Origin of the sequence: Streptomyces sp. Tu6071, from assembly GCF_000213055.1 — a bacterium.
GTDB classification, from domain to species: Bacteria; Actinomycetota; Actinomycetes; order Streptomycetales; family Streptomycetaceae; genus Streptomyces; species Streptomyces evansiae.
In genome coordinates this window covers 5,889,908-5,947,578 of sequence record NZ_CM001165.1, presented here as the reverse complement: position 1 = coordinate 5,947,578, position 57,671 = coordinate 5,889,908, and the positions used below count along the sequence as shown (strand labels likewise).

The 57,671-nt window shown below is 68.7% G+C and carries 46 protein-coding genes and 9 pseudogenes (2 of these 55 running past the window's edge); 42 read left to right on the top strand and 13 right to left on the bottom strand.

All coding sequences use genetic code 11. The features are described 5' to 3' along the window. Positions 1 to 71 carry the final stretch of a helix-turn-helix domain-containing protein gene (locus STTU_RS25145; protein WP_234019317.1) on the top strand. Its footprint begins 775 nt before the window's first position, so 71 of the gene's 846 nt are visible here — the last part of the coding sequence; the start codon falls outside the window, past its left edge; the stop codon is at positions 69 to 71. Positions 72 to 299: 228 nt separating this feature from the next. On the opposite strand, the gene STTU_RS25140 is transcribed toward STTU_RS25145, so the two are convergent. The 3 genes from STTU_RS25140 to STTU_RS25130 form a co-directional block, all read right to left on the bottom strand. Then, positions 300 to 1,592, bottom strand: a complete 1,293-nt coding sequence (locus STTU_RS25140) for a serine hydrolase domain-containing protein (RefSeq protein ID WP_007828031.1) — start codon at positions 1,590 to 1,592, stop codon at positions 300 to 302. A gap of 220 nt (positions 1,593 to 1,812) precedes the next feature. Next, positions 1,813 to 2,478, bottom strand: a complete 666-nt coding sequence (locus STTU_RS25135; protein WP_031033690.1) for a response regulator — start codon at positions 2,476 to 2,478, stop codon at positions 1,813 to 1,815. Continuing rightward, positions 2,471 to 3,664 (bottom strand): sensor histidine kinase, encoded by a 1,194-nt coding sequence (locus STTU_RS25130; protein ID WP_043256303.1) that lies wholly within the window; start codon positions 3,662 to 3,664, stop codon positions 2,471 to 2,473. Before STTU_RS25130 ends, STTU_RS25135 begins: the two co-directional genes overlap by 8 nt. Before the next feature lie 504 nt (positions 3,665 to 4,168). On the opposite strand from STTU_RS25130, the gene STTU_RS25125 reads away from it, so the two are divergent. Continuing rightward, entirely contained in the window at positions 4,169 to 5,017 is an 849-nt protein-coding gene (locus tag STTU_RS25125; protein ID WP_007828025.1) for an oxidoreductase, read from the top strand. Next, positions 5,017 to 5,631 (top strand): TetR/AcrR family transcriptional regulator, encoded by a 615-nt coding sequence (locus STTU_RS25120; protein ID WP_007828023.1) that lies wholly within the window; start codon positions 5,017 to 5,019, stop codon positions 5,629 to 5,631. The genes STTU_RS25125 and STTU_RS25120 overlap by 1 nt, the downstream gene beginning before the upstream one ends. A 142-nt stretch (positions 5,632 to 5,773) precedes the next feature. Here STTU_RS25120 and STTU_RS33515 read toward each other — a convergent pair. From STTU_RS33515 to STTU_RS34760, 3 genes and pseudogenes are all read right to left on the bottom strand, one after another. Further along, a pseudogene (locus tag STTU_RS33515) lies at positions 5,774 to 5,981 on the bottom strand (IS1380 family transposase); the annotation flags it as partial. A gap of 47 nt (positions 5,982 to 6,028) precedes the next feature. Beyond that, a complete protein-coding gene (locus STTU_RS25115; protein WP_007828018.1) occupies positions 6,029 to 6,502 on the bottom strand; it encodes a hypothetical protein in 474 nt (157 codons plus the stop codon). Continuing rightward, complete coding sequence (locus STTU_RS34760; protein WP_158678811.1) at positions 6,502 to 6,798, bottom strand: hypothetical protein; 297 nt, start codon at positions 6,796 to 6,798, stop codon at positions 6,502 to 6,504. Before STTU_RS34760 ends, STTU_RS25115 begins: the two co-directional genes overlap by 1 nt. A 783-nt stretch (positions 6,799 to 7,581) precedes the next feature. Between STTU_RS34760 and STTU_RS36260 the strand changes: the two genes are divergently transcribed. Then, a complete protein-coding gene (locus STTU_RS36260) occupies positions 7,582 to 8,481 on the top strand; it encodes a DUF4265 domain-containing protein (protein WP_420713564.1) in 900 nt (299 codons plus the stop codon). Between the two features lie 46 nt (positions 8,482 to 8,527). Continuing rightward, a protein-coding gene (locus tag STTU_RS33510; protein WP_086021156.1) for an IS5 family transposase occupies positions 8,528 to 9,336 on the top strand; the annotation gives its coding sequence in 2 pieces (ribosomal slippage) (positions 8,528 to 8,867 and positions 8,867 to 9,336; 810 coding nt in all). Between the two features lie 4 nt (positions 9,337 to 9,340). Here the strand turns inward: STTU_RS33510 and STTU_RS25100 are convergent. Beyond that, positions 9,341 to 9,754, bottom strand: coding sequence for a hypothetical protein (locus tag STTU_RS25100; RefSeq protein ID WP_007828013.1), 414 nt, complete (start codon positions 9,752 to 9,754; stop codon positions 9,341 to 9,343). Positions 9,755 to 9,956: 202 nt separating this feature from the next. Then, complete coding sequence (locus STTU_RS25095; RefSeq protein WP_043256301.1) at positions 9,957 to 13,412, bottom strand: DNRLRE domain-containing protein; 3,456 nt, start codon at positions 13,410 to 13,412, stop codon at positions 9,957 to 9,959. A gap of 526 nt (positions 13,413 to 13,938) precedes the next feature. Between STTU_RS25095 and STTU_RS25090 the strand changes: the two genes are divergently transcribed. The 3 genes from STTU_RS25090 to STTU_RS25085 all read left to right on the top strand — a co-directional run bounded on the left by STTU_RS25090 (position 13,939) and on the right by STTU_RS25085 (position 22,120). Next, a complete protein-coding gene (locus STTU_RS25090; RefSeq protein ID WP_007828011.1) occupies positions 13,939 to 21,126 on the top strand; it encodes a polymorphic toxin-type HINT domain-containing protein in 7,188 nt (2,395 codons plus the stop codon). 380 nt (positions 21,127 to 21,506) lie between these two features. Beyond that, positions 21,507 to 21,836 carry a DUF4258 domain-containing protein gene (locus tag STTU_RS34755; protein WP_158678810.1) on the top strand — a complete coding sequence of 110 codons (330 nt, stop codon included), beginning with the start codon at positions 21,507 to 21,509 and terminating at the stop codon, positions 21,834 to 21,836. Continuing rightward, positions 21,833 to 22,120 carry a hypothetical protein gene (locus STTU_RS25085; protein WP_043256300.1) on the top strand — a complete coding sequence of 96 codons (288 nt, stop codon included), beginning with the start codon at positions 21,833 to 21,835 and terminating at the stop codon, positions 22,118 to 22,120. The genes STTU_RS34755 and STTU_RS25085 overlap by 4 nt, the downstream gene beginning before the upstream one ends. 215 nt (positions 22,121 to 22,335) lie before the next feature. Here STTU_RS25085 and STTU_RS33505 read toward each other — a convergent pair. Next, positions 22,336 to 22,569 (bottom strand): annotated as a pseudogene (locus tag STTU_RS33505) (tyrosine-type recombinase/integrase); the annotation flags it as partial. Further along, positions 22,562 to 22,816, bottom strand: a pseudogene (locus STTU_RS33500) (helix-turn-helix domain-containing protein); the annotation flags it as partial. The pseudogenes STTU_RS33500 and STTU_RS33505, both read right to left, overlap by 8 nt. Positions 22,817 to 23,129: 313 nt before the next feature. Between STTU_RS33500 and STTU_RS25080 the strand changes: the two are divergent. Then, the gene (locus STTU_RS25080; RefSeq protein ID WP_043256298.1) at positions 23,130 to 24,056 is read left to right on the top strand and encodes a DUF5655 domain-containing protein; all 927 of its coding nucleotides are present in this window, start codon (positions 23,130 to 23,132) and stop codon (positions 24,054 to 24,056) included. A gap of 92 nt (positions 24,057 to 24,148) precedes the next feature. Here STTU_RS25080 and STTU_RS25075 read toward each other — a convergent pair whose 3' ends face one another. Continuing rightward, positions 24,149 to 24,895 carry a DNA-methyltransferase gene (locus STTU_RS25075; RefSeq protein WP_007828006.1) on the bottom strand — a complete coding sequence of 249 codons (747 nt, stop codon included), beginning with the start codon at positions 24,893 to 24,895 and terminating at the stop codon, positions 24,149 to 24,151. A gap of 399 nt (positions 24,896 to 25,294) precedes the next feature. On the opposite strand from STTU_RS25075, the gene STTU_RS25070 reads away from it, so the two are divergent. After that, on the top strand, positions 25,295 to 26,389 hold the full coding sequence (locus tag STTU_RS25070) for a C40 family peptidase (protein WP_043256297.1): 1,095 nt from the start codon (positions 25,295 to 25,297) through the stop codon (positions 26,387 to 26,389). Between the two features lie 15 nt (positions 26,390 to 26,404). Beyond that, complete coding sequence (locus STTU_RS25065) at positions 26,405 to 26,746, top strand: hypothetical protein (protein WP_234019315.1); 342 nt, start codon at positions 26,405 to 26,407, stop codon at positions 26,744 to 26,746. On the opposite strand, the pseudogene STTU_RS33495 reads toward STTU_RS25065, so the two are convergent. Then, a pseudogene (locus STTU_RS33495) lies at positions 26,701 to 27,533 on the bottom strand (IS5 family transposase). The gene STTU_RS25065 and the pseudogene STTU_RS33495 overlap by 46 nt on opposite strands. A 44-nt stretch (positions 27,534 to 27,577) precedes the next feature. Here STTU_RS33495 and STTU_RS25050 point away from each other — a divergent pair. The 13 genes and pseudogenes from STTU_RS25050 to STTU_RS36255 all read left to right on the top strand — a co-directional run bounded on the left by STTU_RS25050 (position 27,578) and on the right by STTU_RS36255 (position 38,988). Continuing rightward, positions 27,578 to 27,925, top strand: coding sequence for a hypothetical protein (locus STTU_RS25050; protein ID WP_007828004.1), 348 nt, complete (start codon positions 27,578 to 27,580; stop codon positions 27,923 to 27,925). A gap of 65 nt (positions 27,926 to 27,990) precedes the next feature. Then, entirely contained in the window at positions 27,991 to 28,320 is a 330-nt protein-coding gene (locus STTU_RS25045) for a DUF6112 family protein (RefSeq protein WP_050776761.1), read from the top strand. Then, on the top strand, positions 28,320 to 29,021 hold the full coding sequence (locus STTU_RS25040) for a hypothetical protein (protein WP_007828002.1): 702 nt from the start codon (positions 28,320 to 28,322) through the stop codon (positions 29,019 to 29,021). The genes STTU_RS25045 and STTU_RS25040 overlap by 1 nt, the downstream gene beginning before the upstream one ends. Before the next feature lie 33 nt (positions 29,022 to 29,054). Then, positions 29,055 to 30,356, top strand: coding sequence for an SCO6881 family protein (locus tag STTU_RS25035; protein WP_420713563.1), 1,302 nt, complete (start codon positions 29,055 to 29,057; stop codon positions 30,354 to 30,356). A 75-nt stretch (positions 30,357 to 30,431) separates the two neighbouring features. Beyond that, a complete protein-coding gene (locus tag STTU_RS25030) occupies positions 30,432 to 31,889 on the top strand; it encodes an SCO6880 family protein (protein ID WP_007828000.1) in 1,458 nt (485 codons plus the stop codon). A gap of 12 nt (positions 31,890 to 31,901) precedes the next feature. Further along, on the top strand, positions 31,902 to 32,270 hold the full coding sequence (locus STTU_RS25025) for a DUF6238 family protein (protein ID WP_007827999.1): 369 nt from the start codon (positions 31,902 to 31,904) through the stop codon (positions 32,268 to 32,270). Positions 32,271 to 32,282: 12 nt separating this feature from the next. Further along, positions 32,283 to 33,839, top strand: a complete 1,557-nt coding sequence (locus STTU_RS25020; protein ID WP_007827998.1) for a hypothetical protein — start codon at positions 32,283 to 32,285, stop codon at positions 33,837 to 33,839. A 40-nt stretch (positions 33,840 to 33,879) separates the two neighbouring features. Then, a complete protein-coding gene (locus STTU_RS25015; RefSeq protein ID WP_007827997.1) occupies positions 33,880 to 34,563 on the top strand; it encodes a hypothetical protein in 684 nt (227 codons plus the stop codon). A gap of 56 nt (positions 34,564 to 34,619) precedes the next feature. Next, positions 34,620 to 35,087 carry a hypothetical protein gene (locus tag STTU_RS25010; protein ID WP_007827995.1) on the top strand — a complete coding sequence of 156 codons (468 nt, stop codon included), beginning with the start codon at positions 34,620 to 34,622 and terminating at the stop codon, positions 35,085 to 35,087. Positions 35,088 to 35,119: 32 nt separating this feature from the next. Beyond that, positions 35,120 to 35,341, top strand: coding sequence for a hypothetical protein (locus tag STTU_RS25005; RefSeq protein ID WP_007827993.1), 222 nt, complete (start codon positions 35,120 to 35,122; stop codon positions 35,339 to 35,341). Positions 35,342 to 35,584: 243 nt separating this feature from the next. Then, positions 35,585 to 36,685: an AAA family ATPase gene (locus STTU_RS25000; protein WP_199785044.1), complete on the top strand. Its 1,101-nt coding sequence runs from the start codon at positions 35,585 to 35,587 to the stop codon at positions 36,683 to 36,685. Further along, positions 36,682 to 38,481, top strand: coding sequence for a hypothetical protein (locus STTU_RS24995; RefSeq protein ID WP_043256293.1), 1,800 nt, complete (start codon positions 36,682 to 36,684; stop codon positions 38,479 to 38,481). Before STTU_RS25000 ends, STTU_RS24995 begins: the two co-directional genes overlap by 4 nt. A gap of 55 nt (positions 38,482 to 38,536) precedes the next feature. Continuing rightward, a pseudogene (locus tag STTU_RS36255) lies at positions 38,537 to 38,988 on the top strand (hypothetical protein). Between the two features lie 64 nt (positions 38,989 to 39,052). Here the strand turns inward: STTU_RS36255 and STTU_RS34750 are convergent. Then, positions 39,053 to 39,532, bottom strand: coding sequence for a hypothetical protein (locus tag STTU_RS34750; protein ID WP_158678809.1), 480 nt, complete (start codon positions 39,530 to 39,532; stop codon positions 39,053 to 39,055). Positions 39,533 to 41,278: 1,746 nt separating this feature from the next. Between STTU_RS34750 and STTU_RS24985 the strand changes: the two genes are divergently transcribed. From STTU_RS24985 to STTU_RS24900, 18 genes and pseudogenes are all read left to right on the top strand, one after another. Further along, positions 41,279 to 41,917, top strand: coding sequence for a hypothetical protein (locus tag STTU_RS24985; RefSeq protein ID WP_043256291.1), 639 nt, complete (start codon positions 41,279 to 41,281; stop codon positions 41,915 to 41,917). Continuing rightward, entirely contained in the window at positions 41,905 to 43,116 is a 1,212-nt protein-coding gene (locus STTU_RS24980) for an MFS transporter (RefSeq protein WP_199785043.1), read from the top strand. The genes STTU_RS24985 and STTU_RS24980 overlap by 13 nt, the downstream gene beginning before the upstream one ends. A gap of 35 nt (positions 43,117 to 43,151) precedes the next feature. After that, a complete protein-coding gene (locus STTU_RS24975) occupies positions 43,152 to 44,411 on the top strand; it encodes an ATP-grasp domain-containing protein (RefSeq protein WP_043256287.1) in 1,260 nt (419 codons plus the stop codon). A 124-nt stretch (positions 44,412 to 44,535) separates the two neighbouring features. Then, positions 44,536 to 46,309, top strand: a pseudogene (locus tag STTU_RS24970) (type IV secretory system conjugative DNA transfer family protein). Between the two features lie 49 nt (positions 46,310 to 46,358). Further along, positions 46,359 to 47,510, top strand: a complete 1,152-nt coding sequence (locus STTU_RS24965) for a DnaB-like helicase N-terminal domain-containing protein (RefSeq protein WP_043256284.1) — start codon at positions 46,359 to 46,361, stop codon at positions 47,508 to 47,510. Then, positions 47,507 to 47,716: pseudogene (locus STTU_RS36250) on the top strand (hypothetical protein); the annotation flags it as partial. The gene STTU_RS24965 and the pseudogene STTU_RS36250, both read left to right, overlap by 4 nt. A gap of 40 nt (positions 47,717 to 47,756) precedes the next feature. Then, positions 47,757 to 48,047 (top strand): annotated as a pseudogene (locus tag STTU_RS36245) (DNA cytosine methyltransferase); the annotation flags it as partial. Positions 48,048 to 48,443: 396 nt separating this feature from the next. Next, complete coding sequence (locus STTU_RS35050; protein ID WP_007827971.1) at positions 48,444 to 48,671, top strand: hypothetical protein; 228 nt, start codon at positions 48,444 to 48,446, stop codon at positions 48,669 to 48,671. Between the two features lie 85 nt (positions 48,672 to 48,756). Then, on the top strand, positions 48,757 to 49,296 hold the full coding sequence (locus tag STTU_RS24950; protein WP_043256282.1) for a DUF4913 domain-containing protein: 540 nt from the start codon (positions 48,757 to 48,759) through the stop codon (positions 49,294 to 49,296). Continuing rightward, positions 49,293 to 50,015 carry a hypothetical protein gene (locus STTU_RS24945; protein ID WP_043256280.1) on the top strand — a complete coding sequence of 241 codons (723 nt, stop codon included), beginning with the start codon at positions 49,293 to 49,295 and terminating at the stop codon, positions 50,013 to 50,015. Before STTU_RS24950 ends, STTU_RS24945 begins: the two co-directional genes overlap by 4 nt. Then, complete coding sequence (locus STTU_RS24940; RefSeq protein WP_043256277.1) at positions 50,012 to 50,476, top strand: hypothetical protein; 465 nt, start codon at positions 50,012 to 50,014, stop codon at positions 50,474 to 50,476. The genes STTU_RS24945 and STTU_RS24940 overlap by 4 nt, the downstream gene beginning before the upstream one ends. A gap of 11 nt (positions 50,477 to 50,487) precedes the next feature. Then, a complete protein-coding gene (locus tag STTU_RS24935; protein WP_007827963.1) occupies positions 50,488 to 51,111 on the top strand; it encodes a hypothetical protein in 624 nt (207 codons plus the stop codon). Then, on the top strand, positions 51,108 to 51,896 hold the full coding sequence (locus STTU_RS24930) for a winged helix-turn-helix transcriptional regulator (protein WP_043256275.1): 789 nt from the start codon (positions 51,108 to 51,110) through the stop codon (positions 51,894 to 51,896). Before STTU_RS24935 ends, STTU_RS24930 begins: the two co-directional genes overlap by 4 nt. Before the next feature lie 612 nt (positions 51,897 to 52,508). Then, positions 52,509 to 52,772: pseudogene (locus STTU_RS24920) on the top strand (hypothetical protein); the annotation flags it as partial. 66 nt (positions 52,773 to 52,838) lie between these two features. After that, positions 52,839 to 54,035 carry a tyrosine-type recombinase/integrase gene (locus STTU_RS24915; RefSeq protein ID WP_043256271.1) on the top strand — a complete coding sequence of 399 codons (1,197 nt, stop codon included), beginning with the start codon at positions 52,839 to 52,841 and terminating at the stop codon, positions 54,033 to 54,035. Further along, entirely contained in the window at positions 54,028 to 56,478 is a 2,451-nt protein-coding gene (locus STTU_RS24910; protein WP_234019314.1) for a tyrosine-type recombinase/integrase, read from the top strand. Before STTU_RS24915 ends, STTU_RS24910 begins: the two co-directional genes overlap by 8 nt. A gap of 158 nt (positions 56,479 to 56,636) precedes the next feature. Beyond that, a complete protein-coding gene (locus tag STTU_RS24905) occupies positions 56,637 to 56,993 on the top strand; it encodes a hypothetical protein (protein ID WP_043256266.1) in 357 nt (118 codons plus the stop codon). A gap of 98 nt (positions 56,994 to 57,091) precedes the next feature. Then, positions 57,092 to 57,671: the 5' portion of a hypothetical protein gene (locus STTU_RS24900; protein WP_007827950.1), read on the top strand. 35 nt of this gene lie beyond the right edge of the window; the window shows 580 of its 615 coding nt (coding positions 1-580); it begins with the start codon at positions 57,092 to 57,094; its stop codon lies beyond the right edge, outside the window.

Sequence of the window (57,671 nt, the reverse complement as noted above, 5' to 3'; positions counted from 1 at the left end):
TCTCGGTCTTCTTCCGCAAGGCGACAGGCATGCGCCCGGGCGCGTGGCAGGCAACGGTGACCACCGAGTGAGGACGTCCGGCTCAAAGTCCCTGGCGGCTGCTTCCACCAAGGTTCGCTCGATGGGAACGAACCCCGCTGTTCCGCCGGTGCCGGTCTGTGGTGCCGATGCCCGGGAGGTCGAGCGGGACGCGGCTCGTCCGGCCTCCTGTGCAGAACGCGCGTAATGGCGCGCGTCTCGTACAGGTCAGCAGCGAGGCGGCCGCCGGCGAAGGCGGATGCGGCCAATGTCCGCGGCCGTCAACCGGTCGGGCTGTCCGAGGGCTGGGGCTTGCCGAGCATCTGGCAGGTCGCGGCGTCGACGAGGGCCTTGTTCGTGGCGGCGGCCTTCTTTTCCTTGATGCCGAAGTTCGTACTTGTGAGGACCGCGACGCTGCGGGTGCCGGTGGCGTCGGTGTAGATCTCACTGGAGTAGCCGGGCAGACCGCCGGTGTGACCCCAGACCGTGCCGCAGGCCGTGTCCACCCGCATCAGCCCCAGTCCGTAGCCGCCGCCTTCCTCAGGCGCGTCCACGGTGGTCCGCATCTGCTTCAGCTGGGTTTCGGGCAGCAACTCGCCGGAGTTCAGCGCGGTGAGGAACGTCTGCCAGTCCGCCGCGGTGGAGACCATGCCGCCTGCCGCCCACGACCAGCTCGGGTCGATGGCGGCGGTGTCGACGTTGTCGTCGGGACGTTCGGGTCCGGCGAACCCGACGCCTTCGGGCAGGTCCACGGTTGCGGACAGGATCTGCTTCAGTCGCGCGGCGTCCGGCTCGTAGCCGGTGACGTGCTGCTTGCCTCTGTTTTTACCGGTGCCCCAGTCTGCGTTCGTGGCGAGGTAGGAGTCCTTCATGCCCAGCGGCTTGGTGATCTTCTGCTCGATCAGCTCGGCCAGACTGCTCCCGGTGGCCTTCTCCAGGATCAGCCCGAGCGCTTCGTAATTGGCGTTGCTGTAGGAGTACGTCTCGCCGGGCTCGGCCGGCGGGTCCTGCTCGGGCGTGATGGCGAGCAGTTCCTGCGGCGTCCAGGTGCGCTTCTCCTGGCCGGTGAGGGAGGGCAGGAATTGCGGGGTCAGCAGGAAGTCGCCCAGGCCGCTGGTGTGGTTGAGCAGCATCCGTACGGTGATGTGCCCACCGCCCTTGACCAGGCCGGGCAGCCACTTCTCGACCGTGTCGTCGAGGCTGATCTTCTGCTGGGCGACCTGCTGCAGGACGAGGGTGGCGGTGACCGTCTTGGTGTTGGATCCGACTCGGAACCGGTCGCCGGCGGCGAGGCGGTGGTCGTCCTTGGTCCAAGCGGCCTGCTTGGCGATCTCGACGGGCTTCCCGTCGCCGGAGTCGACCCGGACGATGACGCCCAGGGAGCCGGTGTCGGCCGCCTGCTGCGTGAGACGGGCCAGCTGCGTGTCGGCCGCCGGGCTCGCCGCGCTCTGCCCGGCCGCCGGTTCGGCCTCGTCCGAGCAGCTCACGAGCGCCGCGCCCAGGCAGGTCGTCAAGGCGATGATCAGCGCTCCGCGGCGGATTCGGTGCTGGCGGGACAGTGTTGGTGCGGACATGGGAAGTTCCCTTCGGCGCGTAACGATGTGCTGTGTGCGTCGAGGGACCGGGCGACCGCCTGATGGGCGGCCGTTCGACGGGTCCCGCGCACACCGTCCATTCAGTCAGTGGCGCGCCGCCGGCACATCGCTCGAAGTCGGGCTTCCCACCGGCGCGGGCTCACTCCAAGGAATGACTTCGCGGGGTACGGCGCCACGCCGGCCCGCCCTCCGACCAAGGTCAGGTCAGGGTGTTCCTGGCCAGCACCGCCGCCTGCGCGCGGCTCTGGCAGCCGGTCTTCGTGAGCACGCGGCTGACGTGCGTCTTGACCGTGTGCAGGCTGACGACAAGCCGGTCGGCGATCTCGGCGTTGCTCAGCCCGTCCCGGATCAGACGCAGCACGTCGACCTCCCGCTCGGTCAGGTCCCGCAGCCGGGCCAGATCCTGGTCGCTGGGCCGGCGCCGGCCGCTGAGATGGCCCTCGATGATCCGCTGGGTCACTGCCGGGCTCAGCGCGCTGTGCCCGGCAGCCGCGGCACGCACGGCCCCGGTCAGTTCTTCGTACGAACTGTTCTTCAGTAGGAAGCCGGAAGCCCCAGCCGCCAGCGCATCGTCGACGTAGGCGTCCAGGTCGAACGTGGTCAGCATGAGAGCCCGGCTGCGCCCCGGCCCGAGCAGCCCCCGGCGGCCCAGCTCGGCCAGCGCCCACAGTCCGTCGCGGCGCGGCATCCGGATGTCCATCAGCAGCACATCAGGCCGTAGCCGCGCGCACGCCTCGACGGCTTCCTCACCGTCGTCCGCGGTGCCCGCCACGGTGATGTCCGCCTGACTGTCCAGGATCGCGCTCAGTCCGGCACGGATGACCGGCTCGTCGTCCACGACGAGCACGCTGATCTGCTCAGGCATCCGCGTACGCCCACGGAATAGTCGCTGCGACGCGGAAGCCGCCGTCACCGGTCGGGCCCGCGGCGAGTTCGCCGCCCAGCGCGCCCACCCGCTCCTCCATGCTGACCAGGCCGAGCCCGATGCCCACGCCGGCCGCGGCCCGCCGCACCCCGCGGCCGTTCACGACCTCACACCGCAGCTCACCGCCGTCCTTCCCGCGGACGGTCACCTGGACGGGCGCTCCGGGCGCGTACCGGCGTGCGTTGACCAGTGCCTCCTGCACGACGCGGTACACCACCAGCTGAACCGGTCCCGGTACGGACTCCAGCGCGACGTCCATCGCCAGCCCGCCCGTTCCGCCAACGGCACGGTGGCTGTCCAGCAGCGCCTCCAGCTCACCGAGGTCCGGCACGGGCTGGAGCGGGACGGCGTCCGCCGGGCCGCGCAACATCCGCAGCAGGTCACGCAGCTCGCCGCTGCTCTGCCGGCCCGCCGCGGCAAGGCCGTCGACCTGGGCACGGGCCCAGTCGGGCAGCTCGCCGCCGCGGGCCCGCAGCGTCTCCGCGTGCACGACAAGCAGGGTCAGCGAGTGCGCGACCACGTCGTGCATCTCGCCCGCGATCCGTGTCCGCTCGCGCTGCGTGGCCTGCGCCGCCTCCAGGTCCCGCGCCCGGCGCGCGTCGGCCGCCCGTCGCTCGGCCGCGACCAGCAGTTCCTGCCGGGTGCGCGCGGCGAACCCCATCACCCAGGCCAGCGGCATCGGCGCCAGAGCGGCGAGGACGTCCAGTCCGCCCTGGAAGTCGCCGGAGTCGGTCGTCATCCGGTTCACCCACAGACCGGCCGCGCTCAGCACGCTGACGCCGAGAACCGCCGCTACGGTCCGCCGCCAGTGCACGCCGTGGTGGCCCAGGTTGTAAAGCAGCACCGCCAATGGCAGGAAGACCAGCGGCGACAGCTTGGCCCCCTCGCCCGCACTCCCCACCAGCGCCACCAGAAGAGCCCCGAAACCCACGACGAAGGCGGTGGCCGGCAGTCGGCGCCGCAACAGCAGGACCACCACGCCCACCGCCTCGTACGCCATGAGCGATACCCAGGCCGGCCCGGAAGTGTCCACGTACGGCTGCGACAGCAGCGCCGGCACAAACGTCAGTACGACCAGCCCGGCATCGGCACTCCAGCCGGGCCACCTGCCGTCCCTCACTCTCATCCGTCCGACACTACGGCCTCGCGCACAGGTCCTCGTCACTCCAAAGAGCCACTTCACGTCACCTCGCAGAACCCACTCAGCAGCGACGACGCCGCAACCCAGTTCCGGACGGTCCATGGCCGTCCGGTGGTCTGACCCGCTACAGACCGCCTGCCTGCCGACAGGCATCCACCACGACACCGAGGACCTGCGCGCCACCCGCCCGGTGAGCCGCGAGGAGGCTGCCCAACCGGCGGACCTCGCACGTAGGCCGAGTCACCGCCAAAGGATCCTCCCCGTGCGGCAGATCGGACCTTATCCGTCGCCAACCCGGTCGACAGCCTGAGTGCTGGACCTTGACGGCGCCGATCCGGGCGATGCGCGGAACGTGAGTGACCTTGAAAACCCACCCCATCCTGCGAGGCTCGCCACAATCGACGCAGTAACGAGAAAAATCGACACCGTGTAGACTTTATTGCTGAAGGGAGCGACCCGGCTCTCCTCGCAAGACTTGCTGGAGGAACAGTGCAGAAGCAGAACTGGCTCATCACCGGCGTGAGCACGGGCCTGGGGCGCGCTTTCGCGCAAGCCGCCCTGGCTGCCGGGCACACCGTGGTCGGCACCGTCCGCTCCGAGAAGGATCTGCAGGCCTTCGAGGAACTCAGGTCCGGGCACGCTCATGGCCGCATCCTGGACGTGACCGACGATGATGCCGTTTCCGGCGTGGTCGCGGAGGTCGAGCGCAGCGTCGGTTCCCTGGACGTCGTCGTCGCCAACGCCGGCTACGGCCTGGAGGGAACCTTCGAGGAAACCCCACTGGCCGAGGTGCGGCGGCAGTTCGAGGTCAACGTGTTCGGGGCGGTGGCCACCCTGCGGGCGGCGCTGCCCCACATGCGCGCACGCCGCCGCGGACACCTGATGGCCGTCACCTCCATGGGCGGACTCATGGCCGTGCCCGGCATGTCCGCCTACTGCGGCAGCAAGTTCGCCCTGGAAGGCATCCTCGAGGCCCTGGGCAAGGAGGTCGCGCAGTTCGGCATCCACGTGACGGCGATCGAGCCCGGCTCCTTCCGCACCGACTGGGCCGGACGGTCCATGACACGCGCCGCGCGGACCGTCGACGATTACGACGAGCTGTTCGCCCCCATCCGTGAGGCCCGACAGAAGGCCAGCGGCAACCAGCTGGGCAATCCGGCCAAGGCCGGGGAAGCGGTCGTCCACATCGCGTCGGTCGAGCAGCCGCCGGCCCACCTCGTCCTGGGTTCGGACGCGCTGCGACTGGTCACCGCCGCGCGCACGGCCGTGAACGAGGACATCCGCGCGTGGAAGGCCCTCTCTCGTACGACCGACTTCGCCGACGGCGCGCAGCTCTGATGCCCGGCCACCACCCCGCACGAAGCCGTCGCGCCGCCGAACGCAAGGGCGACGTCCGGGAGCGGGCCATCCTCGACACCTGCGAGGCCCTGCTGGCGGACAAGGGATACGACGCCATGACCGTCGGCGACATCGCCCAGGGCGCCGGCATCACCCGCGGCGCGCTGTACTTCTACTTCGGCTCCAAGCAAGAAGTGGTCACGGCACTCGTCGCTCGAACCGTCGAGCACCTGTGGGAGCGGTCGAGGGCCACCGCGGAGGCCGACGAGCCGCGCCGGGCCATCGCGGCAGCCATGGGGCGCACGGTCGAGCTGTGGAACGAGCACGGCCTGGTCATGCGCACGGCGATCGACCTGTCGCTGACCGTGCCGGAGATCGGCGAGCTGTGGAATCACACGGCCGACCTGTTCATCGCGGCCATCACCGCCGTCCTCGAACGCGCCGGCATCCAGGCCGGCACCGCGCCAGACCAGGCCCCGGCGATGGCAAGCGCCCTGTGCTGGATGATCGAGCGGACCTTCTACCACGCCTCACAGGAATCCCGCGAGAACCTTCAGGAGGCGTCGGAGACATGCGAACACATCTGGCTGACCAGCGCCGGTCTGATCACCTGAGGTATCTGGCACCGGCTGGTGAGTACGTGCCGAGCAACCGACGCCCGAGCGGAGGACCCGCCAAGCGGTCCGCTCCGGAGCCGAGGGCACGATCAACGTGTTCGCCCACACACGGCATGCGGCGTTGCCGCTACTACTCCCTCCAGGCCGATGCCGGAAACTTCAGCACGTGCTGGTGGATCGCCTCGATGATCACCACGCCGACCGAGTAGGACAGCCACCGTCCCCGCCGGGCGAACCAGGGCGACGAAATCGTGGGTGCCGCCCGCGGAGTCGGTGCATATCAGGGTCTGCCGTCCGCGCCGGTACTTCTTCGGCATTCGGGTCAGGGCCAGTTGACTCTCGTCCACAGGGTGAACGCCGCCCGCCCCGCGCCGTCAGCGTCAGCCTCGGATCGTCAGGTCCGGGTCGGTGGCGCACTCATCGCTGCCATCAGGAACGTGATCGCCCATCGCCGGGCTGCCTCGCCCGCTACCGGGGACGTGCAACCCGGGGAGGGCTGCTGGTGGACCTCGAGGCGGTCGACGGCCGTCACGGCAAGGATCCCCCGCATCCGGAACCGCAGCTCCTCCGGGGAAAGGCCGGGCAGTACGCGCGCGAAGGCCGCGAGGTAGCGCTCGCGGACCATGTCCTCGCCCGGGCCGGTCCAGGCGCGCGCCTCCTCGGCCGGGTCGCTGAGGATCGTCACGATCAGCCGGGACGTCCGGGCGCCGCCCGCGCCGCCGGCCGACATCTCGTCGAACAGCGGCCCCGCGAATGCCTCCACCAGTTCGCCGACCGATGGGTCGGGGGTCCGGGCGAGCAATTTGTCGAGCCCTGCGCACTGGGCCGCGTTGATGGGCTCGATCACGCGGCGGGCGACCGCGGCCATCAGCTCCGCCTTCGACCCGAAGTGGCCTGCACACCCTCTTCGCGCATTCTGCGAAGGCCCGTGCGCAGGTTCGCCACCGGATCACCGGTGGTGACAAGCAGACGCCCACGAGCGTCCAGGTCCTCGGGGCCCCACGGAAAATAGATATCGGCGTCGCGGCCGAAGTCATGCCCGCCCTCAACCGCGGACAGACCGGGGTACTGCGATTGCAGGAGCGCACAGGCACAGCGTTCAAACTCCGTTGGGTGGATAGCCTGTTCACCCAACGCCCGGCGTACGCGTGCCACGAGATCCATGACCATTAATGCTACGCGCACCTTATGCCGTACTGATACCGTTTGCCGCTCGTCGCCCGGCTCGATAACAGGCCGCGCACCCTGAGATCCAGGGACGACGAGAGCACCGAACCTGTAGTGCTGATCTCGCTCTGAAATGGGCCGACGCTCCCGCATGCACCGACGCAGCCACTCCTTCTGCGCCCTCAGATCAGCTACGGAGCGTTCTCACGACCAATCTTCGCCGAGACCCGAGCCGGACGTGAGATCTGTCAGGACCGGACAGTCTCGACGACGCGGTCGTCCCATCGGCGACCGGTGGATTTCCCCCTCGCCCCAGGGCCAGCGAGAGTCCCCTGATGGAGTGTCACGCACGGCTGTCCACCGGGTGTCCACCGGGATCCTTTGCGCCAGCATGCTCCATCCCCTACGGGCAGATAAAAGACCAGGTCAGAGCGTTGGATCGTCGATCTCGTCACAGAAACCAAACCTCCGACCTACGCATTACGATGCACAGGCGGACGGTGCCCGATTTGCCGAGATTCCAAGGTCATCCGAAAAAGAAACCCCAGGTCAGAGGCCTGACCTGGGGTTCACCGTGGAGCCGCTTTCGGGCTTCGAACCCGAGACCTACGCATTACGAGGCCGTTAGAGATCGCGCTCTCTTGTGCCACGTTATGCCGCCGAGTGCTGTTTTGCCTCATCAGACCACGTGCGCCGGTCCAGCGCGTCCGTCCCGTGCCGCCGCGTCCGAGGGCGTCCTGCCACGGCGCTGCCACGCGTGGGGTTCTGGCCGGGCCGCCTATGCCCCTTCTCGGCACTGTGGAGGTTCACCAAGGTGCGCGCCACGACGGCTCGCCCGCCGATGGTCAAGTCGACCGGGGCGCGGTTCCGATCTTTCGACCGGCCCTATTCTCCGGGGCCGCCCCGAACCGCCGGAGGCAGGCAGATGCTGATCGCCCGCCGCAGCACGGAGCACGGCTCGGACTCGGCACCCAACGCCGGTTCGTGGTGCGCGCGTTCGCTCACCTGCACTGGTTTCGCCCGCCTGCGCATCCGCTGGGAGATCCGAGACGACATCCACGAGGCGTTCCTCACCCTGGGATGCGCGCTCATCTGCTGGCGACGACTGCTTGCGACCCGCCAAGTTCCAGCAGGGAAGCGTGTTGCAGGATCTTGAGGTCGGGATCCTGCTCCAGGAGGGACGCCATCACCATCATCACGCACGAGGACCCCATCGGCCGGGTTCCGAGCAACTACATGATTCACGCTGACCTCTCGGAGCGACAGGAGGGCTGGCGCGAGCAGTTGTGGACCCGTCGGCTCACCGAAGACATATTCGAAGTGGCCTGTCTGCCGTTTTTCACGTACGGAATCTGCTACCGCGACGTGGTGACCATCGATACCAACCACCTGGTCGCCTCGGTGGTGCAGAAGTCCGGCGACCGGACGCTTCGCGTCGCCCTCGTCGCGGAGCACAAAGACCGGGACCAGCTGCATGAGCACCTGTACGAGGTCCTTGAAGCTGCCCTGCAACACGAGTGGCTTCGGGTCGGTCGACCTGCCGCCCGGCACCGATCGCGCTGCCCTCACGAAGGCGCTGAGAGCACCAGCCCAAGCCGGTTCCCTTCACTGGGAGCCCGACTTTTGACTCGAACGCTCATTCCGTTGGGAGTTCTAACTGATCGTTTCAGAATGAGTTGAGCTGCGGGTCTTGTGTCTGACGATCTTGGTCGGCAAGGTATTCGGAGTGCGTGCTGATCTTGTTCCTGACGGCCTGTGGGAGCGGGTGTCCCCGCTGCTGCCGCCTGCTCCCGTACGGCGCCGCCGCCACCCGGGACGGCTGCGTGTTCCCGACCGAGTGGCGCTCGCCGGCGTCATGTATGTGCTGCGGACCGGTGTCGCGTGGCGCGATGTCCCGACCGAGACCGTTGGCTGTTCCGGCGTGACGGCCTGGCGTCGGCTCCGGGACTGGACCGAGGCAGGAGTCTGGCCTCGCCTGCACGCCGCCCTGCTGACCGAGCTTCGCCGCGCCAGCCTGCTGGACCTGGACGACTGCTCCGTGGATGGGTCGCATGTCCGCGCCCTCAAAGGGGGGACCATGTCGGCCCCTCGCCCGTCGACCGGGCCCGCCCCGGCTCCAAGCACCACCTGATCGTTGACCGAGACGGAACCCCGCTCGCAGTCACGCTCACCGGTGGCAACCGGCACGATGTCACTCAGCTCCTGCCGCTGCTGGATGCCGTCCCGTCGATTCGAGGTCTTCGGGGACGTCCCCGCCGTAAGCCCCGGCGTCTGTACGCCGACCGGGGCTACGACTTCGACAAGTACCGCCGCCTGCTCTGGAAACGCGGCATCAAACCCGTCATAGCCCGACGCGGCGTCGCCCACGGCTCCGGACTAGGCAAGGTGCGCTGGGTCGTCGAGCGAGCCTTCGCCTGGCTGCACCAGTTCAAACGACTCCGCACCCGCTACGAACGACGCGCCGATCTCCACCAGGGTTTGCTCGAACTGGCCTGCAGCCTGATCTGCATCCGACGTCTAGCGGTCCCAGAGTGATCGGCTAGGCGTCCGAGCGCAGCCCCAGGGCGCTGTGCTGAATCAGCCCGGCCGGGGCATCGGAACCCGACTCCCGACGAGTCAACTCGACCAGCTTCGTCCGGAGGTCTGTCGCCGACTCGCCAAGCACGATGGCGCTGATCACCAGCTCAAGCATGACGCAGTCGTAGGCATCGTCCGTTCCTCGGTAGCGTTCGGCGTCACGTTCGACTACGGCACTGTCGATCCGCCATCCACCGCCATCAACGGGCGCGAAGGTCGCCGCGAAGGTTCCGTTACCCGTCCAGCTTCGGTGCAGGAAGACGACCTCGCCCTCCGTGAAGACGTCCCACTTCTCGTCCATGTCCCGCGCCGCATAGCCGAGCTGGATCCGCTTCCAGTCTTCATCTGACCAGATCCGCTGAGGCAGCTCCGGCATGGACCGAGGAGCTGATATCGGCTGGATACGACCGGAGAACGTGGACCGGGTTACGCGTTCGTCAGCAGGCATGAAGTGATCCTACGGACGAAGCCGAGCGTCCCAGCATCCCGTCCCTCACGGACCTCATTGTGAAACGATCAGTAAGGCGAACCGGGCCGAGGTGGCAGTAGCGCCTCCTCGGCCCGGACCGGGTGCCGGCTCAGCCGACCGCGATGCGTTTCTTCCAGGCGTCGTTCGCGGTGATCATGGTGGTGCCTGAGCCTGGCAGGGTGGTTTTGCCTCCGGCGTAGAAGCGGACGGAGCCGTCGCTGCGGACGGCCCAGACGTCGGGTATGCCGTCACCGTTGGCGTCGGGGGTACCGATGACGAAGGGGACGGTGCTGCTGGTCCAGCCCGTTCCGGTGTACGGGTCGTCCACGCCCGTTACGGAGTTGGCGGCGACGGCGAGTGAGTTGAGGTCGGTGCCGCCGGATGCGGCTTTCTTTCCGAGGCGGAGTTGGAGCTTTTGTGTGGAGTCGTCGCGGAAGACGAGGTCGGCGGCGCCGTCTCCGTTGACGTCCTGGACCATGACGATGTCCCGGTCGAGCCAGGGCGAGCTGGTCAGGCGGGTGGCGGTGGAGATGGCGGCGCCGTTGTAGCCGGTGAAGGCCCACAGGGCGTCTCCGACGGTGGCGAAGAAGTCGGTCTTGCCGTCGCCGGTGATGTCGCCGGCGGCGACGATCTGGGTGAGGGTGGCGGGGTCGGGCGCGTTGGACGGAAGGAGGATCTCGCGTCGCTTGTCGGTGTTGACTGCCCCGTATCCGTCGCCGGGGTAGACCCAGAGTTTTCCGCCGACGCGGGCGACGAGGTCCTGGAGGCCGTCGCCGCCGTAGATGTCGCCGTTGTGGGTGATGAGGGTGCTGCCCTTGAAGTGGCCGGAGGCGGAGACGTAGGGCGGGAGGTCGTCGCCTGCGGGGTCCTTGCTCGGGTTGGCGCGGTAGGCGCCGGACATGGAGTAGTCGAGGTCGCCGCTGCCCTTCGTCACGTCGGTTGCCTGGCCCTGGGAGGGGTAGAGCGCGAGGTTGCCGGCTTCGGTCACCACCATGAGGTCGGGGAGCTTGTCGCCGGTGAAGTCGCCCGGCGTGTCGGCTTCGTCGCGTGGGGAGACGTAGAAGTAGTACTTGGTGGCCTGGGAGACGTTGCCTGCTCCGTCGACGGTGCGTACGAAGAGGACGTTCGGGCCGGCCGTCGGCGGCTTGGCATCCGTGATGGTGAGCTTGACGGAGGTCGCGGTCCCGGCGGTGCGGGTGCGGGAGAAGTTGTAGTTGCCGCCGTTGAAGCTGTACTCGTACTTCACGACGTCGGTGTTCAGCGCGCGGAAGGTGAAGGAGCCGGCAGTGCCGAATTTCTTGGTGCTCCAGGCCGCGTCCTCGTTGCCGTTGCCGAAACCGTTGTCACTCAGATCGGCGTCCGGGAAGTCGGTGGAGGTCACCTCGGGCGCCTTGGGGGCCGAGGTGTCGAGGATGAACCGGCAGGGAGTCTTCGACGGGGAGTAGGCGGAGGTCGCCTTGCGGTCGTCGACGGCTCGTACACGCCATGAGTAGAGCGTGTTGTTGGTGAGTTTGCTCGTCGGGAATTTCGCTGTGGTCGCCTTGGCGGAGGAGCCGGAGAGGTTGGCCTGTCCCGTCGTCTTCAGGAGGTCCTTGGTGGTGTCCCATTTGCCGGTGGGCCACAGGTCGAAGTCGAGGTAGTCGAGGTTGCCGTCCTTGTCGGCGGCGCTGGCCGTGAAGGTGATGTCCTCGGCACCCATGCGGACGTAGGGCTCGGTGGTGGTGCACTTCGAGTCGGGGCTGAGGTCGAGGCCGGTGGGGGCGGAGGGCTTGCGGTTGTAGGTCAGCTTCAGGGTGGGGATGCCGTCGTTGCCGTTGGCGCGAAACTTCTTCCAGGCGTACTGCGATTTCTCGTCCGATGCGCGCAAGCCGAAGGTGATGATGTCTTTTCCGCCGTCGGCCGCTGCTTGGGCTTGCTTGGTCACCTTGAAAGTCTCGTAATCGTCCCTGCACCCGGACTTGTACCCGTGAGCGAAGGACCGGCTGGTGATCTTGTTGCCGTCGTGGAGCTTGGGAGCGTTGGACCAGTTGGTCTTCGACCCGATCTTTCCGGTGACGTGCACGCTCATGGAGCGGGCGCTGCACGACCAGGAATACGTTTCCAGGAGACGGAACGTGGCGTCCTCCATTTTGACGCCCTTCAGGTCCGACCCGAAGTCCATGTTGAAGTAGGAGCGGGACGTTCCCCAGGTGTCGGACTCGAAGCCCACGCGCGCCTCGTGAGTTCCGCCCTTGTTGAAGTTGCGGCCGTTGTAGAACGTGGATTTCGGGAAACGACTGTAGGCAGTCGTCCAGCTCTTGAGCTGTTTGGTGACCGAGGGGTCGATGAAGACCGGGTACACGGTGTCGTCGGCGTCCAGGAAGTCCGCGTCCGGCTTGATGAGCCACTGGTCCCCGACCAGGTCGGCGTCCACGAGGGAGCCGTGACTGTCGGGGCCGGGGCCGTCCAGCGAGGGCAGGCCGAGGGTCGCCGCGCTGCCGGACTGGCTCGGGGCGGCGGTCGGCTCCGCCGGAACAGAAGGCGGGGGGGCTTCCGACAAGGAGGGGGCCGGCTCGTCGCTGGAGCTTGGGAGCACCTCCGGGTTCGTGTCGGTCTGCTCGTCCGTCTCCACCTCCGTCTCCTCTTCCGGGGTGGGGGTGGCACTTTCCTCGGGGGCCGCGGAGGAGGTAGGGGGAAGGCTTTCGGCAGTGGAGGGCTGCGCGCTCGCACCCACCTGGCCGTCGGTCACCGCCGGCATGCCGGCGTTGTCCCACATGACGGGCGAGGGAGAGAAGGCGACCTCGTCGCCGTTTTTGTCCTCGGCCGAGACGATGTCGGAGAGGGGGTCGATGCGGAAGACGAGGGTGCTCGACGTCAGGCCGTACGAGAGCTGGCGCACGCGCGCGTCAGCGGCGGCCGCACGGTTCTTGACGACCAGGAGCTGCGCGAATCCTCCGTCGTCGGCGGTCAGGACGAGGTCGGCGCCGGGGAGGATTTCGGGGTAGAGGATGCGGGAGCCGTCCACGATGGGCGTCGGAACGGCACCGGGCCACGTCAACTGGACCGTGTGGTCGCCGACGTCGAGGGACGCCAGCGGGGTCTGGGGCTCGGCGTCAGCCGCTGCCGCCTGCTGGAGCAGGGGCACGCGGCGCACCGACCGGGACGACCGCTTGCCCTCGCCGCGCCCGCCGGGTGAGAACCATATGCGGGCGCTGGTCGCCTTGGTCTCCCAGCCGCTCTTCGTGCGCGTGAGCGTGGCGTCGATGGGCTTCCACTCGCCGTCCTTGAACACCCTGACCGGCACCGGTGTGATGCGGCGTTCCATCAGGTGATCGGGACGCGCCCACGTCGTGGAGGTGGGCGTACGCAGCGCCGTCACCTCGACGGTTTTCCCGGTGCGGGAAGCGGCGGCGACAGCCGCGTCGACCGTGCGGGGTGCGGCCTTCGGGGGCCGGGCGGGCGCGTCGGCCGACTGCGCGGGGTCGTCGTGGAGCCCGGCGTAGGTGAGCCCTGAGGCGAGGATCGCGGCGGCGAGTCCGCCGGCTGCGAGGGCGCCGCGCCTGCGGTGCCTCTGTCGTTGTGACAACAACGGTACGTGTTCCTCCCCTTGGGGCCTGGTCACAACGACCCGGCACGGCTGTGCGACGCGCCGGCCTCGCATGCCGGGGGCAGTGATGAGCGCGGTCAGCGTGCTGATGATGCCCCGCCACCGCACCGCAGGTCACGGAATCTCCACACATGAAATACGCGATCACGGGCATTAGATTGCCCGCTCTTCATGGACGCCGGGATGGGCCGCATGAAGTCCGCACCCTGCACAGGGGCACTGAATGCACATCAATAGACATGAATCTCCTCATCGCAGGGGCATTAAGGGCCCTTGAGGAGTGAATGCCTGATGCCTTACTAACTGCACCGTGCGAATGGGTTTGGCCGCTTTGGGCACAGAAATCGCGACTGGAAAGTGAAGTCACGATTTAGTGCGTGATGATGTTCACACAGAGGCTGCACAGGTAGCGGATCTTCACTTGAGCGTCACAAAATCTCGGGCATCTGCTGTCTCCCGCGTGACCGTCTGGTCTCGCTCCCACGGTCCGAGGGGACTTCCGCCAGTGTTCGGTCAATCGCGGCGCGCGCATCGCCGTCCATCACGTCGTGCCACCAGGACGGTCCTCGGTGTGGCGCTGGTCCTCGGGCTGTTGCCGGCGCAGGCTCTCGCGGTGCCACCGAGTCCTGATCAGGCCGAGGTGGGTCGCGATGAGTTGGTACTGGAGAAGCTGAAGCAGGACAAGCCCGTGGACGGCGGGACCTTCGACGTCAACCTGGACTCGCTGAAGGCCGAGGTCCCCGACGACCAGCACGAGGCGCCCTCGGGAACGGCGACACCACCTGCGGCAGGCTCGGGCACGGTGACCTTCTCCGGTAGCGCCGCTCGCACCTTGTCGGCCCAAGCGGCGACTGACGCGGTACCGGTGGGCTCGCTGCCGGTGAAGCTGGGACAGGCTCCCGACCAGCCCGCGCCCACCGGCACCTGGCAGGTCAGCCTGGACGCGCGCACCGACGTGGTCGAGCAGGGCGTTGACGGGGCCGTCCTCCAGGTCGATGCTCCTTCGGCGGATGCCGTTGCGGTGTCGGTCGAGCTCGATTACGCGAAGTTCCAGAATCTCTACGGTGCCGACTGGGCCTCGCGGCTGCGGCTGGTGCAGTTCCCGGACTGCTTCCGGACGACGCCGGACGTCGAGGAGTGCCGGCAGTACGAGGAGCTGGAGACCGCCAACGACACCCTGACGAAGACGGTCACCGCCACCGTCGCGCCCCGCCCGAACACACCCCTCGTCACGCAAGGCGTCTCCGCGCAGTGGGCGAAGACGGCGATCAGTTCGGCCACCGCCTCGGGTTCCTCGGCCGTAGTCGGTGCCGTCGACTCCGGCAGCGGCCCCGGGGGAACGTTCAAGGCAACGCCGTTGGCGTCGAGCGGGAAATGGTCGGCGGGCAACTCGTCCGGCGCGTTCGCCTGGTCCTACCCCCTCACCACTCCGCCGGCGCCCGCCGGGCCCACCCCGCAGGTCTCCCTTTCGTACAACTCGCAGGAGGTCGACGGGAAGACGGCGATCGCTTCGCCGCAGTCGTCGTGGATCGGTGAGGGCTGGGGGTACGACCCGGGCCACATCGAGCGCCGTTACCGTTCCTGCTCGGACGATACGAAGAAGCTGAACGCCGGAACCCCGAACAACACGGCGAAGAGCGACAAGACCGGTGACCTGTGCTGGGTGTCGGACAACGCGGTGATGTCCCTGAACGGGAAGAACACGGAACTCGTCAAGGTCGGCGCGAACGGGGACGTCTACCGTCCCCAGCAGGACGACGGCACCCGCGTCGAACTGCGCACGGGCGGCACGAATGACGACAACGACGGCGAGTACTGGGTTGTCACGACCACCGACGGAACGGACTACTACTACGGCCTGAACGCGGTCGGCGGCGGGCACGCCACCACGGACTCCGTCTCCACCGTCCCCGTGTTCGGCAACCACCCCGGCGAGCCCTGCCACCAGGACTCCTTCGCCGACTCCCGGTGCGGCAGCGGCAAGCAGCAGGCATGGCGGTGGGGCCTCGACAAGATCGTCGACCTGCACGGCAACACGACGGTGGTCAACTGGAAGCAGGAGACCAACTACTACAGCGCCCGGAAGAAGTACAAGTCCCCTGAACAGTACGACCGTTCCGCCTACCCGGCCTCCATCGAGTACGGGATGCGGGCGGACCTGACGAAGCCCGCTGCCACCATCGAGTTCACCGCCGCGCAGCGGTGCCTGGAGTCGGCCACCCTGTGCGCGTCCGCGAACTTCGCCAAGACGGACGACCCCGGCGCCTACCGCTACTGGTGGGACACCCCCGGCAGCCTCAACTGCAAGTCGACTTCGGACCTGTGCCCGAGCTTTCCGTCGTTCTGGACGCAGATGCGCCTGGACACCATCACCACCAAGGCCGCCCGCCCGGGGCAGAGCGCCCTCGGGAAGGTCGACAGCTGGAAGCTCAACCAGTCCTTCCCCGAGGAGTGGTACGACAGCGCGCCCGGCCTGTGGCTGAACTCCATCACCCACCGCGGCTACGCCCCAGGCGACAGCACCGGAACCCTGGACTCCGCCTCCGGCGTCAGCTTCACCGCATACACGGTCGGCAGCCGCGACCCTCTGCACAGCAGGCTCCTGGACCGCCAGCTCCCCAACCTCGTCACCAGCGGCCCCAAGGACCAGCGGCCCCCGTTCACCCGCCCGCGCATCGGGATCGTCTCCACCCCCGACGGCGGTGACATCGAGGTCCAGTACACGGGCGGCTGCTCCGCCGAGCCCGCCTCGGACGCCGAGAGCAAGAACGGCACCTGCTTCCCGGTGCGCTGGTCGCCGGACGGCGAGGAGAAGAAGCCCGCGAAGGCGTGGTTCAACAAGTACGTCGTCGCCTCCGTCGTGGAGACGGACAAGGTGGCCGCACACGGCGACCCCGTCTACACGCAGTACACCTACAAGGACCCGGCCTGGGCCAAGAGCGACGACGAGTTCAGCAAGCCGTCGCTGCGCACGTACAGCGACTGGCGCGGATACCGCAGTGTCACGACGACCAAGGGGAAGAAGGGCAACGTCAAGGCCGGCGACCCCCAGGCCCAGTCGACGCAGACCACCCGGTATTTCCAGGGCACAGGCGGCACGGTCAAGGACTCCACCGGCACGTACACCCTCACCGATGACGACGCCGAGCCCTTCGCAGGCACTGCGGCGGAGGCGATCACCTACGACCGCACCGACGGGCGAGTCGTCCAGCGCACCCTGAACTACCCCTGGCTCAAGCAGACAGCCTCCCGCGAGCGCGAGAGCGAAGACGGCACGGACCTCCCGCCCCTGAAGTCGTACCGCTCAGGGATCAAGCGCACCGACGCCATCAGGACCGTCGGCACCACGTGGGAAGCCGTGCGTACCACGACCGAGGTCGAGGACACCTACGGGCTGCCAGTCAAGATGGAGACGTCCGTCGTCAAGCCGAAGCCTGGGGGTGAAACCCTCAGCGAGCAAAAGTGCGTCACCACGGACTACGTCCATGACCCGGCGGCCGACCGCTGGATCATCGGCCTGCCCAAGCAAGTCCGTACCACCGCGACCCCGTGCTCCGGCGCCGCCGACGCTGACCCGGCCACCAGGCTGATCGGCACTGTCCAGACCAGCTACGACGGCGGCACCTACGGGGCCGCACCCACCAAGGGCAAAGCCACGACCATTGCCAAGAGCAACGGCGACGGCAAGTGCTGCGACCTCAAAACGACTTTCACCTACGACGCCGCAGGTCGGACCCGGACCGTCAGCAAGCCCGGTGAAGGCACCGCCGAGACGCAGTACACCCCTGCGATCGACAAGCCGGAGGACAACGGAGGCCCCGTAACCTCCACAAAGGTCCTGAACGCCATGGGCCGTCCCACCGTCACGACCTTCGACCCGGGCCGTGGCTCCGCCCTGACGGTCACCGACCCCAACAACCGGGTCACACGCACCGAATACGACGCACTGGGCCGCGTGGTCAAGGGTTGGCTCCCGGAACATGCCTCGGCCACCAACCCGGACGTGCAGATCGCTTACCAGGCGGCTGTGGCGGATGCCAAGACGACCTCACCTGCCGCCATCACGACCCGTACGTTGAAGGACGACGGCACTTACAGCAGCTCCGTCACTCTCTATGACGGCCTGCAACGCGCCGTCCAGACACAGACGGAGGCCCACGGCAGCGGGCGGATCGTCACCGACACCAGCTACAACGACCACGGCCTCGTCAACGAGCAGACGAGTCCCTACCTCGCCAAGGGCGAGCCCTCGACCCACTTGTTCGAGCGACGCTCGGACAGCCTGCTCCCCAGCAAGACCCGCACCCGCTACGACGGACGCGAACGCCCCGTCCAGGTCTCCACCTTCTACGGCCAGACCTTCAAGTACGCCACCTACACCACCTACGGCGACAACTACACCAAGGTCGACGCGCCCGGCTCCACCACCCCCGTCACCGACACCTACACCGACGTCCTCGGACGCACCACGTCCATCCGCCAGTACGTCAACGCCGCCGCGACCGCGAAACGACTCACCGGCTACGAGTACGACGCGCGCGGCAACCTCAACCACGTCACGGCCCCCGACGGCACCGAGTGGACCTACACCTACAACGCCCTTGGCCAGCTCAAGAGCCAGGCCGACCCCGACTCCGGTGACAGCAGCTTCGAGTACGACGACGCCGGACGTCAGACCAGGGCCACGGACACGCTCGGGCGGGTCACGTCCACCGATTACGACGTCCTCGGCCGCATCACCAAGGTGTGGGAAGGCGACAAGACCGGCGACCCGGTCAAGGAGTACACGTACGACACGCTGCCAGGGGCTCTGGGCTTGCCCGTGTCCTCCACTCTTTACGACGGCAGCAGCAAATACGTCAGCAGGGTCACCGGTTATGACGCCGCCTACCGTCCTACCGGCAAAGACATCGTCATCCCGAAGAACGACCTCACCAAGGGACTGGACCGCGACGCCTACTCCTACCAGTACGCCTACACGCCCACCGGAAAGCCCCTCAGCGTCACACTGCCCGCTGTAGGAGGTCTGGCCGCCGAGCGCGTCCTGACCCGTTACGACGAGGACGGCCTCGCCGAATCCACGTCCGGTATCGACTGGTACACCTCCGACACCACCTACTCGCCCTTCGGCGAAGTACTGCGCTCCGTCAGCGGCAAGCAGCCCTCCCGCCTGTGGACCACCAACTTCATCGACGAGCACACGGGTCGCCTCCAGCGCACCGTGACCGACCGCGAGACCGCCGGCCCTCACCGCGTCACGGACAGCACCTACTCCTACGACGCCTCCGGCCTCATCTCCTCCCAGGCACGGCAGTTCGGCGACGGCACCTGGGACAACCAGTGCTACACCTACGACCGCCTCGGCCAACTCGTCCACGCCTGGACCTCCAACCTCATCCCCAACGGCAAGGGAACCGGCTGCCAGAACACCGCCGGCACCAAGTGGGGCTACCAGACCAACGCCGAACCCTCCGGACCGGCAGGCGCGGACGCCTCCGACACCGCCGCGGACACCACCGGAGCGCCTGACACCTCCCTCACCGAAACCCTCACCAATGCGGCCCCGGCCGCGACCACAGTCAGCACCGGCGCCACCGGCTACTGGCAGAGCTTCACGTACGACTGGGCCGCCAACCGCAACACCCTCACCGAACACAACACCGGCGACACCACCAAGAACGTCACCAACACCTACACCTACACCTACGGCAAACAAGTCAACGGCAACGGCACCAGCGCCCCCACGCTCGCCCAGCCCCACACCCTCACCGCCGTCAACTCCACCGCCACAGGCCAGAACAGCACCTACGGCTACGACGACCTCGGCAACACCGAAACCCGCACCCTGCCCACCGGCACCCAAGACCTGAAGTGGACCCAGGCCGGGCGACTGCGAACGGCGACCGTCGGCACGTCCCAGACGACCTACGTCTACGACACCGAGGGAAACCGCCTCCTGGAGCACTCCACCACCGGCAGCACCCTCTACCTCGGCGAAACCGAACTCACCACAGACGCCAGCGGGAAGATCACCAAGGCCACCCGCAGCTACGGCCAGGCCGGCACCCCCACCGTCACCCGCTCCACCTCCAACGGCGCCACCACCGCCCACCGCCTCACCGTCACCCCCGCCGACCTCCTCGGCACCTCATCAACCGCCGTCGAACTCACCGGCAACCAAGCGATCACCCGCCGCGAATTCAAGCCCTACGGCGAGACACGCGGAACAAAACCCACCAACTGGCCCGACAAACACACCTACCTCGGCGTAGGCATCGACGACACCACTACCGACCTCACCCACATCGGCGCCCGCGAATACGACACCACAACCGGCCGATTCATCAGCGTCGACCCGGTCATGGACCTCACCGACCCGCAACAGATCAACGGGTACAGCTACAGCAACAACAGCCCCGTCTCCGCATCGGATCCAACTGGCCTGATTCTGCAGCTGATGGATGAGAACGGGAGATACCACGGCCTGAATGGATCAGACGCCTCCAACCGGGAACCGGTCCCGCTGAGCGACATGAATGAGAAGTCGGAAAATTACTCCGGCCAGGTTCAAAGCTCACCCGTCTGGAAAAACCAGATAACCGGGCAAACCATTGAACTCCCTTCTCGAAACCTGAAGAAGTTCGTAAATAAATTCGTAAAACTTTTCGAGAAAAATTTCAATAAATACGGTCCATTTGACTACGAAAGCGAATGGAACGAAAAGGTAAACCTCGTCCTTCAAATCTGTGAAGACATGGAATGCGGTAACGGGGGCCAGTATCCGCTGCGTCTCGTTCAAATGCGATTCATTCCGGCGGGTGACGATCATGTAGGCCTGCCTAACGAGATGCGCGGCGGGTTCAAATCCAGAGGTTCTAAGACCAAGGCGAGCGGTCTATCTGGGATCGTTTCGTGCGCATCCGGAAAGAACAGCTTCACTGCTGGCACTGATGTGGCACTAGCCGACGGCAGCACAAAGAAGATCGAGGATGTCAAAACCGGGGACAAAGTTATAGCAACCGACCCTTCCACCGGAGAGTCGGAGGCACACAAGGTCACCGCCACCATCACGACCGAACATGACAAAAAATTCGTTGACCTGACAATCGTCACCAAGCACGGCCCTGCATCTCTGACCGCGACGGAGGGGCACCCCTTCTGGTCAATCGACGCAAACGGCTGGATCGACGCCGGCAAACTCGAAATCGGCACCCACCTGCGCACGACCACAGGCGACAAGGCCACGGTCACGGCGACCCGGCACTACAAGAAGCGCCAGCGCACCTACAACCTGACCGTTGACGTCTTCCACACGTACTATGTGCTGGCGGGTCAGACTCCGGTGCTTGTGCACAATTCGACGTGCCCGACGGTGGCAGAACTTTTGGCCCGAGGAGCTGCGCCCGACAAGAACAATTACTCGCGCGCAGGGCACGAGTTGAAAAAGCATGCCGGTCGCTCTACGAATTCTGGCCAATGGCCAGAGCCAAGCGGCAAGAAGAATCCGTGGGCTTGGAGTGACCTCGGACAGGAGACACTCGCCAGAATTCTTAATGATCCGAAGGTGGCAGTGCAGCGCTATAGTAACAGAGCTGGCGATAACGTCATTGAGTATCATGTTCCATGGGGTGCAGTGCAGTTTAGGCAGCCTGGCGGCAGCGGAAGTTGGCAGCTGCATTCGTTCAGGGACTAGTTAGACGAATACCAAATGTGTGGCCGCCTCACCTCGGGGCGGCCACGCGTTTTTGTTCATTTCGGAAAGGGCTGGGTCGGATGGGATTTCATGACCACAATGGCGCTCTGATCGAGGTTGCGGTGCTTAGTGACGGCAAGGAAGGGAGTGAGGGCTGGGTGGTGGAATTTTGGGACCTCACCCCGGGAGGCCCAGGCGAGCTAATGCATGTGCGCGTGGATGCAAATGGAGAGTTCGGCGTAGATGTTCTAGACAAGTCAGTGGGTGAGGCATTCGTTAGCTGGGCTGTATCTATTGCGAGATCTGAGCTGCTGTAGACCGAGATTTCGAAGACTGTGAATTTTGTGCGCTGCTGGTGTGCAGCTCCGCACACGTACTATGTGCTGGCGGGACAGACTCCGGTACTCGTTCACAACGGCAACTGCCCGACAACCCCGGTTGGCGGGAGGGGCACGAACTTCCGCAATCTTTCGCCAAATGAGCCGGCAACAATCGCAGGTCGCGATTACACCGGACATGCGATTGACCGGATGCAGGAGCGCGGCCTCATGCCGTCTGCGGTGGAAAACACCATTCATGTCGGCGAAAAGATGCCAGGTAAGCGGGCCGGGACGACGGCGTACTATGAAGCGGAGAATAATGTGACGGTGATTACGGATGCCGCAACTGGGCGGGTTGTCACCGTTAGTTCCGGAAGGATCAAGCAGTGAGTGAGGGTTCTGATGCGCAGCAGTGGTTGCGCGAAGGCGCACGTCAGTCGATCCGGAAGTACCGCTCCGGAGACATCTCGCTCCGGAGCCTGATCGACGATCTCGACTCGGTTTCGTCAAATCTCGCGACATCTCCATTGAGCGAGGAAATTCGCTCACAATGGTGGGTTCTTGAGGAGATCTATGCTGTTGCTCTTGATCGGGGTGATCTGCATGAATTGCCTCGCGAGGACGCGCTGGCTATCCAGGAAGCCCTCGATGTGTTGGAGCGACTGTTCGGGTAGGCGTGCTGCCGCGATTGGAGGTATCGCGACCGGCGCCTTCTCGTGAGCCGGTCACACCTTCTGACTGCGACCCCTCTGATTCGCTTGAGCGAATCAGAGGGGTCGCCGGCTGTCCGGAATCTGGCATTACGTCTCCACCTGACGGCAGTAGTTGACGGCAACGGCGGCGCACACCAGGGGTGTGCGCCGCCGTTGCCGTGTGCCCGTGCGCGGGGTCAGGGGCGGTTGAGGGCGTCGCCGAGGGCGGTCATGGCTTCGCGTTGGAAGCGGAGGCGTACGTGGGCGTAGACGGTGGCGGTGACGCCGATGCGGGCGTGGCCGAGGAGTTCCTTGATGACGACGAGGTCGACGCCTTGTTCCAGGAGCAGGGTGGCGGTCGAATGCCGGAGGTCGTGGAAGCGGATCGCCCGGAGGCCTGCGCTGTGGAGGAGGCGGCGGAAGCGGCGGGTGTGCGGCCAGGACGTCGATGGCCTCCTGCACGTATCGGTAGACGGTCGCGATCCCGATGCCGAACCCTGCGGAGAGCTGGGCGTAGGTGTCGCCGCAGCGCAGATGGGCCAGGACGAGCAGCGCCTGCCGACCTGCGGTCAGCCGCCGCCACCGGGAGCCGATATCCCGGCGGTGAAGCGCCAACTGGTGTGCGAGGTACCGCAAATGGACGCTGGACAGATCGATCGCCGACGGGTAGACAAGCACACCAAGCTCCTGTGCGGCACGGTGGATCTTGGTCGTGACACCGTCTACCAGGAGCTTCTTCGTGTCGCAGAGCCGACCAACTGGCGGACCACACCCTCAGGTTGGAAAAGGCTCACTGTCTCGCACCACCTCAGTCGCTTGGAGGGGGACGGCATCGTGATGCGCACGTCGTCGAGATGGCGCTCGTGCCGCCTGTTGTAGGAGGCACGAGCGATGCCTCGCCACCTCAACGGCGGGAGCTTCTTGCGCACGTGGAATATTCGCGACCGCCCGGTGATTGGGTCCCGTGCAGGAATCACGGGAGGAGCTGCTGGTGGCCGAGCTGAAGGTGTTCCGACGGCGTGCAGACGGGCGGGACGTGGAGCTGGTGGGCTCGGCGGTGGCGCTGGAGGTGGAGCTTCAGCGGCGGGTCGAGGCGGGGCTGGAGGCGATGCTCGGGGTGCGGTTCCTGGCCTCGGAGTACGCGACGGGTCCGTGGCACCGGGGTCGGATCGACACGCTCGGGCTCGACGAGACCGGTGCCCCGGTCGTGATCGAGTACAAGAAGGGCTCGGACAGCGGCGTGCTGTCGCAGGCCGTCTCGTACATGACCTGGCTGCGTTCGGCGCGTCACGAGTTCGAGGCGCTGGTCCGTGACGTGCTGGGCGCGGAGGCGGCCGAGAGCATCGACTGGCGTCGCCCCCGGATGATCTGCATCGCGTCGGCCTTCTCCCACCACGACCGCGTCGCCGTGGACAACGTCCCCGAGCGGATCGACCTCGTGCGCTACCGCGTCTTCGACGGGGACCTGCTGAGCCTCCTGCTGGAGCACTCCTCACCCGGCGTGCCGCACCCCAGCGGGACGCAGCGCAGAAGAGAGCGGACCGCGGGGGCACCGAAGCCGCCCGCCGCGCCGGTTCCGTCGGCGCGATGCTCCGCTCCGGCGTGCCTGGAGGACCTGTACGCGGAGCTGGATGAGGCCCTCACGGCGTGGGGTGAGGTGGAGGTCACCCCGCTTCAGCACTACATCGCATACCGGCGCCTCGTGAACATCGCCTCGGTCCTGTTCCGCCCCGGGCACAAGGTGATCCTCACGTACCTGCGCCTCGACCCCGACACCGTCGAGCTGGAGGAGGGCTTCACACGCGACATGCGCGGGATCGGCCACCTCGGGACGGGAGACCTGGAGGTCCGCGTCGGCTCACCCGCCACCCTGGAGCGGGCGCAGCCGCTGATACGGCGGGCCTTCGAAGCGGCCTGACGCACATGGAAGGGCGGCTGGTGCACCGGCTCACGGTGCACCAGCCGCCCTTCGCCGTCTGCGATCCGCCGGCCCCGGGCCGGTTCTCGACCTCACTCCTCGGGCCCGGCGAGGACGAAGTCGTCCTGGGTCAGCTCCGCGCACAGCCGCCGTTCGGCGATGTCCGCGTAGTGGGTGGAGAGTTCGACGCCGAGGAAGTTGCGTCCTTCGCGCAGGGCGGCGACGCCGGTCGCGCCGCTGCCGGTGAAGGGGTCGAGGACCGTGCCGCCTTCGGGGCAGACCTTGACGAGCTGCCGCATGATCTCGACGGGTTTCTGGGTGATGTGGACGCGGTCCTTGCGGGGCTGTGAGGCGATGTAGTGGCCGGGGAGGTAGAGGTCGCGGGTGTTGTCGAGGGCGCCCTTGACACCCCAGGTGACGAACTCGGTGTCCTGTTTGGGTCCGCCCTTGCGGGGGCGGCTCGCGGGCTTGATCCACGAGATCGTCCCGCTCCACGTCCATCCCGCCATCTGGAGGGCGTCGGTGGTGGTGGGCTCCTGGCGCCAGTCGGAGAAGACCATGGCGACGGAGTGCTCGGTCGCCGCGCGGTACGCCTCGGTGAGCAGTTCGGTCAGCCAGGAGCGGTAGGAGCGCTGGTCGCGGTTCTCGCCGGGGAAGGTGGCGAGGTCGTGGGCGCTGTTGCTCGTGACGTACTTCGCGCGCGCGGTGCGCCCGGTGCGCTCGGAGCTGGTGCGTCCGCCGCTGTTGTACGGGGGATCGGTGATGACGGCGTGGACCGATTCGTCGGGGAGGGTCTTGAGGATGGTGAGCGCGTCGCCGCGGTGAAGCGTGTAGCCCATCGGCTCGCCCCCTTTCTGCCAGGCGGGAATGGGTCCGGCGGAGAGTAGCCGCGAACCTCGGCCGTACCTAACGCGACCGCCTCTCGACTCCCGTGCCTCGGCTGCCGTTTGGTGCGGCCGAGGTTCGTGCGTACCGTCTCGCCGCACAGCCCGCCGGAAGCCGGTTCGGAGGGCGTTGACCTGCGTGTTCGGAGGCATTCGTGCGGCGCGAGAGATTACGAGGGCGGCTTGCTGCCGCGCTCGCACCCACGGCCAACAGGGGCCCATCCCTCTCTGGCCGGGCCGCCTTGAGCGGTACGTGCCTGGCGCGGCGTCGCGGACCTTCTCGTACTGTCTCCGGCGCCGCGCCTTCTCACCACGGGAGGCATCCATGCACACATCAACACGCGTTACGACCTCGTGAAGACCACCGGAGCGGCGCTCGGTCTGCTGGCCGCCGCACCCCTGCTGCTCGCCGCGCCCGTACTGCTTGTCGCGAGTACGACGGCCGAAGCGAGCTGCACCTCAACCTCCCCCGTCGACACGGCTGCTGTGGCCGGCCAGGTCGAGCACCTCCTCGCGGGCGGCAAGGCCACCGAGGTGAACGTCGAGGGTCTTCCCGACCCGGCCGAGCAGATCCCGAACGCGGAGCGGATCGTGGCCACCGGTATCTCGCTCGGCGTCCCCGCGCGCGGCCAGGTGATCGCCCTCGCGGTCGCCCTTCAGGAGTCGGGGCTGCGCAACCTCGCGTACGGGGACCGCGATTCCGTGGGGCTCTTTCAGCAGCGTCCCTCGCAGGGGTGGGGGACGGTCGAGGAGATCCGGGACCCGGTGCACGCGGCGACGCGCTTCTACGAGGCGCTGCGGAAGGTGGACGGGTGGCAGTCGCTGTCCCTCACCCAGGCGGCGCAGGCAGTGCAGCGCTCGGCTCTCCCCGACGCCTACGCCAAGTGGGAGGACCTCGCGCTCGCCCTCCGGACCGCGCTCGCCCACGTCCTGGATCCCGACGGCGACACAGGCGCTGGCTCCCTCGCCACGGGCGACGGGTGCGTCGCCGACGAGGCGCAGTTCGGGCCGATTCCGGTCGGCACAGTCCCGAGGGGCTACACCATCCCGAAGGACGCCCCGGTCCCGGTGCGGACCGCGATCCGCTGGGCCCAGGGGCAGCTCGGCACGCCGTACCAGTGGGGCGGATCCTGCACGGATGCGCACGGCCCGGACCCGATGGGCCGGTGCGACTGCTCCTCGCTCATGCAGCAGTCGTACGCCGCCGCCGGGCTCCATCTCAGCCGCACGACATACACGCAGGTCAAGGAAGGCAAGGCGGTCTCGGTCGACCACCTTGAGCCGGGCGACCTCCTCTTCACCGAGGGGAGCGCCGCCGCGCCGGAGCACGTCGGGATGTACATCGGCTCCGGACTGATCATCCACGCGCCGCACACCGGCGACGTCGTCCGCATCACGACCCTCGACGCCTGGCGGGGGGACATCCTCGCCGCCCGGCGGGTCGTCTGACCAGAAGGGAATCATTTGCCGTACCAGCCGCAGGCTCACCTGCCGGTCGAGCGCCAGGCGGACCTCCTGCGGGAGACGGCCCGCCACCTGGATCAGTGCGCCGCCGCGTTCTACCGCCTCGCCGCCCTCAACTCCGTTCACCGGCAGGGGCTTTCCGAGATGCTGACGCACCTCTCCGAGTCGTACGCGGGGCTTGTCGGTAACGCCGTCGGGCCGGTCGACGTGGCGAGCGAGTCGCCTGAGGCCGAGGCCGAGCGCAGGGCCACCTACGCGTACGCGCACGCCGCGCTGCTAGGTTCTGTCGTCAAATGTCACGCCCACATCAGGAGTGACGCGAGCGTGACAGCTGCTTCGTAGGACTCGGCAGTCTTGTCGTACCGGGTGGCGATCCCGCGCCACTGCTTCAGACGGTTGAAGCACCGCTCCACGACGTTGCGGTGCTTGTAGACCTCGCGGTCGAAGGCCGGCGGGCGGCCTCCGCGGCTGCCCCGCCGGGCCCGGTTGCGGGCCTGGTCGGCCCGCTCGGGAATCGTGTGGGCGATGCCCTTGCGACGGAGCCAGGCGCGGATCGCCTTCGAGCTGTAGCCCTTGTCGCCTAGGACGTGATCGGGCCGGACCCGGGGACGGCCGGGTCCGATCCGGGGCACGCGGATCGCTTCCATCACGGCGGGGAACCGGGTGCAGTCGTTGGTGTTTCCACCCGTGACCACGAATGCCAGGGGTCGGCCCCGCCCGTCACAGGCCAGGTGGATTTTGCTGGTCAGACCGCCTCTTGACCGGCCGAGGGCCGGGTCGCGGAGCCCCCTTTTCGGGCCCCGGCCGCGTGCTGGTGAGCGCGGACGATCGTCGAGTCGACGGACACCAGCCAGTCGACGTCGCCCGCCGCATCCGCTTTCGCCTGGGCGGCGCGGAGCATCCGGTCGAACGTCCCGTCCGCCGCCCACCTGCGGAAACGCGTATGCAGCGTGGCCCACGGGCCATAGCGCTCGGGCACGTCCCGCCAGGCCGTCCCGGTCCGGAACTTCCACACGATCCCGTTCAGGACCCTGCGATCGTCCAACCGCTTGCGTCCCCGCAACGACTCGGGCAGCAGCGGCCGGACGAACTCCCACTCGGCATCCGACAGTTCATGGCGACGTATCACGACACCATGATCCACCAGCGGTGATCATTTGAAGACACTGCCTAGTGAACAAGGCGCTGCTGCGGGCGGCACCGGCCCTGGAGTGTGCGGTGCGCTTCCACCTCTCCCCGGAGCCCGTTGCGCCCACCGAACTGAACGAGTACCGCAGCTCCGTGCTGTCCGTCCACGGGCAGCTCAAGGAGGCGGCGTGGATCGTCGAGGAGTTTTCCAGCGAACTATCCGAGCCTGAGCCCGAGTTGCTCCGGCAGATCAAGGCCACGCGCCCCGGCGTCTTCAGCCGCATAGCGAGCGGCACCTCCTCGGCCCGCTCCCGTCGCGCCGCGCACCCCGGCGACGCCGACCGTCCGGCCGCACCGTCGTCGACCGCCGCCCGGTCGTCCCGGCAGCGCTGACCGCTTCCTCCCTCCCCCTCTCCTTCCTCTTCTTTCCTCCCGTCCGCGCCAGGGCTGCCTTCGGCATGCCCGGAATCGGAGTGCCCGTGCACCACGTCCTCGACGTCATCCAGCTCGCCTACGACCCGGGCGTCAAACCCACCGAGGGCGGTCTGCCCGGCCTCTCCGTCCTCAAGAAGGTCGTCGGGGGCATCAACCTCTTCGCGATCATCGCCTCCGTCGGGGCACTCGCGGTCAGCGCTGCCGTCTGGGCGTGGGGACACCACTCCGGCGGCCACCAGGCGGAGGCGACCGGCAAGAAGGGCGTGCTCGTCAGCGCCGGGGCTGCCCTGCTGCTCGGGGCGGCGAACGGGATCGTGACCTTCTTCTCCGCCCTGGGCACACAGGTGCACTGATGAAGAAACGTTCCTTCACACCTGACCGCAGCGCCACGGGCGCGAAGGGCAGGCTCGCACTCGGCGCGCTCGTCCTCGTCGTCCTGCTCGCTGTCGCCGGGCTCGTCGGGTATCTCACCCGCCCCGACGGCGCACCTGCCGCTCACATCCCGGCGGCATCGCCCGCCCCCACAGGGCGCGATCCCTCCTCGCCCGCCCCCGCCGAGGACGTTCCGGAGGCCGAAGCGGTCCCGCCCTCAAAGGTGCTGGAGCCTCCGTCGACATCCGATCCGCTCACCTACGCCAAGGCCGCCGCCATCGCCCTGTGGTCGTACGACACCCGCAGCACCACGCAGGTCGAGCACCTCGCACTGCTGGAGCGCTGGCTCACCCCCGAGAAGCAGGTCGTGGACCGGGAGTCCGTCGAGGAACAGGTGCCCTCACCGACGCTGTGGACCGAGATGTCGGCCTCCGAGCAGTACGCGACGGCGACCGCGACGGAGGCCCGGTACCCCGAGGCGTTCGCCCGCGCGCTGCGCCAGGACCCAGCCCGCCTCGGCACGGCGTACGTCTACGCCGTCACCGTCACCGGCCACCAGTCGATCGCCTGGAAGGGGCACACGAAGGCCGGCGCGGAGACCCGCACGGCCACGCTCGCCGTCCAGTGCTGGCCCCAGCGCCCGTGCGCGCTGGCCGGAGCGCTCCCGGCGGTGGCCCCATGACCTCCAACTCAACGAAGACGAAGGGAGGTTCGCGTGGCCGTCTGTGATCTCCCCTTGATGGACAAGGTGTGCGGCGCGATCGACTTCGCGCAGAATCCTGGCGGGACGGTGACGAACGCGGTCGGCGCCTGGATCGCGAAGAGCGTGGGAGAGCTGGCCGCGTCCGCGGCTGACCTCGCGGCCAGGACCGTCGACGCCACCACCGCGATCGACCTCGACGCGCACTGGTTCCGGCAGAACTACGAGTTGATCCTGCCCATCGGCCTGGTGGTGATCGTCGCCACCTTCTGCCTCCAGCTCGTGCAGGCCGCCTTCCGGCGCGACGAGCGGGCGCTCGCCCAGGCCGTCACCGGCACCGTCACGGGTGTCCTCTTCTCCTTCTGCGCCGTCTCCTTCACATCCGTCGCGATCACCGTGACCGACAGCCTCTCGGAGAGCCTCTTCGCGACCGCGCACACCTCGATCGCCGAGGCCGTACGCCGACTCGTGGGCGGACCCGACCTCGGCACGATGTACAGCAACGGGTGGGTCACGCCCACGTTCGTCGCGCTCGCCTGCTCGATCGGCGCCTTCCTCTACTGGTGCGTCATGGTCGCGCGCAAGGTCGGCGTCCTCGTGATGGTGACCCTGGCCGTCTTCGCCGGAGCCGGTGGTGGCTGGGAGGCGGCAAAGCGGTGGCGACGCGGCTGGATCGAGGCGACCGCCGCCCTCGTCTTCTCCAAACTCGTGATGACCGTTGTCTTCCTCATCGGCGTCTCCGCCCTGGGCCAGACCCACGCCCGCGACGGCATCGGCGCGGTCTCCGATGCCCTGGCCGGGCTCGTCGTGATGGTCCTCGTGCTGCTGTGCCCCTACGCCTGCTACAAGTTCGTGCACTGGGCGACGGACAGCGGCGGCCACGACGACCTGCACCGCACCGCCGTCGCGGGCGTGACCGTGGCCGCGAACGCCGCGAAGACCGCGGGCCGTCTCGCGTTCCAGGCATCGACCGGTGTCCCCGCGCCGCAGGGACCGTCCTCCGTGCCCGGCACGGACTCCTCCGGCACGGCCGCCGGGATCGACCCGAGCGGCGGGAGCCGGCTGAGCAAGGAAGGCATCGACGGCGGGGCGGAGCAGTCCCCCGTCCACTTCCGCTACGGCGAGGACCCGGACGCCGAGGGCGACGGCGGCACCCCGCTCATCCGCAGGCCCGGCATCCCCCCGCTCATCACCCGGCCGCCCGCCGACGCTCCCGCGCCGAGCCCGGCCCCGGCCCCGGCCCCGGCCCCGCCGGACCTTCGCAAGGCGAACATGCCGGCCCCGGGGCCCGGGTCCCCACCGCCCGAGGGCTCGTGACCCGAGACAGGGGGCGGGCAGCCCGTCGCGCCGCCCGCCCCCGTGCCCCTCGCTTCTTCGACCGCTGGGACCACCATGCCTGAAACCCTCTCCCCGACCGTGAAGTTCCCCCACCGCTCCCGCCGAGGGGTGCTCGCCGGCCTCTCCACCGCGCAGCTCGCGCTCGCCGCCCTCTCCGGGCTCCTGCTCCTGCTCGTGGTGCTGCTCGGCGGCGTCCTCACCGCGCTTGCGCTACTGCCCCTGTGGGCCTTCCTCCTCGCCCTCACTCTCGGCCGCCGCCGAGGCCGCCCACTGCCGGACTGGACACCCGTCGTGCTCCGGTACGCGCTGCGCCGCATACGCCACCAGCTCCTGTGGCTGCGCCGCCCCGGCTCCCGCCCGGTGCGCGACGGGCTGCTGCATCTGCCGGGCCGGGCCGCGAGCCTTCGCGTCGTCACGAGCGGCGACGGCCGCCTGTCCGCAGTGCACGACCCCCACGGTGCCACTCTCACCGCCGTGCTACGCGTCTCCTCGCGCGCCTTCGCCCTCCTGGACCCGGCCACCCAGCAGGCCAACGTCGCGGGGTGGGGCCGCGCGCTCGCCGCGCTCGCCCGCACCGGCCACGTGGCGCGCGTCCAGGTCCTGGAGCGGACCGTGCCCGGCTCCGGCGACGCCCTGCGCCGTTACTGGGCCGAACACGGCGCCCCGCACGCCCCCGGGGCCGGGGCCTTGTACGAGGAGCTGATCGCCTCGGCGGGCCCGGCGGCGGCACCGCACGAGATGTACGTCGCGCTCGCCCTCGACCTCAAGGCGACCCGACGCCTCGCCGCGCAGACAGGCGGCGGCCTGAGCGGCGCCTTCGGCGTGCTCGCCCAGCTCACCTCGACCGCCGAGCAGGCCCTGCGCGATGCCGGGCTCACCTCTTCCGGATGGCTCACCGCCGGGCAGATCGCCGCCGTGACCCGCTCCGCGTACGACCCGGCAGCCCTTCCCGCCCTCGACTCCTGGAGCGAGGGCCCCCTGCCCGCCGCCGCGCCGACCGCCGCCGGGCCCATCGTCCTCGTCGAGCACCGGGACCGGATCAGCACCGACTCCGCCGTCCACGCCACCTACTGGGTGGAGAACTGGCCCCGCACGGCCGTGAGCGCCGCCTTCCTCCACCCCGTCCAGTTCTCCGCCGGGGTACGCCGCTCCCTCTCCCTCATCTACACACCGCAGGGCCTGGATTCCGCGCTGCGCGACGTACGCCGCCGGAAGTCCGCGATCATCGCGGACGCCGCCGAGCGCGCCCGGCGCGGACAGGTGGAATCCGAGGCGGACAGCACCGAGTACGCCGATGTCCGCGACCGGGAACGACAGTTGATCGCCGGGCACGCCGATGTCGCGCTGACCGGGCTGATCACCGTGTCCGCCGAGAACGACAAGGACTTGCGCGCCGCCTGCGCCACGATCGAGACGGCGGCCGTCGCAGCCCAGCTCGACCTTCGCCCCCTCCTCATGCAGCAGGCCGAAGCGTTCACGAGCGCCGCGCTCTCGCTGGCCCTCGCGGCATAAGCGGGCAACCCGATGCACCAGCCTGAACCGCCCCCACCCGACGGCCTGCTCCCGCTCGCCGCCACCGCCCTCGACCTGCACCGCGCCACCTGCACCGGGCCCTTCCTCGCCGGCCCGGACGACCTCGACGCTCTCCACGACCTCGGATGCGCCCTGCTACGCCTCCTCGATGTCCACGCCGAGCGCGCCACCCCGATCCGGGAAGTCGCCACACCACTACGCGAAGCACGGCTTCGCGCCTGGCAGTTGACCGACCTCCTGCACCGCGCCGCCCACGCCGTACCCAGGCCGCGCCCCGCGCCCACCCACCTGTGCCGACGCCACCACGGCGCCGTACGGCTCATCCGCCGCCGGGCCACCGCCGCCGAACTCCGCACCTGACACGAGGACTTCATGCGCCGCGCCATCGCCTCCCCCTTCTTCTCCCCCACCCAGCGGCCCGACCGCCCCGAGCGCAAGGTCCACCGCGCCCGCCTCGCCGCCGCCCGCCGCCGCGCAGCCACCGCCGGACAGAGCGACCGCGAGGAGCCCACGCCAGGGCTCGACTCCGAAATGCGGGCCACCTATCCGGCCTCCGGCAGGCCCGGCCCCGCCTCCGCGCGCGGCGGGAAGCTCCGTCTGCCCGCCCACCGGCTGACCACGGCAGTCGTCTCGGGCGCCTACCCCTTCCTCGCCGAGGGTGGCCTCGGCGCCGAGGGCCTCTACATCGGGCGCGACGTCCACGCCGACGCCGCCTTCTGCTACGACCCCTTCGCCCTGTACGCCTCCGGCCGCGTCGAGGGCTTCACCAACCCCAACGGCGTGATCGCCGGGATCATCGGGACAGGCAAGTCCGCGCTCGCCAAGAGCATCGCGCTGCGCGCCATCGCGCACGGCTACAAGATCTACGTGCCCTCCGACCCCAAGGGAGAGTGGGGGCCGGTCGCCTCGGCCCTGGGCGGGCAAACGATCGCGCTCGGCCCGGGACTGAGCGGACGCCTCAACCCGCTGGACGCCCCGGCCCGGCCCGCCTCGGTATCGCCGCAGGACTGGCGCGGCGAAGTCCGCAAGCGGCGCCTTCTGCTGCTCGCCGGACTCGTCCGCACCATCCTGGGGCGCGACCTTCGCCCCGCCGAGCACACCGCACTGGACACGGCGCTCGACCTCGCCGTCGCCGAGGCCGAGGGCGCCGGCGCCGTCCCGCTGCTCGGCGACGTCGCCAGCGTCCTCACCCACCCGGACCGCATCGACGCCGTCCTCGCCGGGTCCGCCGGACGCATCGCGACCGCCGCCGACGACCTCGGCCACGCCCTCCGCCGCCTGCTTCACGGCGACCTGAGCGGGATGTTCGACGCCCCCTCCACCGTCGCCTTCGACCCGAACGCGCCGATGCTCACCATCGACCTCTCCCGCCTCGGCGGCACCGGCGACGACCTCGGCCTCGTCCTCGCCATGACCTGCGCCAGCGCCTGGATGGAGGCCGCCCTCGCCGATCCCGAGGCCGGGCGCCGCTGGGTCATCTACGACGAAGCCTGGCGCGTCATGCGCCACACCGGGCTCCTGGAACGCATGCAGGCGCAGTGGAAGCTCTCCCGCGGCCTCGGCATCGCCAACTGGATGATCATTCACCGGCTCAGCGACCTCCTCGCCGCCGGTTCGGCGGGCTCGCGCGGACGCGCCCTGGCCGAAGGACTTCTCAGCGACTGCTCCACGCGCGTCATCTACCGCCAGGAGCAGGACCAGCTCGCCGCCGCGACCGCGCTCCTCGGTCTCACCGGCGTCGAGGCCCTGGCCGTCTCCGCCCTGACCCGCGGCCGGGGACTCTGGAAGGTCGCCGGCCGCAGCTTCATCACCCAGCACATCCTCCACCCCGAAGAACGCCGACTCTTCGACACCGACGCACGCATGGGACCCGAAAACGCCGAGGTCGCGGACCCAGCGGCCCCCTTGCTGTCCCCCCGCTCCCGCTGAGCGCCCGGCAAGGGCCCGCACACTCCACGAGGTCCACCACATGACCGACGCAAACACCACCCCGGCCGGCGCCCCCGGCTCTGAGCGCGACGAGGAGCCCGCCTGGATTCATCACGTCCCCGCGCTGGCTGCCGCAGCCGAGGGCATCATCCGCGCCTCCGACGCATGGGACGCCATCTCGGACTCCCTGTGCGACAGCGACGGCTGGCCCTTGGACGAAGATCGCTACGCCGACGGCAAAGTCCGCCGCGACGCCGAGGCATGGACCCACGTCGAGACCTTCCTCGCCCACGGTCCCGAAGTCCTCGCAGGCGTCCGGGCGAGCGCGCTGGCGGTGGATTACCTGAACGGCCCGATCAGTCTCGACCTGAGCGTACTGCGCAGGATCGACACCACTCTCGAACGGGCCGCCGAGCTGCAGGACGAGTGGGCGGAGGCCGTCACCTACCTCAACCCCATGCCGTCCAGGTACCGGGACCTGTACGAGATCCGGGCCATCGAACTGCGCAACAGCGAAGGATGGCACTACGCCGACCTCCTGTCCGCCCAGGGAGCGGCGCTCGCGCGCGTCGGAGCCCACCTCGCAAGCCGCACCGGCCCGCCAGTGCCCTCCGTGCGTCCCCACGCCGCGCCCTCCCGACCGGCCGCGCCGACAGGCGAGACACCCGCTGGCCGACGGCCCCCAGCACCTCCCCCACCGGCGCCACCGCACCGCTCCCGCTAAGGCGCCCCTCCATCGCACAGCGTTCTCGCCATCACCGAGAGGAAGAAGACGCTTCCATGGCCTCTCTCCCCGATCCGGACGTCGTCTTCGCCGAGCACCCCGAACTCGGCATCTTCGCCGCCACCGCCAGCACCCCCGACGGGCCCGACCGAGGCGACCACGCTCTCACCGCTCGCGGCTGGATTCACCACGAAGAACTGGACATCTTCACGCTGCCGGGACGACTGGACCGGGCCTCGGCCCTGACCGTCGTCTCGGGCTCCATCCGGGCCCTGCAGAACAAGGGGCGGATCGTCGCAGCCGACCCCGGCCTTGCCCAGGCCGTCTTCCACAGTCGCACCGAGGCCCGCAACGCCGCTCCGCTCGCGTCTCGCGTGGGGCCCCACGCCGCAGTCGCGGCTGTGCAGACCGCTCCCGCCCCACGGCGCAATCCCACACCCGCAGTAGGCGAACCGAACATCAGCATCTCGTCGCCCGCGTCGCCTTCGCCCACCACCCCACCTCATCCTCGTCACCACCGGTAGGAGATCCCTTGTCCGAAGCGCCAGAGTCGTTCATGACGATCCGGCACGCCCTCACCGGCGAGATCACCACGACCAGCTACAACGCCGCCGCCCGGAGGATCCTGCTCGAGTCCGGCTTCGACGAGACGCCCGACTGCGCCTGCGAAGCGACCAAGCCCGGTACGGAGCGGACGCCCGGCCCTGCTCGGCGGCCGGCGAACTGCTCGTCGCCGACCACCCCGTGCATGTGGACCGATCCCTCGGTCATCTGGTGAGCGCCGACGCCACGGCCCGGCCGGGCCGGTCGGCGACGTCGGCACAGTCCTGGCCCGCTTCGAGACCGGCCCGCCTTGCAGCACATCGCCAACTCGGTTCGTGTCCCCATCCGCTGAAGGGTTCCCGCTTTGACCACACCAGGACCGCCCACCAGTCCAGCACGCACGAGGGCTGGCGAACTACGGGCCAAGGTTGCCCGGTTGATGGCCGACCGGCCTGCGGATGCGCTCACCATCGGGGACATGGCCAGGCAACTGGGGCACTCCCACGGCGCCGTCCGCAACGCCGCCCTCACCCTGGTGCGACGCGGCGAGGCCGATCAAGACGGAAACGGGACCGGAACCGGACAGCCCACGTTCCGCGCGAACGCGAAGACTTCCGCAGCGGGTCGAGCCGCTGTGATCAGCCCACCGGGCACCCACTCTCCCCGCGCCCAGGCGGCGACGGCCCGCACGACCATTCCCGCAGCAACCACGCCCAGGCAGACCGGCCCGATCCGTCGCGCGGGGGGCCAGCTCTACCACCCCCGGGAGCTGGCCGATCTGCCCGATGTCGAGGCGCTGAACCGCTTGCGTGACGCCGATGTGCCGGTGCTGCTCTACGGCCCTCCGGGCACCGGTAAGACGTCGTTGGTGGAGGCGGCGTTCCCGGACCTGCTCACCGTTGCCGGCGACGGTGACACCACGGTCGGCGACCTGATCGGCGAGTACACGCAGGACGACGCGGGGGCCTACGTGTTCCAGTACGGCCCGGTGGTCACCGCGATGACCGAGGGCCGCGCCCTGCTGATCGACGACGCCAGCTTGATCTCGCCGAAGGTCTTGGCGGCGCTGTATCCCGCGATGGACGGGCGCAGGCAGATCCAGGTCAAGGCCCACAAGGGCGAGACCATCAAGGCCGAGAGCGGCTTCTACGTGGTCGCGGGCCACAATCCCGGCGTCCACGGGGCAGTGCTGACGGAAGCGCTGTCGAGTCGTTTCAGCGTGCAGATCCAGGTCGGCACGGACTACGACCTCGCCCTGGCGCTGAAAATCGATGCCCGGGTGGTCCGGGTCGCCCGGCACCTCGCCCGCCAGGTCGAACTCGGCGAACTTGGCTGGGCACCGCAGCTTCGCGAGCTGCTCAGCTACCAAAAGACCGAGGCCGTCCTCGGCACCAAGGCCGCGCTCGCAAATCTGATCGGCATCGCTCCGCTGGAGGATCGTGACGCCGTCGCCGAGGCCGTCACCAAGGCCGCCGGGGTCAAGAACGTCGCGCCCCTCACCCTCGGCAAGCAGCTCCCCGCCTCGGCCGCCCGGCAGCCCCCGAGCGCCGGCTCCGCGCACCGGGGACACGCGCGATGAGCGCCCACCACCACGTCCAGCCCTCCGCCACCACGCCGGACGACGAGGCCGACCTCGCCCGCTGGGACGACGACGGCGCCCCGCCCGCACGGCCCCGCTCCTCCCCGGCCGCGTGGCTGCGCGTGGGAGCAGAACTCGGCGACCGCCTCGTCGACCTCGCCGGCCGCCAGGACCTCCTCGTCACCTGCCGGCCCGGCACCCGCAGCGGCGCACCCGCCGCGTTCTTCCCCTCTCTGGCCGAGGTCGAGTTCGACGCCCGGCTGTTCGCCCCGCTCCAGCCCCACGAGATCCATCCACGGATCGTGGGCGATGAGGCGCGGTATCCCGGCGCGTGGGGGGTGTTCGTCCACGAGGCCGCACACGCGGCCCACTCCGTCTGGACGAAGCCTGCCGGAGCGAACCCCCGTGTCGTGGAGGCCGCGCTCCTGCTGGAGGAGAGCCGCGTCGAAGGCGCGCACTTGGTCACGCGGCCCACCGACCGCACGTACCTGCGCACCAGTGCCCGGACCCTCGTCATGCCCGACATCGCCCACCCCACCCTCCAGGGCATCGAGCACGCCGCCACCGTGGCGGCCCTGATCCTCGGCCGCCGCGACGTCGGCATCCTGGACGCGGGCGAGACCCGGGCCGTCGCCGACCTCTGCGAAAAGGTCCTGGGCGCAGACCTGCTGGGCACGCTCACCCGCATCTGGACCGCCGCCCACCAGTGCGCCGACCACGACGCCGCGACCATGCTCGCCCACGCTCAGGAATGGTGCGAGGCTCTGGACGGCGCGGCCCCCGCCCTGCCCGTGCCGGGGAACCTCAGCGATCTGCTGTCCGGTGCCGTGGAGTCCGTCATGGACAGCATGGCCGCGACCGACGCCGCCGACCTCGCGGCACAGGTCGCAGCGGACGTCGCCGTCGCCGCGCGGTCCAAGGCGCAGGCCCAGGACCGCGCCCAGCGGGCCGCCAACCAGCGGCGTAAGGCCGCTACCGCCAAGAGCGTTTTCAATCCCCATGGCACCACTGTCACCCCCGACGGCACACCGGCGCCCCGCGGTAACCCGGTCACCGGCACCCGCAAGCCCACCGCCGCCGAGCAGAGTGCCGCCGCGCGCCTGAGCCGCGCCCTGCGCGCCGCCGCCTACCGCGAGCGCACCGAGGAACGGACCACCAGCCCCACCCCTCCCGGCCGCCTCAACATGGGCCGTGCCCTCGCCCGCGACGCACAGCGCGCGGCCGGGTCGGTCCCCACCGCGGAGCCCTTCACCCACACTCGCCGCCGTAACTCCCCCACCCCACCGCTGCGCGTGGGCATCGCCGTCGATGTCTCCGGTTCGATGAGTGCTGCCTGCGCGCCCGTCGCGTCCGCCGCCTGGATCGTGGCCCGCGCAGCGGCCCTGACCGACCCCGACTCCCTTACCGCCACCATCGCCTACGACATGCACCTGACCGCACTGACCCGGCCCAGCAACCGCGCGCCCGAGCGCGTGACCACGTTCAATGCCAACGGCGGCGCCCACAACCTCGCCGACGCGCTCGACGCACTCGACCACGGCCTCGAACTCAGCCGCCCGGGCGCGGGCCGCCTCCTCGTGATCGTCACCGACGCCCGGTACGGCATCGACGAAACCACCCAGGCCGTCACCCGCGTCAAGCAGCTCACGACCGCCGGCTGCGCCGTACTCCAACTCACCCTCACCTCGGAGTCCCAACACCTCCCGGGGACCACCCTCCTCCACCTGCCCAAGCCCTCCAGCGCGCCCGCCGCCATCGCCAAGGCCGCCACAGACGCCATCCGCAAGACACGCTGAGCCGCCATACAGCCACGCTGATTAGGCCCAAAGGACAGAAAGCAGGAACAACCACGTGGCAATCCCCACGGAATGGACAATCGAGCACGCCTGCGGCCACACGGAAGCACGAGACCTCACTACCCGCCCCGCCGATCGCCGGGCCGGCTTCGCCGAGTGGCTCGGGGCACAACCCTGCACCACCTGCTGGAAAACCGCGCGCGCCGCCGAACGTTCAAAGGAACGCGCGGCCGAAGAGAAGGCCATCGAGGAGTGGGCGAAACTTCACCAGATGCCGTTCTCCATGGCACGGAACGAATGGTCCCGTGGGCTACCCGTTGCCGCCACCAGCTCCTCTCCGACGCGTACACCGCCCTCGTGATGGAGGGAGACACGACGGAGGCCGAGTGGGAGACCGTCGAGGAAGCCGCACGAAGCGTGGACTACGCGGGCTGGTGGCTCGACCAGCGCAAGACCGACCCCTCCGACCTTCCGGAGCTGCTGGAAGCAGCAACGTACGCAATTTGAATTCGGACCTCGAACCACCAACCATAAAGAGCATCGATGGCCGCCGACCGCGGATTCCTTTCACTCAGAGAGGGTCCTCCCGAATAGATCGGTCGATGGCGTCACTACTCAGGAGAACGCACTGGGCAGACGGAGGCTGTGGCCAGCACTGCAGCTTGTAGAACTCTTCTGCTCGAACTTCGACATCCGGCGCGGATCTTCCTTTTGCTGACACGCGAAGGCGATAGGAGCGATCTTTTTCGTTACTCAGCATCGGAAGATCCGAGTGCGGCCCATTTTCCATAGATTCGACAAAAAGCCGAGCTTTTGGAGCGGTGATGCTGATTTCTACGATTTCCTCCCACGCTCCGTCACAGCCCAAGGCAGGCTTTGCCGCGAGTGATTCACATTCTACGTTAACGTGCCCATAATGCAGTCCTGTTGTAATGATTGCCCCGCTCTGCATGGCGGAGGCAAGCCCATTCCCCCAGGCTATCGACTGAATGGGGATCTCGCCGTCGTCGAGAACTCCAAAGATTCCATCGGTGATCAATAGGCGTGTCATGTGATCCTTAACTTTGCACACGTCGGCGGATGAATCACGTGGCCGGGGAAGATGGTTCCCCATTTTCCCCGGCCACGTGATGGCGAATCGCGCGGAACTAACTTGTCACGATGGATCCACGCGGAACGGATCGTGGAGCAGCACTCTTTCGCGGCGGAAGAACTGCGTATTGAGGCCGCCCTGCGCATTATTCTCTTGCGCCTTGATCATGCACGCACTCACGCCGGAAGGGCCGGTTCCGGACGGCACGCCGGCCATGGAGCAGCCGGAGAATGTTCGACGCGTCCCACCAAAGGCCAGACCTTGCTCCGAGAGGGCGATCGGGTACTCGTCGCAGGACTTACCGGTAACACTCGGGGCATCCCCGCATGCCATCTGCCGATTTAGCTCCGACGATGTCCCATTATAGAGGCGAGTCAGGGGGGCGTCGAAAGTCGCTCCAGGGAGACCCGACGCTTGAGCACGAGCCACATGGGAGGCCAGCTCGGGGTAAGTGGCACTCGGATAGTAGAGCGTGGACGCGTACCACGGGACGACGCAGCCAGCGGCCGTTCGCCCCTCAGTTGCGTTGTCACACCGGAATTCATCGAAGCTGAAATGCCCCGTTGTGCTCTCCGCATAACCGGGCGCCGTGAACGTTACGCCCCAGCTGGTGGGGCAATACTCAACATCTCCCGACGTAGTGGCGGTGCTAGCGAAGAATGCCTCCCCTTCGCCCCATGTGTTGAGAGGGGAGACGGCTCCGGTGAAGCTGCTAGGAGCGTCCAAGGGGCACTTGCTGTCAACGCTCTCCGCCACGGCCGTGTATGTCGCGCCGGTTGTGTCGCCCCAACTAGATGTTGCAGAGAGAGTCAGAGCGTGGCCGATCGTGGACAGGCCGGTGTCACCGTACGAATAGCTGATGACGACGATGTTCGCCTCGCCTGTCACTGTCCGTACGCCGTCTACGGTCTTATAGGTCTGAAACCGCGCGTTAGGGGTGCTTTCGCAGACCTTCGTCCGCACACCCCGAACTCCCCCTATGGCGTCTGCACACCATTCAGGATATGCGATTGCCGCCGCATTCGACGGATGACGAGCGAGCATGCCGGAGCTACCCTCGCTAGATATACTCCAGCACGTCCCACGTCCAGCGGGATCGGGTGAGCTGCAGTTTTCGCGGGCCCGGAGACTTTTCGGCCCTGGCTTAGACGCCACCTCATTGGAGCCCGGAGTATTCTCCTGCGACGGCCGTACGCTTTGCCTGTTTCCGTGCCCTCGCACGGAAGCCGACTGAGAACCGGCGCTGGCGTCGGTGGCAGTAGCGACCACCAGAAGCCCTGCCACGAAAAGCAGGAATAGCCGCCACACGCCTTCGGAATTCGTTCTTCGGCTATTAGTCACGAATGCCCTTCTGTCGTTGCCTGCTGACGCCTCCTATGCCATCACCTCGACGACACGTCCCGATAGATGGAAGGGCTTGCATAGCAAATTTCAGGTCAGCAACACCTTCACTTCGCGATCAAGGGAGGCCCAGATGGAGCAAGGTGCTTCACGAGGGTGGGGACGGATACGTACGCCAAGTGACGGCAAAGTTGACTGGAAAGAGTTGCCGCTTTCGAGGAGAAGGGAAGCATTTTCCCTAATGCGAGTCCTCGGGGCTTCTACCAGGTTTCTTCGGCATGGCCAAACCGCGCTTTCTCCGGATCCTCTCCCCCAACGCGGTCTCAGGCACAGGGCCTTCACAGTGCCGCGCGGCGGGAGTTCATGTTGTCGATCACGATCACTCAGCAGCCGACCGGAGCTGTCGTCGCCCTCGGCGGCGACACCCTGGCCCATCAACTGCTGGAGCGCGCGGGGTTCAAGCGCCACTCGGACTGGCACGGCCTTCGGCACCGGCTGGCGGCACAGATGGAGCCGTCCCTCCGGGACTCGACCACCGCCCACGCCGTGGACATGCTTACTACGGCCCGCTACGAGGTCCGCTTCTCTCCCGGCCTCGGCGAGCGTCTCCACCCGCTCGGGGACCGCATCCGGGATCTGTCGGATGCCGTACGGGGCGCCGAAGGCGCCGTCGCCCTCGGCGATCACCTCCGCCAGCTCCTCGACCCCGAACACGGTGCGCTGGTGCGCGTGCAGGAGGCGGTGCAGGCGGCGGCCGAGCAGGTGAAGGATCTTGCCCCCGAGGCGTACGAGTTGCCGGATCGCCTTGAGGGTGCGGCCGATCTCCTCTGGTCCATCGCGGAGGACCTCAAGAGCGTGCCTGCCGAAACCGCCTCCCTCGACCCGGCCCGGGACGTGGCAGTCCGTGCTTCGCAGGTGCAGAACAGCGGACGTGGTGCAGGCGAACCCGCTCTTCCCCCGATCCCGCCTCCTGCGGCTGGACGAGGCGGATGTGTGCGGTGACCGTCGCTCTCACCTCCCTTTCCCGTCCGAGGCTGTACGCGGTGCGGGGGTCGGACGCCCTGGCGAGTGCGCTCATCACGTACGCGATCCCGCTGCTGGTCCTGCTCACGACGGGCTCGCCCGCGCTCACCGGGCTCGTCTTCGCCGTGGAGTGGACGCCCCGGATCGGGGCCTTCGGAATTGCGGGCGGCCTCGCGGACCGGTACGGCCCCGCGCGGATTCTTCGCTGGGGGAATTTGGTGCGGGCCGGTTGCTTGTGCGGCGCTGCGGCCGTCCTCCTCGGTGTGCACGAAGACCGAGGCCGTACGGCGACGGTGCTCGTCCTCGGCGCGCTCAGCGGATTGCTCGCGGAGATCGGGTACGTGGCCTCGGAAGCGCTCGGCGCGGAGGCGGCGCGCCACGCGTCCGTCCCGCACCGGGTGCAGGCGGGTCTCACCGGGATCGACATGGGGGCAGGTCTGGCGGGGCCGGCTCTCGGTGGGCTGCTCCTCCTCGCGGGACCGGTGCCTCTCCTCCTGAGCGTCACCGCTCTTGCACTCGCGACGAGCTGCCTCACGCCGAAGCAGACGGAAGCATTGACCGCGCCTCATCGCGCTGGAGGCGGGCTGCGAAACGGCTGGCGGACCTTGTGCTCGATACCCGCTTTGCTGTGGCTCGTCGGCGGCCTGGCGGCCTCGAATGCCGCGACCGGGCTCGTGCAGGCCGGCGCGCCGATCGTGGTCGTCGAGCGCTTCGACGGGTCGGCCGCGCACCTCGGTCTCGTGTGGACGCTGGCGGCACTCGGCTCGCTCGGCGTCGTCTGGGCTGCTCAGCGGCTCATCACCCGCTGGGGGATATGGCCTGTGGGAGCTGCCTCGGCCGGGCTCTGCACCACCGGCTGCTTCGCCGTCGCCGTGGCCCCGGACTTCGCGTCCTACGCGGGGGCGGTGGCGGTGATGATGGCCGCCGAGGGCGGCCTGACCGTGGTGCTCCGGACCCTTCGCGCTCGGCTCATCCCGGCCTCGGGTTTCGCGTCGACCCTCTCCGCGTCGATCATCTGCGTCCTCGTGCCCCTCCCCGTGGCCGGCCTCGTCGTCGGAGCGGTCCCGTCCTCTCACCTGGGGACCGTGGTGGCCGTCTGCTCTCTCGTCCAGGGCCTCGTGCTCGGGGGCGCGCTGTGGCGGCTACGCACGAGCGACGCCCCTACCACCGCGCTCTGAAATACCCACCCGCAAAAGGAACTTGGAGTATCACCATGCCCTTCTCTTCCTCCGCTCTGCCCGTCCTCGTGATCGTGGGCGGGACGGATGAGACATACCGTGGCTACTGCTGGGAGTCGGCCGCCGCCGAGCATGAACTCGTCGTCATCGACGCCGCGCCTCCTGCCGGGCTGGTCGGCGACCTCGTCGTCGACCACGAGGTCGCCGACCCGCGTGATGCCGACGCCGTGGTCGCCGCCGGTCTGGCCATTGCCGCACGTCATGAGATCGGTGGTGTGCTGACGTGGGACGAATACGCTCTCGTCCCCGCCGCCACCCTCACCCAACGGCTCGGGCTGCGCGGCAACTCCGTCGAGGCGATGCTCGCCTGCCGGGACAAGGGAACCACCCGGCGCCTGTTCGCCGAGGCCGGAGTGCCCTCGGCCCGGTCGGTGCGTGTCCAGTCGGTGCACGAGGCGGCCCAGGCCGCCGCCACCATCGGCTACCCCGTCGTCTTGAAGCCGGCCTCCCACGCCGCGAGCATCGGCGTGATCAAGGCCTCCCGGCCCGAAGCGCTGGCCGAGGCATGGGAGTTCGCGAATGCGGGAGCCGGGGAGCAGGGCCCCGAAGGGCACGGCGTTCTCGTCGAGGAGTACCTGGACGGGCCGGAGATCTCGGTGGAGTGCATGACCTTCGCGGGCGAGACCGTTGCTCTCGCCGTCACTCGCAAGGAGGTCTCGTTCGCGCCCTTCTTCGAAGAGGTCGGCCACACCGTGGAGCGCGACGATTCGCTGCTTCCCCTCGTCTCCCCGGTCGCCCGGCAGGCCCTCGCGGCGCTCGGTGTGACGGACGGGATCTCGCACGTCGAGATGCGCGTCACGAAGAACGGGCCGCGCATCATCGAGGTGAACGCACGTATCGGCGGCGACTGGATCGGACGCCTGGTGTGCCGGGCGACTGGCCTTGACCTCCCGGGCATTGCCGCCTCGGTGGCGGCGGACATGACGCCCGACCTCATGCCGACCCGCCACGGTGCGGCGGCCGTACGCCTCCTCTACCCCAAGACCTCCGGCACCCTCACCGAGCGGCGTTTCAACGCCCTTCCTCCCAGGGGCAGCGGTGCGGGCCGCCTTGGCGAGTGGGGCTGGCTGCGTGACGCCGGAGACCGGGTCGCGCTCCCCCCGAACGGTTCCCTCGACGAGGCGCGCATCGGCTACCTCATCACCTCGGGGCCCACGCTCACCGACGCCGTCACCGCACGGGACGCGGCAGAAGCCGCGCTCGTGCTCCACGTCGAACCCGAGCCTGCGCAGTAGAAGAGCCGGTCCCGCGCGGGCGCCGATCCGGGACCACCCTCAGCCCTCGTACCGGTATGGGACCTCTGATGTGCAGACCGCAGCAGGCAGCACGCCCCCGTCGCCAGCCCACCTGGAGAAACGTTTGCGCACCCCTCGCCCGCCCACCTCCGCCACCGGCACCGACGCAGCTCTTGTCACGCTGCTCGGCGCCGTCGGCGCCGGCCTCACGTACGGCACCTTCGCCTACCTCGTGGGGAACGCCGTCAACCTCGCGCTTGGGCAGCGTGGTTGGTCGCCCTTCGCCCCCGTGGAGGCCGCGCTCCACCCTGACGTCCTCTGGCCGCGGCTGCCTCCGCTCGCGCTCCTGGTCGGCGTCCGGATCGTGCCCGCCGTTCTCACCGTCGCTCTCGCCGGGCTCGCCGCCCTCCTCTGGGCGCGCTTCGCCTCCGGTCGCCGCCAGGGGATGGCCTCGCGCAAGGACGTGGCCGCCCTCACGGGCAAGGCGATCGCGCGGCGGGCGATCGCGCTCCGCCCGAGCCTGAAGGACCGGAGCTGGAAAAGAGGTACCTGCCGCGGACCGGGGCGTCCGTCTCGGTGTCCTGGGCCGCGCCGAGGTGCGCGCGAGCTGGGAGGACGTGATCGTCGCAATCATGGCTCCGCGCTCCGGCAAGACGACGGGCTTGGCGATCCCCGCGATGCTGGATGCCCCCGGGCCGGTGGTCCTCACCTCGAACAAGGCGGGCGGCGATGCCTTCACCACGACGTTCGACGCGCGGGCTGCGGTGGGGACCGTGTGGACGCTCGATCCCCAGCAGATCGCGCACTACCCCCGGCGGATGTGGTGGGACATCCTCGATTCCGCTCATGATCTGGCGGGCGCGAAGCGCTTGGCGGGGCACTTCGTGGCCGCGTCGGTGGACGAGAACAACAGCAACGACTTCTGGTCGACCGCCGCGAGCAACACCTTGGCGGCGCTCTTCCTCGCCGCCGCCTCCGCCGGACGGCCCGTGACCGATGTCCTCGCCTGGCTCGCCTCGCCCTCGGACCGCACCCCCGTCGACCTGCTGGCCGACGCCGGCCACCACGCCGTGGCCGCTCAGCTCCAGGGCACCGTCTCCGGTGCCGTCGAGACCCGGGACGGGATCTACGAGACGTCCCGTCAGTACGCGAGCTGCCTCCTCGAACCGGAGATCGCCGCGTGGGTGACCCGCTCGGCAAAACTGCCCGAGTTCCGGCCGTTCGACTTCGCCCAGTCCCGGGACACCCTCTTCCTGCTCTCCAAGGACGGGGGCGGGAGCGCGGCGGCGATCATCGCCGCCGCCGCCGACTCGGTGATGCGCGCGGCCGTCGCCGTCGCCGAGCGCAGCGGAGGCAGGCTCGACCCGCCCGCCCTGTGCGTACTCGACGAAGCCGCGAACGTCTGCCGCATCAGCGATCTCCCCGATCTCTACTCGCACTTGGGCAGCCGAGGCGTACTCCCCATCACGATCTTGCAGAGCTACAAGCAGGGGAAACGCGTGTGGGGCGACAACGGTATGGACGCCCTCTGGTCGGCCGCGACGATCAAGCTGGTCGGCTCCGGCATCGACGACATCGACTTCGCGGACCAGCTCTCGCGGGCCATCGGCGAGCACGAAGTGCAGACGACCTCCGTCTCGCGCTCCGAGAGCGGCACGTCAACCTCGGTGAGCTTGCGCACCGAGCGCATCCTCCCCCCGGACCAGATCCGCGCCCTCCCCAAGGGCAAGGCGCTGGTTCTGGCCACCGGTACGCGCATCGCGCTCATCGATCTCAAGCCCTGGTACGCGGAGCCCTCGGCCAAGACCCTCGGGCCCGCCTCGGACGCCGCGACCGCATCCATCACTGACCGGGCCCTCGCCAAGCTCACCCAGGACGACTTCGGAGCGTGCTCATGACCACACCACCCCTGAGCTGGCCGGCCCCGCCGAAGTGGAACACGCCCGCATGACGCCGTGGGTCGACCCGCTGCTGCGCGCCGAGCAGGCCCTGCTCGGGGCCGTCCTGCTCTCACCCTCCCAACTCGACCGTCTCTCCTGGCTGCATCCCGACGACTTCCACTCCCCCCACCACACCGCCCTGTTCGCCGCCGCCCAGGCCATGGCCCCCGCGAAGGCAACCGAGGCGCAGGCCGAGCCGGTCACCCTCGCCTGGCCGCAGGCGATCCTCGGCGAGGCTCAGCGGCGCGTGCGCGGGCTCTCGGCTCCGTACCTCCACGACCTGATCGCTTCCTGCCCGTACGTCGACCACGCTCCGGTCTACGGGCGCATGGTCCTCGAAGGCTCGCTCCACCGCTCCGTACTGCGCCACGCCACGGCCACACGACAAGCCGCGCGGGAGGTGCACCGCTCCGGCCTGGACACAGCACTGAGCACTGCTCTTCGTCGCGTGGACGCCCTCGCCGAGCACCTCGACGCCGTGGGACGGCGGTGGGGCGCACCTCCCCGGGCCAGGGGGCACGCGCCGGCCCTCGACGACGCGGTGCACTCGCCGCTCAACCTCCCCGTCGAGCACGAACGTGACCTTCTCGCCGCACTCGAACGGGGAAGGGCCTCTGGGCTGGAGGCGATCTCCTGGCTCGAACCCGGCGACTTCGCCGCGTACGGGGATCTGTTCACCTGCGCACGCGCTCTCGCACACCGTGGAGAGCCCGTCGACACCCTGACGTTGACGTGGGAGGTCCGTCGGCGCGACTTGCTGTCGCCCGAGAACCGCCGCCGCCTCGACGCCGTCAGCCGGGGACCGGCAGCGGGTTCGCTCGACTGGCTAGGCGAGCGCGTTCTCGCCTCCGGCCTGCTCCGGGCCATCGATCTCGCCGCCGACCGCGTGCAGAACATGGCCGGTGATATCCGGTACTCCCCCGCCCGGCTCGTGCACCACGGGCGCTTGGCTCTCGAAACGATCTCCTCTCCCCGCAACCGGCGGGAGCAGGCGCGCACGGGAATGCCTCCCGCCGTCGGCCGGACGCGGGAAGAGCAGATCCGCGAGGCAGCCCAGCCCGGCCTCGCGCGCGCCCGCAGTCGCCCCGCTGCAACGAGCGCCGCAGCCAAGCCCTCCTCACACCCCTCAGCGCGCTCGAAGGAGGGACACGCGCGATGACCTCGCCCCCACGCGAACCGCCCCCACGAGCCTCGACGACTTGCGCGCGCCCGGTCGGCAGCCTCTGCTCCGGCTACGGCGGCCTGGACCTGGCCGTGGAGGACTACTTCCACGGCCAGGTCATCTGGCACGCGGAGACCGATCCCGCTGCCTCACGCGTCCTGGAGCGCCACTGGCCCGCAGTACCCAACCTGGGCGATATCCGCACCGTGCCCTGGGCCGAATTTCCATCCGTATGCGTGCTGACTGCTGGTTTCCCCTGCCAAAGACGTCTCGGTCGCCGGTCCGCGTACCGGTCTTGCCCCGTCCACCCGCTCGGGCCTGTGGCTGCACGTCGCGCGCGCCATCGAGGCCCTCCGCCCCTGCCTGGTGGTGATCGAAAACGTCCGAGGACTCCTCACCTCCCCCGCCGCCCCCTCTCGCGACCTGGAACCCTGCCCGTGGTGCATGGGAGACCAGGCAGATCCTGGTCTGCGGGCACTCGGCGCCGTACTCGGCTCCTTGGCCGACCTCCGGTATGACGCTCGATGGCTCGTGCTACCCGCTTCCGCGATCGGTGCCCCGCACCGACGCGAGCGGGTCTTCCTCGTCGCCCGGCCCAGCCACTCTCTTCAAGACGCCGACGAGCAACCTCGGCTCGAACGGGGGGAGCCAGCACCCCGATCGCCGTCGAGCCGGGGGCCACGGACCGAACCTCCAGGACGAGGTCGAGCACCTTCTCCCGACGCCGAAGGCCAGCGACGGCCCGAAAGGCTCCCCCCGGCAGGCGTATGGACGAGGCGACCCCGCCCTGCCCGGCGCGGTAGCCGCGCTCAGGTCGACGCCGGGCAAACCGAGTTGCCCTCGCAGCACCAGCAACTCGGCTCCGTGCCGCAACCCGGGCCAGAGCGGCAGTGGGGCCCGTACGACGCTGCCATCACCCGGTGGGAGCGATTGACTCGTCCCGCGCCCGCGCCCACCGTCGAGGGCCGCCTGCGGCCCGAGTTCGTGGAGTGGATGCAGGGCCTCCCAGAGGGCTGGGTCACGCACGCACCGGGGCTCGGGCGTCCGGCCTCCCTCACACTGCTGGGCAACGGCGTCGTCCCCCAGCAGGCCCAGGAGGCTCTGCGCCTCCTCGTGCCGGAATTCGCCTGCGCGCACGGCGAGCACGCGGTGCGGTAGCGACCGTCTCTACCTCCTCCCCCACGGCATGGCCAAACCGCGGTTTCTGCGGACCCTGTGCCCACCCGAGCCGTAGGAGGAGATTTTGACAGCGGAGAACGTCGAACCTGATCCGATACCGGACGAGGTGCGTCTGGACGACGACGAGCTGGCGGACGTCCGTTCCGCGCTCCAGCGGAAGATCGAACGGGTCTCGGGTGGCGCCGACGGGGCAGTCCCCGCCCTGGAGCCGCTTGTGGAAGGCGAGGAGGAGGGCGAGTCCTTCTTCATCCTCGCACTCGGGGGCGAGGAGTACGCGCGAGAGCTGGAGGGGCTCACCGCTTGGGTCGAGTACCTCCTGCTTCCCGTGTACGGCAGGGAGATCAGCGCCGCGCGACCGTGGTGCCCCGACTGGCGCGAGCACCCCGAGGCGGTTGCCCGGCTCCACGGGCTGTGGCTGGCCTGGCAGTCGCTCACCGACGTTGAGGCGGGCCTGACGGGGCCGGCCGTCTGGCACCGCGACCACCTTGACCACGTCATGGCGCAACTTCGTTCCTCGGACGGTCCGTTCGCGGCGTGCACCACCAACGCCGCCCGTCCAGCCCACCGTCTCCTTCCGTCCCCGGCCGACCTGGCGGACGCGTGAAGACCGGCTTCTCCTTCGGCCTGGAGGGCCTCGTCCCCGACGAAGGGGCAACGCTTTTCTCCATCAAGGCTCCTCTGGAGACAGACCTCGAACCGCTCACGGAGCACCACGAGAACACCACCGATACCGGCACGACGTCGTGGTACTTGCTCCACGACACCTCAGCCGGGTGGGCCGTCGCCGGCCAACCGCCCCTGCTCTCCGCCCGGGTCGAGCGGGCGCCCGAGGCCGGCCTGTTCCGCATGGAGCACCAGCGGCACACCCTGGCTCCTCTCGCACAGGCATGGCTCATCGAACACGGCTGCCCCGGCGCCGCTGCCGTCCGGCTCGCCGACGGACTGCCCCGGCCAGGCGACCCCTTCACGGTCATCGCCGAGAACCGGCTGCGCCGGAGCCGTCTGCGGATCCTCGACCAATGGCACGGGCAGGATGAGTCCTGGGTCATGGGCATCGACAAGACCGCCCGCGCGCGCCCCCTTCGGGTCTTCCTGGAGACGGCACGAGCCGACACTTACTCCCTCAAGGAGGGCGCGTTCGCGTCCACGACCACCGCACGGGCCTGGCTCCGCGGCGACCGGCGTACCCCTCTCCCGCCCCCGCCTTCGCCGGACCTGCGGGTCCGAGCAGCCCGCAGCCGCTCCTCGTACTCCTCAAGCGTCCCGGCGTACGGCGAGGTTCCCGCGCCGCAAGGCGCGCGCGAGCGTGGGCGGTCGCTGTGACGGCGCGGTACGGATTCGCCGCGCACCCCGACGCGCTGCTCGACTTGCGCAGGCTGCCGGAAGGGATCCGCGATCGCGCCCTTCTGGAATTGCAGCGCTTGGTCCACGGCGAAGGCACAGCCCATCCGCTCCGAGGCGCGCTCGACGGCGCCCACAAGGTCGTCCTCGATCCCGAGGCGCGGTGGCGACTCGTCGTCGAGTACCGGGACACCCGCTACGACCTTCACCACGACCAGGAGGTATTCCTCATCGCGGCGGGTCCCCGCAGGGGCTACACCGTCTACCGCGACGCCCAGCTCCGCCTCGACCGGATCAACGAACGAGACGCCCCCTCCCCGGAGCAGCTCGCCGCGGCGCGGGCTCGCTCTCCCCACGCCCTGCGCGCGCGGACCGGCCGCCAGGCCGCTGCCTCGCCCCGCACCGAGCTGCACCCCTCCGCAGCCCCCGCACGCAACCGCTGAAACGAGAATCCGTGCCCGCACTCTCAACCACCGAGGAACTGGCCGACCTTCTGAACGAGGCAGCCGACCAGGTGGCCGCAAGCCTCACGGCCCCCTACCCGACCCCGCCCACGCGCTCCTACCTCCACCCCGTCCTGGGCCCCCTGGCCGCCGGCCCGCAGGTGGCAGCCCACCTGTCCGAGCAGCTCGACACCCTCATCGACAACCCAGGTCGTACCCTCGCGGACCTCTTCGCCCTGTCCAGCCTCGCCTCGGCCCTCGGCTGGTACACCGAATCCCTCACCACCCTGATTCACGCCGTCGAAACGATCTGCGACAACACCGGTTTGCCCGAGGGCTCCCCCGACTCCCCTCCCCTCCCGGCGTCGACCGCCACCGCGCCCCACACGCTCCCGCTCGCCTCCGTCCGGGCAGCCGCCGCCCTGTGCGACATCGCGCCCGATCGCTACGCCGGTGCACTCGCCTCCGCCCTTGAGGCCGGGGCCCGGCTGGACACCGAGTGCGAAGAGATTGCCGCCGGACTCCGGGAGGACGCCGAGGCACTCCACAGCCCGGAGAACCTCGCGCCCGGCGGCCCCGAATCCCTTCCCCACCTCGTCCGCGCACTGCTTTCCCGAACGGAGACCGTCGCATGAGCCCCCAGCCGACGAAGCAAGCGACCGACGCCGGACAGGCAATCAGCAAGATCGCCCCCCGGTGGACGACCTGGGTTGTGCAGACCCTGGAGCACCACGGCCCCCTCCAGCCGGGCGCCCTGGCAAAGAACCTGCCTTTCGTCCCAAACGGCGTCCTCGCCAAGCGGCTGACACGCATGGCCGCCGACGGACTCATCGAATCCGCGGCGCCGCGCAAGCCCGTGGCCCTCACCCCCCTGGGGGCCAGCCTTCGCGACGTCCACACCGCACTCGGGGACTGGTCGCGCCAGCACGACCTGCTCGCCCCTCCCGCACCGGAAGCCGAGCGCGTCGAGGACGCTCTCCACCACCTCGCGTACAAGCACCTGGCGCCCTTCCTGAACCACCTCACCTCGAACCCGGGTGCGACCATCGCTCAGCTCGCGCACGCACTTGATCTGCCCTACGTGAGCGCCCAGTACGGAGTCGTCCGGCTCTGCGCGAGTGGAATCCTCGTGGAAGACAACGGAGGTCTTCGCGCCCGAGGCAACCTCTTCGTCACCCGTGCCGGGGTGGACGCCCCCGGATTGCTCGACCAGATCGCCTCGTGGAACCGGCCGAAACCTCACGACCGGATGGCAGCGGCCCCGCATCGCCCCCTCTCCCGGAAGGCACCTGCACCCGACGCACCACGACGCGAGAATGCCGTGCGAGTTCCGCCCGCAGTACCGGAGTTCAGCCACGTCGAACATGTCACCCCCTGGTCACTGCCCCGCCCGTCTGCCGGTGCTTCGACACGCCGATGACCGGGCCGCACTCAAGCGTCAGCGCGGCATTGCGCCGCGCGGCCTCTCACCAGTCCCCGGCAGTTGCCCGCCTTGTCTTCGGCCGCTTACGCCCCCAACGACCACTACACCGCGGCAAGCGCCCCGTCCCGCAACGGCATGCTCCGTGACTCGCTGCCCCACCCCGATCCGCGCACGAGCCGCTCTGCCGCTGCACCGCGACGGTCGGCGCCCCGCTGTTCCCACCCTGACGGCAGCCCAGTACGCCGCCTCTGCAAGATCGCCCGCCACGACACCAAGGTGAGCAGCTTCTCTCGCGGCGCGTCGATCCATGCGGGCCCACACCGTCCACCCGAAGCCGTTCCAGGCCCTGCGGACGCATGGCCTCGTCGTGGTTGGCGCAAGGACGTTCCCCCTCGGGTCACAGAGCGTGCGCGTGACGACTGAGGGCCGCCTCGCCCTGCACGTGCAAGAGCCTGCAGAGCCGCCGACCGCTGCCGCAGTGGTAAAGAGCCCGGTCCAGCGTCGGAGGTAAACGCGCCACCCGGCATCTCCCCTTTCCGAATGGAGCCTCCTATCACTGACCCCTTTTTCCACATCATTTCCCTGGGTGCCGGAGTCCAGTCCACCACGATGCTCGCCCTGTCCGCCAAGGGAATCCTCCCCAAGGCCGACTACGCCATTTTCGCTGATACCGGCTGGGAACCGCAGGCCGTCTACGCGCACCTTGACCGCATCGAGGAGGAGATCGCACGACCGGCAGGAATCCCCGTCCTCCGCGTCTCTTCCGGCAATATTCGCGCCGACGCCCTCGATCCCAGCCACCGTTTCGCGAGCATGCCACTCCATATTCGCAACGCGGACGGCAGGCCCGGAATGGCCCGACGCCAGTGCACAGTTATCTGCACCAACTCCCCTCGTTGATCGACGTGATGGTCAGTGCGATCGACGAGGAGGAACACCTTGGAACTGCGACAGGAACTGATCGAGGGGCGGGCGGAGCTGCCCCGGGTGGGGGCCGTTGTCCCCGCTCGGGGCGTCCACCCGCCGTACATCGTCGTGAACGCGTACGACGACGAGATCGAGGCGGCTACCGCCTACCTGCGGGATCTGGCACTGAACGACTGCAGTCCGCTGACGGTACGCAGCTACGGGTACGGCCTACTGCGGTGGTTCCGGCTGCTGTGGCTGCTGGGGGTGACGTGGGAGAAGGCGACCGAGGCTGAGGTCGCGGTGCTGGCGGGGTGGCTGCGGACGGCCTCGAATCCGCAGCGACGGCGGACTCAACCGGGCGGACACGTGCCCGGGTCGGTGAACCTCAGGACCGGCAAGCCGACGCTCCGTGCCGGATACGCGCCCAGAACGATCAACCATGCGTTGTCGGTGGTCAGCGGCTTCTATGGGTTCCACACCCACCAGGGCAACGGGCCGGTGGTCAACCCTGTCCCCATCTCGCCGCAGCGCCGACATGCCCTTGCGCACCGGAGTCCGTTGGAGCCGCGGGCGGTCGTGGGGCGGACCCGGCTGCGGCAGAAGGTCTCCGACCGGCCGCCCCGTTCGATTCCCGACCGGCTGTGGGACGAGCTGTTCGATCGCATGGGCTGTGAGCGTGACCGAGCCCTGCTGGAGTTCTACGTATCCAGCGGCGCCCGCGCGGTCGAACTGCTCGGGGTGAGGGTGAACGACATCGACTGGGCCGGCCAGCGGATCTACGTGATCTCCAAGGGCACCCGGGAGAGGGAAGCGGTGCCGGCCTCGCCGCAGGCGTTCGTCCGGCTGGCCCGGTATCTCGACGAAGCGGGCACGCCGGCACGGGGCGAGTCGGTCTGGCGAACTCGTCGCGGGAGCGATCGCCCCCTGTCCTACTGGGCGATGCGCCGGATCATGCAGCGGGCGAACGAGCTGCTGGGCACGAATTGGACCCTGCACGACCTTCGGCACACGGCGGCGTCCCGGATGGCCAACGGCGGGAAGCTCACGCCGGTCGAGGTCCAAGCGATCATGCGGCACGCCAACATCCAGACCACCAGCCGCTACCTGACGGCGCGGGTGGAGGAGATGTTCGACAAGCTCGCGGAGCACTACAGCACGCCGCGGCCGGCGACGAGCTACCCCACCGGGTACTCCGCGGATGACATCAAGGTGGTGTTCGGTGGCTAGGTCCAGCACGACCACCGGTGTCAGCCGCCGTCACGGGCCCATCGTGGAGGGGCTCACTTTTCCCAGCAGGTTCGTGGGCGGCCCGATGAAGCCGCAGCCTGCGGTCTCGGAGCCGCCGCCGCGACCGCACGGAGAACTGTCTGCAGCGTCGATCAACCACATCTCCAAGCTGGCCTTCGACGTCTGGGAAGACGCTTCCACCGTTACCCGGCACCAGCGCGCCCAGGCCACCCGCGGCATCCTTCAGTACCTGTCCACCCACCCGGGGCACACCTGGCAGGACCGGTGGGACGCCAGCCCTCTGGGCAAGGGGCTGATCAAGGCGAACAGTCTGGGTGCCCGCCGGACGACCGGCCTCGCGGTCACCCCGGGGGTCCGCACGCTGTTCTGCCTTCGCGTCGTCCAGCCCACGATGCTCGCCTTCCGGCAAAACCAGCTGAACAACTTCACGCCCTTGTTCATCTCCGCGCAGAACGACCCGCTGCTGGTCACCTTCGAGGAGCACATCGCCGCACAGGAGCTGCGGCTCAAGCACCAGCGGGAGGCAGTGCTCGACATGTGCACGCTCCTGACCTACCAAGGCGTCGCGCTGGCCGACGTCACGCCGGAGTCGATCCTCCAGTACGCGCACGACAACCGGCTGGCCCGCTGCCGCCTCCAGCCCGGGCAACCGGCCTCAAACCGCCTGTTCGGGCACGGGATGTGGACGGCCCTGATCACGATGGGGCGGTTCCCGGCCTCCACGCCGACGACTATGCGGGCGGCGATGATGCGCGGCCAGCGGACCATCGAGGAGCTCGTCGATCAGTACGGGATCCGTGACCAGGCCGTCCGCGGCCTGCTGATCGACTACTTCGGCCGGCGCCGAGCGGATCTCGATTACTCCAGCCTGAAGCAGCTCGCGCTCCTGCTGGTCAAGCACTTCTGGGTGAAGATCGAGCAGCTCAACCCCGGCCAGCAGGGCCTTCGGATCGCACCGGACCTCTATACGCGCTGGCGCGAGACGATCCGTCTCAAGGACGACGGCACCCACCGACGGGGCCAGGACGACATCGTCATCTCGGTCCGCAGCTTCTACTACGACCTGCACACCTGGGCTGCTGCTGAACCCGAACGCTGGGCAGCCTGGGTCGCGCCGTGTCCCGTCCCACCTGGTGAATTCCACGGTCTGGGCGTCCGCCGGCGGAAGGGGACCGAACGCTCCGCGGACCGCACCCGGCAGCGCCAGCCGCTCTTGCCCGTCCTGGTCGAGCACGTCGAGTCCCGCTACGACCATGCCCGGCTCCTGCTCGAACGCGCCGACCAGGCCGCCGACGGGGAGGAGTTCACATACGCTGGCAACGCCTACCGCCGGGTGATCAGCGAATCGGACCAGAAGAGGCTCCGGCACGGCGACGCCGTTCCCACCCGTGTGCTGGACCTGGACTCCGGTGAGCTGAGGCATATCGGCACGGAGGAGGAGGCTGCCTTCTGGGACTGGGCGGCAGTGGAGACCTTGCGGCATTCCGGAGTCCGCATCGAGGAGCTGTGCGAGCTGACCCACCTCAGCATCCGCCAGTATCAGCGCGCGAACGGCGAGGTCATCGCCCTGCTCGTCATCGAACCGTCCAAGACCGACCGCGAGCGCGTCATCCCGATGTCGGCCGAGCTGTTCCACGTCATCGCCTCGATCATCCGGCGCCATGGCCGGCGAGGAAGGCCGATTCCGCTGGTCAGCCGCTACGACCCGCACGACAAGGTCTGGAGTGCGCCGATGCCGTTCCTCTTCCAGCGCCAGAACGGAGCGATCGGATCGAAGATCTTCAACCCCGGCACCATCCAGAAGATGATCAGCCGACGCTGTGAGGACCTGGCCGAGACCCACCCTGGCTTCCGCGGGCTGAAGTTCACCCCGCACGACTTCCGGAGGATCTTCGCCACCGAGCTGGTCAACAGTGGCCTGCCCATCCATATCGGCGCCGCGCTGCTGGGTCACCTCAGCATCCAGACCACCCGCGGCTATGTCGCCGTCTTCGACGAGGACGTGATCCGCCATTACCAGGCCCACCTCCACAAGAGGCGCCAGGTCCGGCCCTCGGAGGAGTACCGGGACGCCACCGAGCAGGAGTGGACCGAGTTCGAGGAGCACTTCGACCGCCGCAAGGTCGAGCTCGGCTCCTGCGGACGCCCATACGGCACCCCCTGCCAGCACGAACACGCCTGCATCCGCTGCCCGATGCTCCACGTCAATCCCAAGATGCTCGCCCGGCTCTCCGAGCTCGAAGCCGACCTCCTGCAACGCAGGACGCAGGCCGAGGCCGAAGGCTGGATCGGTGAGATCGAGGGCACCGACCTCACCCTCACCTTCCTCCGCGCGAAGCGCGACGAGACCCAACGCCGAGCCCAGCGACCGGCCGTCCACCTCGGCATCCCCGCACGCCGCCGTGCGGAGGAGTCCGAGTGACGTTCCCCAGACCGATGCTTCGAAGCGATTTCGGCGTACCTCTCCGAGTGCTCCGCCAAGTACAGATCTACGTGCACCACCGGGTAGGTGACGGGATGACTGCCTCACCGTCGCAGGGCCGTGCCGAAGTTCCGTTCAGAGGCTGCCATGATCTCGTCATGGACGCGGCCATCGAGAAGATTCTGAAGCGGGAGTTCGACGCAGAGGAGGGGAGCTTTCTACTGCGGTTGCGTGGGGACCTGGAGTGGGATCGTTCTGCTTTCACCCGCCTTGAACGGGCTATGCGGGTTGCGTGCGAGCAGTCTCAAGGTAACGAGAAGCTCGATCGGTGGCTGGCCGAGGGGTTCTATGAGATCGCAACGTGGGTCCCGACGTGGACCTCACATCCGAACTTCCCACGGCCAACCCCCGAGACCTACTACGAGGACTGCATGGAACGAATCAGCGATCTGACCAGCTGGTTCTTCCGGGGCTGGCACGACTACTCCGAAGGACACCTTTGGCCTGATCTGTGAAGACCTGGCGATCAGGCTGCGACGCCATCTCCATCAACGGCCCCAGAACCGGCTCGCTGCCATCGAGCAAGACCAGGCGAGCGCAGCCTGATTTTCACATGGTCGACAATGAACGCATGGACGTCCCTGGGCTGCTCGAGTCAGCTTCCCTGCTGGTTTCGGAAGAGACTGCCACCGAGAACGACATCACGGTGCGAGATATCTGGGACTACCTCGTCCATGACGAGTGGGAGATTGCCCTGGGCCTGCTGGAGGAGCTGGGGGACGGTCGCTCGCTCCCTCTGGCGTTCTGGGAGAAGCTTGCCGACGCGGCTGAGCAGCTCCGTCTTGAGCGGAGCGCAGCTTGGTGCCATTGGCGGTGTTCCGAGACCCGCAACGGCGTGATCCGGGCGGATCTGACGCTCCGTCCTGCCGCCGAGGCGCGACGCACAACGCCAGTCTCCGGCGCCGGTGTTCTGCGGCCCATGTGGGACATCGGCCACCTCTCGCCCACAGGTGGACGTGCGGTCAGCGTTGCCCGTCTCTGGGTTGAGGACATGCCGTATCTGGAGCCCGGCGAGCGAGCCACAGTTCGCCTCGTGCCCCTCACTCCCTCCCACTGGACGCACGTCCAGCCCGGCCAGCAGATCAACATGCACGAGGACCGCACTGTGGCAGGCACCGCAGTCATCCTGGAGG

What these genes read in the sequence shown, in the direction of transcription:
- STTU_RS25140 (WP_007828031.1), bottom strand. Translation starts at nt 1,592, where the DNA reads ATGTCCGCACCAACACTGTCCCGCCAGCACCGAATCCGCCGCGGAGCG.
- STTU_RS25135 (WP_031033690.1), bottom strand. Translation starts at nt 2,478, where the DNA reads ATGCCTGAGCAGATCAGCGTGCTCGTCGTGGACGACGAGCCGGTCATC.
- STTU_RS25130 (WP_043256303.1), bottom strand. Translation starts at nt 3,664, where the DNA reads ATGAGAGTGAGGGACGGCAGGTGGCCCGGCTGGAGTGCCGATGCCGGG.
- STTU_RS25120 (WP_007828023.1), top strand. Translation starts at nt 5,017, where the DNA reads ATGCCCGGCCACCACCCCGCACGAAGCCGTCGCGCCGCCGAACGCAAG.
- STTU_RS25115 (WP_007828018.1), bottom strand. Translation starts at nt 6,502, where the DNA reads ATGGCCGCGGTCGCCCGCCGCGTGATCGAGCCCATCAACGCGGCCCAG.
- STTU_RS34760 (WP_158678811.1), bottom strand. Translation starts at nt 6,798, where the DNA reads ATGGATCTCGTGGCACGCGTACGCCGGGCGTTGGGTGAACAGGCTATC.
- STTU_RS36260 (WP_420713564.1), top strand. Translation starts at nt 7,582, where the DNA reads ATGCCCCTTCTCGGCACTGTGGAGGTTCACCAAGGTGCGCGCCACGAC.
- STTU_RS25100 (WP_007828013.1), bottom strand. Translation starts at nt 9,754, where the DNA reads ATGCCGGAGCTGCCTCAGCGGATCTGGTCAGATGAAGACTGGAAGCGG.
- STTU_RS25075 (WP_007828006.1), bottom strand. Translation starts at nt 24,895, where the DNA reads ATGGGCTACACGCTTCACCGCGGCGACGCGCTCACCATCCTCAAGACC.
- STTU_RS25045 (WP_050776761.1), top strand. Translation starts at nt 27,991, where the DNA reads ATGCCCGGAATCGGAGTGCCCGTGCACCACGTCCTCGACGTCATCCAG.
- STTU_RS25040 (WP_007828002.1), top strand. Translation starts at nt 28,320, where the DNA reads ATGAAGAAACGTTCCTTCACACCTGACCGCAGCGCCACGGGCGCGAAG.
- STTU_RS25030 (WP_007828000.1), top strand. Translation starts at nt 30,432, where the DNA reads ATGCCTGAAACCCTCTCCCCGACCGTGAAGTTCCCCCACCGCTCCCGC.
- STTU_RS25025 (WP_007827999.1), top strand. Translation starts at nt 31,902, where the DNA reads ATGCACCAGCCTGAACCGCCCCCACCCGACGGCCTGCTCCCGCTCGCC.
- STTU_RS25020 (WP_007827998.1), top strand. Translation starts at nt 32,283, where the DNA reads ATGCGCCGCGCCATCGCCTCCCCCTTCTTCTCCCCCACCCAGCGGCCC.
- STTU_RS25015 (WP_007827997.1), top strand. Translation starts at nt 33,880, where the DNA reads ATGACCGACGCAAACACCACCCCGGCCGGCGCCCCCGGCTCTGAGCGC.
- STTU_RS25010 (WP_007827995.1), top strand. Translation starts at nt 34,620, where the DNA reads ATGGCCTCTCTCCCCGATCCGGACGTCGTCTTCGCCGAGCACCCCGAA.
- STTU_RS25005 (WP_007827993.1), top strand. Translation starts at nt 35,120, where the DNA reads ATGACGATCCGGCACGCCCTCACCGGCGAGATCACCACGACCAGCTAC.
- STTU_RS25000 (WP_199785044.1), top strand. Translation starts at nt 35,585, where the DNA reads ATGGCCAGGCAACTGGGGCACTCCCACGGCGCCGTCCGCAACGCCGCC.
- STTU_RS24995 (WP_043256293.1), top strand. Translation starts at nt 36,682, where the DNA reads ATGAGCGCCCACCACCACGTCCAGCCCTCCGCCACCACGCCGGACGAC.
- STTU_RS34750 (WP_158678809.1), bottom strand. Translation starts at nt 39,532, where the DNA reads ATGACACGCCTATTGATCACCGATGGAATCTTTGGAGTTCTCGACGAC.
- STTU_RS24985 (WP_043256291.1), top strand. Translation starts at nt 41,279, where the DNA reads ATGTTGTCGATCACGATCACTCAGCAGCCGACCGGAGCTGTCGTCGCC.
- STTU_RS24980 (WP_199785043.1), top strand. Translation starts at nt 41,905, where the DNA reads ATGTGTGCGGTGACCGTCGCTCTCACCTCCCTTTCCCGTCCGAGGCTG.
- STTU_RS24975 (WP_043256287.1), top strand. Translation starts at nt 43,152, where the DNA reads ATGCCCTTCTCTTCCTCCGCTCTGCCCGTCCTCGTGATCGTGGGCGGG.
- STTU_RS24965 (WP_043256284.1), top strand. Translation starts at nt 46,359, where the DNA reads ATGACGCCGTGGGTCGACCCGCTGCTGCGCGCCGAGCAGGCCCTGCTC.
- STTU_RS24930 (WP_043256275.1), top strand. Translation starts at nt 51,108, where the DNA reads ATGAGCCCCCAGCCGACGAAGCAAGCGACCGACGCCGGACAGGCAATC.
- STTU_RS24905 (WP_043256266.1), top strand. Translation starts at nt 56,637, where the DNA reads ATGGACGCGGCCATCGAGAAGATTCTGAAGCGGGAGTTCGACGCAGAG.